Below are 53,703 nucleotides of genomic sequence, written 5' to 3'. Positions count from 1 at the left end.
GGATTAAGGGCGAGACGTCCGGGCATCTTCAGGAACTGGTCGATTTCCGCTTTGATTGCGACCGGGATTGCATCTTGGTCGTGATCCGTCAGACCGGCGCGGCGTGTCACACCAACCGCCGGACGTGCTTCTACACGTCCGTGCGCGACGGTGAAGAAGTCGAGTTGATGAAACCGATGGAGTGAGTGGCGCAGATGTCGCTACCTTCGGTTTGAGTATTTTTGAAACGACAAAGCGGGGTCAAAGGCCGACCATGGCGCGGATGTCCTGAGGGGTTGCGCCTTCGACCCTGTATTTTGCGATGGCGCGAGCGTCGTCTCGTTTGGCAAGGCGTTTGCCGTTCGGGTCGCGGATCAAGCGGTGATGCAAGTATTCGGGCGTGGGTAGGCCCAGCAGAGCCTGCAGGAGGATATGGATACGCGTTGCCTCAAACAGGTCCCGACCGCGAATGACGTGGGTGATCCCCTGCGCCGCATCGTCGAGGACGACAGACAGATGGTAAGAGGTGCCCATACCTCGGCGGGAAAGGACAACGTCACCAATCGTTGTTTCCAAATCGGCCTTGTCGAAGGAAATCCGTCCGGTTTCCCCATTTGGTCCAGTGCCTAGCTCGAGAAAACTGCTCTGATGTGACAGAACGGATTGTGCCGCCATAGCCATATCAAGTCTCAGCGGTGTGTCTTTAGGTCGTTCTTTTCTGTTTCGGCTGGCTTTGTGCCGACAGGTACCGGGGTAGATGATCCCATCGGGCCCGTGCAGAGGTGCCCCTTCCTGAGGGGCGCTGGCCGCCGCGGCGATATCCTTGCGATTGCAGGTGCAGGGGTACAAAAGACCTTTCGACCACAGCGTATCGAGGGCCTGTTCATAGATTTGGATGCGCTCGGATTGCCTCAGAACGGGAGTCGGCCAGCTAAGACCCAGCCATTTGAGATCTTCGTAGATCTGTTCTTCCCACTGCGGTCGTGCACGGGACTGGTCGATATCCTCGATCCGCAGCAGGAATGTGCCGCCTTCGGAGGCAGCCATGTCACTGGCCAGCATCGCCGAATAGGCGTGTCCAAGATGCAGGGGACCTGTTGGAGAAGGCGCGAAGCGAGTCGTAAAAGTCACGTCTTTTCGAGTATGTACACGTCAGATTTCATGTTCATTCCGGGCAGATGAGGCCCGTATTCCTTAAACAACAGGCGCGCGGCCCCCATGTCCAGCCAGTCGTTCAGGCGTGAGGTATAAGAGTAGTCCGCAAGTGCATGATCATTATAAGAGAATGCCAGCAGACCATCCTTGGGCAGCGCGTGCATGAGGAGGTCTAGAGTTTCAGGCGGTGCTGCTCCGGCACCGATCACTCCGATGGCTGAAATGGTTGAGTAAGCGCCGTGTTCAATGGGTTCGGGATCAGAGATGTCAAAGCCGATCAGCGCACGATAAACGTTTTTGGCTTTGGCCTCCTCAAGCATATTGGGCGTGGGGTCCATTCCGTCGATCACTTCAAACCCAACTGAGCGCAGTGCAACACCGGACAACCCCGTTCCACAGCCATAGTCGAGAATGGGCGTCTGCGCCTCAGGCCTCTTGGACCACAGCGCTTTGGCAACCCGACCTGGAGTGGCATATCCCTGTTCCGCGACAGAATCCTCATAGGTTGCTGCCCATTTCTGGTAGTGCGCTTGGGTGTCCTGCGGAGATTTCGATCCGTATGTGCCCTTGAAAAACTTGTCGCTCATAACCGCATGATAAGCCGCTGGATCTTCTATCGTCCAGTCAGCTTTGCGCGAGCCATTCCGTCCACTCAGCCTTGGCGCGGTCGGTATAGGCCTTGTAGCGGTCTTTGCGTCCCCGGCGGCCACCTTTCAGGCCATCTACAGGGCGGAACAGGCCGAAATTGACGTTCATGGGCTGAAACGTCTTGGCCTCCGCACCGCCGGTGATGTGATGGATCAACGCGCCCATGGCACTGTCTTGCGGCACCTCGGGCAGGGCGCGGCCGAGAATTTCAGCTGCCGCCAGTCGACCTGCCAAAAGCCCCATAGCCGCGCTTTCGACATAGCCTTCGACACCGGTGATCTGACCGGCGAAACGAATGTTCGGCCTTGATTTCAAACGCATCTGCGCGTCCAGCAAAGTCGGAGAGTTGATGAACGTATTGCGGTGTATCCCGCCAAGGCGTGCGAAATTTGCGTTCTCCAGGCCGGGGATCATGCGGAATACCTCGGTCTGGGCGCCGTATTTCATCTTGGTTTGGAAACCTACGATGTTGAACAGCGTGCCAAGCGCGTTGTCGCGGCGCAGTTGAACCACTGCATGGGGTTTAACATCCGGCTGGTGCGGATTGGTCAGGCCGACGGGTTTCATCGGCCCGTGGCGCAGGGTTTCACGACCCCGTTCAGACATCACCTCGATCGGCAGGCAGCCATCAAAATAACCGGCGGTTTCGCCCTCGTGGAACTCAGTTTTATCGGCGGCCAGAAGGGCGTCAATGAAAGCCTCATACTGATCGCGATCCATGGGGCAGTTCAGATAGGCGGTGCGCTCTTCCTCGGTCTCGCCCTTATCATAGCGGGACTGCATCCAGGCTTTGCTCATGTCGATGCTCTCGGCATAAACAATCGGCGCGATGGCATCAAAGAAGGCCAGCGCGTCCGATCCGGTTTCGGCTTGGATGGCTTCACCCAGCTTGGCCGAGGTCAGGGGGCCAGTGGCAAAGATCCACTGACCGTCTTCGGGCAGAGTGGTAACTTCTTCATCCGTCACCGTGATCCGGGGATGCGCGCGTAGTTTGGCCGTGACCGTTTCGGCAAACGGATCGCGGTCGACGGCCAGTGCTCCGCCTGCTGGCAGACGGTGGGCATCGGCGGTTGTCATGATGAGGCCTTTGGCCGCGCGCATTTCCCAATGCAACAGACCCACGGCGTTCTGTTCATCATCGTCCGAGCGGAACGAGTTGGAGCACACCATTTCGGCCAGATTGCCGGTCTGGTGCGCAAAGGTACCCACTGTGGGGCGCATTTCGTGGATCACAACATCCACGCCCATTTCTGCCGCCTGCCATGCGGCCTCGGACCCGGCCATGCCGCCGCCTACGATATGCAATGAGTGTGTCATGCGCTGCCACATAGGGCAGAGCCCAAGCAGGCGCAACTGAGCAACCGTCAAATGCTTCACATTTTAGGGGGGTCTTGGGGTCGCCGCTGCGGGAATGTCAACGCCAGTGAGAGAAACCAGCTTGGAGGGACCTTCCGCCCACGGCGACCCAAAAGTGCAAGTGAGGCCTTAGCCTTGACCCAGCATTGTCACAGTGTTGCCCTTTTGAAAAGTGCAAAAATGATGACAGTAGTGAAAAATGTTCGAAATAATTGTCTTATTGAGACCAATTCGGGGGTCGTTTTTCGATAAACGCAGAAATGCCTTCTTCGGTATCGCGATGCAACATATTCTGCACCATTACCTCTCCGGTATAGGCATAGGCCTGGTCCAGCGGCATCTGAAGTTGTTGATAAAAGGCCTCTTTTCCGATTTTGACGGCGACCCCCAGTTTGTCTGCGATTTGTTCGGCCAAGGCGAGGGCTTGGTCGTTGAGTTGCGTTTCAGGGACAACCCGATTGACCAACCCCAGTTCCTGCGCGCGCTCGGCTGAGAGGAAACCTCCGGTGGTCAGCATCTCAAATGCCTGCTTTCTGGGGATGTTGCGGCTGAGCGCGACCATGGGGGTTGAGCAGAACAGGCCGATATTCACACCGTTCACTCCAAAGCGCGTGCCCTCGGCTGCGACGGCCAAATCGCAGGTGGCGACCAATTGACAACCCGCAGCTGTCGCAATGCCGTGGACCTGCGCAATAACGGGTTGGGGCAGGGACTGAATCGACTTCATCATTTGCGCACAACGGTTAAAGAGGTCCTGGAAATAGGCCTTGCCGCCATCCTCGGACTGACGACCTGCCGTCATCTGTTTCAGATCATGCCCGGCGCAAAAGGCCTTGCCTTCGCCGGACAGGACAACGGCCCGGATCGAGCGGTCATCGCGCAGCGCATCGAACTCGGCCTGCAGCGCGGCCAGCATCTCGTCGCTCAGCGCGTTCAGCCTTTCAGGTGCGTTCATGTGCAGCCGCGCGATGGCACCTGTGTCGTTACGTTCCAAAATTGCCATCTTGCCCTCCCGCTGGCTGTTGGGCCAACTCTAGGGCGAGAAGTTAAGGAGGGGAAGCATGGGATTGGCGTTAAGCAAAGACGAGCTGTCGCAGTACCTTAAAGAGGTATTCCCGCAGGTTCATCGCGATTTCGTGGTTGAGGACCTGACCGAGGAGACGATCACCATGCGCCTTGTGGTCGAGGACCGTCATTTACGCCCCGGTGGTACAGTTTCAGGGCCGTCGATGTTCGGTCTGGCAGATGTTTGCGTCTATGCCATGGTGCTGGCGCGCAAGGGGCGTCAGTCCTTGGCGGTGACGACCAATAGCTCTCTGGACTTTTTGCGCAAACCTGAAGGGGGCAAAGATCTGGTCGCGGAATGTCGCCTTCTGAAACTGGGGCGCACTCTGGCCGTTGGCGATGTATTGATTTACTCGGTCGGATCAGATCAGCCCGTGGCGCGGGCCAGTATGACCTATTCCATCCCGCCCGCCGGGTCTTTGGCTGCAAAATTCGGATAAAAAGGGCCGGGGCGAACCCCGGCCAGGGAAGAGGTCCCAAATGAATTTGGGACTGGGGATGGGTTAAAGCTGCCAGAAATAGCGCTTGATTTCGCGGTCGGCTTGCAGACGGGTCAGGCCTACGTCCTTGAGCAACCTGTCATCCAGCTTTCCCAGATTGACGCGACTGCGACGACGGCGTTCCCATTGAGTGACCGCCGCCGCAAACTGCACGGCCAGCACAGCGATCAGCGGCAGCCGGGGGCTGGCGTTCAGCAGTGTAAGGGCGGGAGTGTGCATTGTGCGTGTCATCTCAGTATTCCTTTCAAATTGTATTGACACAAAGTAGCAATGTTCGGTACATGTGTTTGATACATTCGCAATTGTGTCAAATGCAAAGGAAGAATTGTAATGGATACAATTTGGCCGGAGACGCTGCCAAAATCCAAAGGGCCCAAGTACACCCTAGTGGCTGATACAATACGAAAAGCGATTGAAAGTAAGACGTTAGATATCGGGGTCAAACTGCCTCCTGTGCGCGAACTTGCGTATCGCCTGCAGATCACTCCGGGAACCGTTGCGCGGGCCTATACGATTCTGACCGAAGAGGGCTTGCTACAAGCTGAGGTCGGACGTGGTACATTTGTCGCCCCTCCGAAATCTCCGATTTTGGACGATGTCTGGTCTCGGCAGCTTCATCTGGCTGAAGCTCAGAATTCCAATCACGTCAGCCTGTTCAGCCCGAGGCTTGCGGATATGGGGCAGGTGTCTCTGATCCGCGAATGTCTACAGAAAGTCGCGCAGTCGGATCCGGCCTTGTTCATGAATTATCCGACACGCGATGCGTATAAACCTATGCGTCAGGCGGTTGTTGAATGGTTGTCGGACCTGCCGCTTGGCAAATTGAGCGACGACGACATTGTACTGACACACGGAGGTCAGAACGGCCTGTGCCTTGTATTCCAGACCATTCTGCAAGGTCCCAAACCGATCGTGATGGTCGAAGACCTTTCTTATGCTGGGTTCCGTCGCGCGGCAGAGTTGATGCGGGCCGATGTGGTTGGCATCCGAATGGACAAATGGGGCATCGACCCGGCAGCGATGGAGCATGTTCTGCGTCAGACACCAGCGCAGGCAGTCTGTGTTTCGCCCGAGGTTCAAAATCCGACCGGGCTGCACACCCCTTTGGAGCGTCGCAAGGAAATCGTGGAAATCGCGCGGAAATTCGATGTGCAGATTGTCGAGGATGACTGTTACCGGATGGGAGACGCAAAAGAACCCAGTTTCCGCGCGCTCGCACCTGAGCGGGGATGGCACGTGTCTTCGATTTCGAAAGTGCTGACACCGTCCCTGCGCGTCGGCTTCGCCATTGCGCCAAGGGACCGCAGCGTGGATCTGCGCCGTTCAGCCGAATACGGATATTTTGGCCTGGCACAGCCGCTGGCTGAACTGACGCGGCTACTGCTCTCTGACCCTCGCACGCGCCAAATCGCGCGGGATGTGCGCTCGCGGATGGGAGAGTATGTGCGGGTGACAGTGAATGCTCTGGGCGGGTTCGATCTAAACTGGGCGCCTGATGTGCCGTTTGTTTGGCTGCATTTGCCGTCGGGTTGGCGGGCTGCTGCGTTCAGCCGTGCCGCTGAGCGAGAAGGGATTCAACTGCGATCTGCGGATGAGTTCGCGCTGCGGGACGGGCGCGCCCCGAATGCGGTGCGCATTGCGATGAACGGGCATGTATCCCTGCAGAGGTTCGAGGATGCGATGCTCCGCCTGCGGGCTTTACTGGATAATCCGCCTGAACAAATCAGCGTTTAGAGTGGGGTAAAATAATACCTATTTTGTAAGTCATTAAAAAAGAACAATAAAAACTTGATTACGTGTGTTGACGTGCATTCTAAGCAGGTCTAAACCCCCTCCATCGAATTCGGACCGCTCTGTCTTGGGGCGGTCTTTCACATCAAACAGGACTATCCTGCCATGAAAACCTTTTCTGCAACACCTGCAGACATCGACAAGAAATGGATCCTGATCGACGCCGAGGGCGTTGTTCTGGGCCGTCTTGCTTCGATCGTCGCCATGCGTCTGCGTGGCAAGCACAAAGCGTCGTTCACCCCGAACATGGACATGGGCGACAACGTCATTGTGATCAACGCTGACAAAATCCAGATGACCGGCAAGAAGCGCGAAGAGAACTTCTACTGGCACACTGGCCACCCGGGCGGCATCAAGTCGCGCACCAAACAGCAGATCCTGGAAGGTGCCCATCCTGAGCGCGTTGTCGTTCAGGCCGTCAAGCGTATGCTGCCGGGCAACCGTCTGGCGCGTCAGCAAATGACCAACCTGCGCGTTTACGCCGGTGCCGAGCACCCGCATGAAGCCCAGGCCCCCGAAGTTCTGGACGTTAAGTCCATGAACAAGAAAAACACCCGGAGCTAATGACCGATGGCTGATCAGATCAATACTCTCGAAGAGCTGAGCGCCGTCGCAGGCGTTGAAACCGTGGCCGAAGAAGTCATCGTGCGTGAACCCGTACGTGACGAACTTGGTCGTTCGTATGCCACCGGTAAGCGTAAAGACGCTGTTGCCCGCGTTTGGATCAAGCCGGGTTCCGGCAAGGTCACCGTGAACGGCAAAGACCAGGACAAGTACTTCGCTCGTCCGGTTCTGCAGCTGATCCTGCGCCAGCCGTTCCAGGTTGCTGGTGTTGAAGGTGAGTTCGACGTTGTTGCAACCGTCAAAGGCGGTGGCCTGACCGGTCAGGCCGGTGCGGTCAAGCACGGCATCTCGAAAGCGCTGCAGCTGTACGATCCGTCGCTGCGTGGTGCTCTGAAAGCCGCTGGCTTCCTGACCCGCGACAGCCGCGTTGTGGAACGTAAGAAATACGGTAAGCGCAAAGCGCGTCGTTCGTTCCAGTTCTCGAAGCGTTAATTGCTGCGAACAACGAATTTCAAAAGGGCTCGCAATCGCGGGCCCTTTTTCTTTTTTAAAGGGTTAGGGTGCGATCATCACCTTCCCGTCGCTCGTTTTCATAGCGTCCGCTAGGTTGGTGATCAGATCGCTCAGTGTCAGACGCTCGGATACATCCGTTTTCCAACGACCGTCCGCGAAACGCGCCTGAACCTCGGTCACAACGCGCATCTGATCGGCCGGCGGGGTGGTCATCATCCAGTTTGTCAGCCAGAACCCCTCGATCTGTTTGCCCATGAAGATCAGCTGCCCGGTTTGGGTCAGAGTTGGGGCGTCGCTGCCGAGTTTGCCATAGCAAATCCAGCGCGCGCGATTGGGCATGGCGCAGAAAATCTGCTCGGAAAGAGGGTCCATGACGGCGTCGAGAAAGACACGGGGCTTCAGCTTGGCACTCAGCTCGGCAAATTGGTGTGAAACGTCAGGGTCCGTTGTGACCAGAACTTCCGCAGCCCCAAGCTCTTTCAGCATCGGAACAGTCTCGGCGCGCCGCACCATGGCGATGGGCTTCAAGCCCAGATCCCGCCCAAGGCTGCACATCAGCTTACCCAACTGGCTGGTGGCGGCTGAAACAACAAACGCATCGCCGTCTTCCTCGGCCATAGCAACCATAGCCATCGCGGTCAGCGGATTGACGATCTGCGCCGCCCCGTCATCGTCCGAGATGTCGGGGCGCAGAGGGATGCACATTTGCATCTGGGTCACGACATATTCGACCCAAGCCCCCGATCCGGCGGCAACAAAGGCGACGCGCAGTCCTTGTAGACCTTCCGCGCCTTTACCCGTTGCCACAACATCTCCGCACCCTTCAAAGCCCGCAGCGGCACCTTTGACACGGGGTTGGCCGTATTCGCCTTTGATGAAGTGAATGTCTGACGGATTGACCGAGGCGGTGCGCAGCCGGATCAGAACCTGTCCGGGGCCGGGGGTAGGGACGGGCAATTCGGCATCGACCAACCACTCAGACGCGTCTGTGATTTTGGGGCCTGTCATGGTGCCGGAATAGCCGTCATGTTTCAGGACAACGGCGCGCATGGTGGAGGGCAAGTCGGTCATTGGTCAGTCCTTGAATTGCGCGTTTCTCCGGATCAGGAGTTGGCCTGATGGCAAAGAAAAACGGCGCGGGGTTCTTGTTGGGTCAAGCCAAACAAAAGCTCCGCGCCGCGTCAATTCTGCCGCTGTCTAACGTCGCGGCATGTGGAGATGGCCGACAGTGGACGGCCTGACCCTTATTGGCTCATCGCATTCTGCAGGTCCTGAAGCTTGGTCAGAACGGCCTCGGGCGAGGCTTTGATCTCATCCAGGATCTTGATCACCTGATCTTTGACACCCTGTGCCATCTCGCTGTTCTGGACCGAGGCGACCATGGCGTCATAGTCGAAGTTCTGAGCTGTCAGCATGCCCTCTTCAACCCAGGAGTTGAACAGCTCCTGACCTTGATCTGCCAGCGAGGCAACCTGATCACCGGCTTGGTCTGCAGCCTCGGACGCCTGATCCGCGATTGAATTGGCGGCCTCTGTAGCCTGATCCGCAACAGATGACGCGGCCTCAGAGGCCTGTTCGGTCAGAGATGACGCCGCTTCGCTGGCTTGTTCCGTGGCCGATTCCAACGCTTCGCTTGCGGCGTCCTGCACGGCCGAGGCCGCTTCGCTGACGGCATCGCTCGCATCCTCGGCTGCGGCTTCAAGTCTTTCGGCCGGCGTCGGTTCAGGTTGGTTGAGATAGAAATACCCGCCCGCGCCAAGACCGACGAGGACGATGATTATAAGAAGAGTACGCGACATTATGAGTCTCCTTTGGAAATTTGTGCCGCTGGGATGATCCAAATCTAGGACGACTCAAAGGGGAATTCTTGTGATTTCTCAGCAGAATACGGGTTTGGGCCAAGCTACGCTGATTGTGCGGCTTGTTCCGGCGACAAAGCGCCCACCGCTTTGCGCTTTGCATTGAATTTCGAGGATATCGCATTACCGCGTTGAGCCTGGCGTTTGAGGTATGGGCGTTGCACGAGAACGTGGTGCCGAGCGAAACCTGCGACGATGCTCGCACTTTACTGCTCGGTCGAATTTTTGGTCTTATGTGAAGGACTTCACTGCCTTTGACCCCAAAATGACCGACACTGCAGTCAGGCGGGGCAAAAGTGACATTGTGGGGGTCGCGCTCGGGTTTGGTCCCCAAATTAACGAGTAACGTTTTTTGTTTGAATAGGCCTATTGGGCCAAAAGGGGCACTGATCTCTCACTTTGTGGTTGAATGTGAGGGGCGGTGTGAGGGGGGCTGGATGAGGGGGTCTTGGCCAGCCCCTCTCTTTGCGCAGAGCAATAAGCCAGTCGGTCTGTAAAAGCAAAGAACCCAATTGGAGATTATGGCGGAGAGACAGGGATTCGAACCCTGGGTGGGCTTGCACCCACAACGGTTTTCGAGACCGTTTTCTACATCAAGACAAAAGTCCTCATATCAATAAAACAAGGGTCTTGTGACAGCAAGATGAGCAGGTTCGGCACAGAAAGCGGGTAGGGGTGTCATAGGAAAGCGTCATAGCGATTGAAGGTGAGTGAATTTCGTCAGCGGTTACCGAACGCGCATTGAAGTTCTGAAGGGCGGGATCCGGCCATTCGCCGCCAGTGCGATGAGATGGTGCCAGGACAGTGAGAGCGGACGTTCAGAATGGCCTGAAACCGAGCATCTCGCCGCACGACGGCATGGCAACTCCGAGTCCAACTCGGACATAGCATATTTGTTTTGCGTGCGCTCGCGGCGCAGATTTCGCTGCAAGCCGATCTGGAAGAATGGCTGCACCACTACAACCAAGAGCACACTCATCAGGGCAAAATGTGTTGCAGAAGAATACCCTTCCAGACCATGATCGAGAGCAAAGAGATCAGGAAGGAAAAGATCCGGAACCAAACTTAATCTGGCATACACCACAGGAAAAACGGCCAACTGTCAGATCACATCGGAACCACTACATGTCAGTACATCAGCGACGCCGAGCAAACCCAGGGCTTTCCGATACGCCATTTCGCCACGCGTTCAACCCCTTGCAGCGTCGACAAATCCGCTCTCCGAACCCTTCGCTCCAGAATGGAGTTCTGCAACGAAGACACGGGCGTTCTTGCGGCACGTCATTGTGGGCGCGAGCCATGATCGTATCTGCTTCGTCGTCGGAGTCTTCCATCAGTTCTTAGCCTCGATTTCTGTTTTGGTTTATACAGCGACTGGAAAAGAAAGTTCCGAGCCCTAAGCCTTGAGATTGAAGGAGCTGCCTATTTCAGTCTGTCCAATGGGACGGCCTGTAATCCGAGGGGTTTTAATAGGACGAACCGGCATTCCTTCGTTCTCTGCAGCTTGGACAGCGAAAGTATACCGAGAACCGTTTCCGCATCCTCGCGGTAGGGCTCGTTGATCTGATTATATGTCGTCTGCCTCAGAGATGAGCGACTCCGAGTAGAGGTGCCGAAGTTGAGTCTCTGAAACGCCATCCGCTTCCATAATCAATTGCACCATGGGATCGGCCAAAAGTTGGTCGAGCAAGAACTGCGACAACTGCTTTGAAGACAATTTATCCTTTGCGCGGGCTCTCTCCAAATCAGTAAGAGAAACGGTCAAGGTACGCGCCAGACCGGGGTAAGATTTCCGTGGATGCAGACAGATTAACACCGAGGCCTTCCAGGCTTCTGGGTCCGAATAATCTGGTGGTGCGGAAAGCTCAGTTTCTATGTCGTACTCGCCTGCCGGGAGTAATTCGTCGAAGCCAGGGAAAGTAAACGGCCTGGAAAAGACTGCGATTGTCTTGCTGATTATCTGGTTCATTTGGGTAATTCTCCTTTGCTGATACCGCTCGCTCGGAGATGCAGACAAGAACAAGCCACCCACTCCCGGCAGGGTATTATCAGTTTTGAGGTTTAGGCTTTGGTTTTTCCGGGACGACGTCAGGCGCTTCAGACGTAACTTCTTTTTTCGGCGCGTCCGCATCGTTTTCCTTCAGTGCGGCAGCCGCTCTGGTCGTCAGGTCTTTGAAAGACATCATTTTGATCCTTTGATTGTCCGCAACACCTACGAGCCCAGATAGGGTGTGAAAAGTGAATGCGGCTACGTCCAATATAGGGATTGGGTGCCTCATTTACTACGTAAAGCCGTAGAATAAGACGAATGGCTGAAGCAGAACCGAGGCGGCGGCACCTTGGCGCGCTATTTTCGATTCGAGTATGGGCGATCAGTGTTCGCTGCGTTGCAGTCAACCAAAGCGCTATCACCATGGAAGACTTTTGCTACATCGGGTGCAGCCATGCCGCGCGAGAGCGCGCTATACTTCATTCTCAGCTTCACCTCGCCACCAGGGCGAAGCAGCCAATTGGTGTTTTCTACAACGATATGATCACTGGTGGCTCCGACGAACGTGACGCCAGCAGGGAATATTAGACCCGCCGCATCAGTGTCCTGGAGTCCGATCGCAAGGATCGACCGAGTATTCGAAGGACTGTCTAAAGTCACACACTGCATTGAAGGTATAGGATAATTCATTTGCAAGGGATTTGGATTTGATTTGGTCTTCGTTTCGATCACTTCCGCCCAAAGCGTAAAAACATCTGTGTAAAGCCCGTCGATCGCGTATCCCGAAACGGGATCGGTACCCAGCAGGATGGCCTCACCCAGACGCAGGTTGTTGATCTTTCCGGTCGCCCCCTTGCCAAGCGCCCATGGCAAACTGGCAGAGCCGCCGCCTGACACTGTTTCCAGAGCGGGTCCACTTGCAAGTTCGGTGTCGGCGGCAAGCGACGAAAGCAATTCCATTGCTCCTGCAGAGGGTGCCACATGACCCAGACAGGCAAAATTTGCGCCAATCCCCTTCAGAGAAATCCCTTTCATTCTAAGAATTTGAGACACAGTGCTTTCAAGGTGTTCAGGCAAGATGCCATCCCGCATATCCCCCATTTCCACCATCAGGATAATATTGTGAGTAATGTTCTTCCCCAGCGCCTCGATGGCCAGGCTGGCGATAATGTCCATCTCAGTGTTGAAGCTGACATCGCAGTTATCAAGGACTTGCGCGACCTGGCTCAGCATGGGCGTTCGGATCAAGGATATGGAGCACGAGATTCCAGCATCGCGCATACGCATGATATTGCTGATCCGCGCGTCCGCCAGCCCTGTCACGCCACCTTCAAGCATAGCATTCGCAATCTCAGGATGACCGCAAACGGCTTTTGTCACACCTGTCACCGATATTCCGCGGGGTCTAAGGTGGTCGACCAGGAACCGTGTGTTGTACCGAATTTTGTCCAGATCAACGTCGATACGCAGCTTGCTCATTCAATCGTCGTAACACGTAAGGGTTGCAAGCGCGGAAAGGCAGATAGAACCATATTCACCAAGTTTTTTGGAGGTCGGTTCAATGCGTCAGTGACCGGGAGATACAATTTGCAGTTGTAGTCTGTGATGGCCTTTGAAATCTCAACATCATTCATTCCTTCATGGTTGATCGTCATGCCAATTACCTCTGTGTTCGCAAATGCCTCGATCAGGGTGATTTCATCGCAAGGGGCGGGCATAGTCATGTTGGGGAAATCACATCGACGTTTTCGTTTAGGCGCGTGTTGAAGAATAACTGCATGTGGCTGACTGCCTCGCAGAATGAAGGCTGATGTGCAAAAAGCCGGATGGCTTAGCGCGCCCTGGCCCTCGATCACTATTACATCCGGGTGCTCACCCTCGGATGCCGCAACGACAGCGCGCTCAAGTTCGCCACAACAAAATTGCGGCGGCACCGAATCCATCGCGACACCATACTTGGCGCCCTGCATCAAGCCAGTTTGGCCGGTGCCGACCAAAACTGTTTTGATCCCATGCGCGTTAAGTGCGCCTGTCAGGATTGTCGCGGTTGTACGCTTTCCAATTGCACAATCGGTGCCGAACACCGCGATGCGGATCGCCTGGACGTCTCCAATACTGCCATCTAACAGGCGCAGGTCGGGATTTGGCCGCGGCTTGCGAATGTCGCGTATCGTGACATCGTGAATTTTGGCCAATCCGGCGAGCTCCTTGTCATCGCTAAGAAATTCATGCAGCCCACTGACGATGTTCATTCCGAGCGTTATCGCATCCACAACAACTTCGCGATCCTCAAGGGACATTCTGCCGCTGGCCGGCGCCATTCCGTAAATAAAAGTGTCGGGGATCGTAGCTTCATTAGCGACGGCGGCATCAAGATCATCGAAGATGGGAACCTGATTTGCGATATTATCAAGCACTTTGCCACTGTCACAACCGCCATACGTGCTGTCGATCACCGAAAGAACGCGATAGGCCTGTGAATGTCGAACGAGACCATTAGCCGTCTTGCCATCGATCTTTGCGAAGTTTCCTTCGCAATACACAATTGCAGACGGTGTATCTGTCACGAGTGTCTTGCGGTGAAGCTCTGGAAAAACTGCTTGTTCAGGCGCCAGCTTTTGCGCATCGCTGGCAACGAACTGCTTGGCATCCGACGCAAGGGGTACGGGTTTCATATTTGTTCCTTTTTAGAGTGTGAAACGCGCGTCCTTGGTAAGGACGGGCAAAAATTGTGAAGTTTGGGAAAGTGGGCTTTCTGTCTGAATTCTCACTGGTTCAGAACACACAGCCCTTCTGATCGATGATAGTTTTTGTGGCATTGCCACCCATTGCCGGATCGGTCGATATGGGCATTTGCCGGTAGCTCGATTGCATTGCAGCGATCACCGGACGCCTCGTAGCCACGTTCGCATTTCCATCCAACTCCATGGATCGCGTCATCGTAGAAAGCATTTTCAGGCACAAAGACGGCATCGCACCGTCCGTCGCGCTCAAAGTACCCACGCTCGCATGTCCAGGGACGCCCGCTGGTTGATGCGTTCAGAAAAGCGTTTTCCGGCACCGCTACTGCCACGCATGCTTCTCCGTCTATTTCGTAGCCACGGTTGCAACGCCATGCAGATCCATAAGTGCTGTTCGTCAGGTAAGCATTATCCGGCACCACGATTTTCTGGCAGCTATCGTCTACTCTTGTGTATCCACGCAGGCACCGCCACCTCTCACCTGATGGATCGAGATATCCACCCTCAGGCACAATCACTTCAGTGCATGTGGTGCCGCCAACTGCAACAAAGCCGTGCATACATGCCCACCCTGAGCCGTAGGTTCTGTTTGTGGGGTAGGCATTTCCCGGCACGACAATGGCCACGCATTCTTCGCCTTCCAACCGATAGGACAAATCGCATTCCCAACCGTCGCCATACTTTTTGGGATGCGCGTTATCCGGGATCGAATTTGTTTCGGCCGATGCGGGACTTGATGAGATAAAGGAGCCCACCAAGCAGCTGAAAACGGCAACAAACAACGCAGTCATGAAGTGAGAGCAAAACCAGTGCTGATTTTTTCTATTTGTCCTGGTGCAAACGGCGTCGTCCGAAAGTTGAGTTGTTGAGTTACGATTCATCCAGGTTCAGCCCCTCAATACAGGCCTGCGCCAGATCTTTGTTTGGAGTTTGGGATCCTGGTACCGTTGCCCAGCCAGCGGCCATGACGGCATCCTTCTGCTTGAAAGACGAAGCTTCTTTGATTGTCGTCAGTTTTTCGGCGCGTTGGGCGTCAGTTCTCGCCATGTCGACGCAGACCGGAACCAACGCAGCGATTACATTGTCGCGGGACATGGCGTTGGCCATCTTGTCCGCGCTACCGCCGGTCATCCATCCACCCCAAGAAAATCCAACGACGCCTACGAAAACCCCTCCGATCAGGGCACCGTAGATTCCGGGTTTAAGCCATTCGGGCGTGTTCATAATCTATTCCTCCTGCGGGGAAAGCGCCGCATCGCTGTCATTGTTAGATGTAGCCAAGGTCTGGTCGTGCTTGAGCGCCAGTTCAAAATCTTCTGGGTCAATTGGGCGCATTTCTGTGCGGCCTGGCTTGCTGCCCTTGCCCTGAACGGTCAGGTAGGTTCCGGTTCTTCGATATGCTTCGAAACTCAGGCCCTGGAGTAGTTCTTCTTCAACAACTACTTCATACTCGCCTGCAGGAAGTTCATCCGGGTAGCCGGACAAAGAGAACGGATTTGAAAACGTCACCAAAGAACTGGACGATCTCGTGCTCACCTTGGTCCTCCATATAGTTTGTTGGATCTTCCCCGCGCAGTCTGCCGCGGTACACGCTCGTAAGCGCCGCGGTAGTACTGGCGTTGTAATTTAGAATAATGTGCAAATGGCAGACGCGCGCTGATCGATGTTAGTCTGCGGCCAATGACCTGAGATTTTATTGGAATCTCAAATGCATTTAGTGCCCGAGGATCAGGTACTGCCAAAAATTGACTAACCTGCGTCAGTGCAACGATGTTTGGATTCCTGCAACGTGATGTGTGTTGGCGGGATATTTGCTGGCGTGTTCTTAACGAGTATTTGAGAAGCGCAGGAAATCCAGTACCGCAATCGGACTGTATTTATCTTGCGCTTCTTTTTCAGTGAAATCCCAAATCTGCCGAAGCGAATGGCGTCTCTAACCAGGCAACTATCATCAAAATCCCGGCATCGCTGAAGGGGTGAACTTATTGCTTCAACAGTGGCCCGGCCTGATCCAGATAAGTGGGGTCAAAACCGGCCAACGTCACCAGTCCGTCATAATCATCAAATACCACTTGCCCGGATTGAAAAGTAACCAGCCCCTTTTCCCGCAGTTGCCGTAGGACACGATTAACATGTACGGCACTCAGTCCCAGCGTATCGGCAAGGTGGTATTGTGTCAGTGGGCAGGCGTATCCCGTCTTGCTTGCCATCCCGACCTGAGTCAGCCTCACACCAAGTTCCAATAGAAAATGCGCCATGCGCTCACCCGCATCTCGCCGTCCTATGTTGACCAGGTGCTCAACCACCATCGCTTCATCTCGAGAGACCGCCCAAAGAATTGCTGTCGCCAGCCGGGGCGTTTGCGCAAATGCTTCCAGGAGATCATCCACCACTACTTCAATGGCTTGGATTTCCATGATTGGTTCTATGCTGTGATCCGAGGTGTGCAGCAGAACGCTTCGCAAGCCCAGAAAGTCACCCGGTATTTGGAAATCGACGATCTGACGCGACCCGTCAGTCTGGGTTTTGTAGGAACAAACCCAGCCCGAGGCCAGAATGTAGGCAGCCTGCTCTGATTGCCCTTGATGCACAAGGTCACGTCCGGCTTCAAAGGTTCTGCGACGCTTGTGCAGGCGTGCCAATGCCGCAAGTTCAACCTCAGTCAGAGCGACGAAGTTTGAAAGCTTTCGGGTGAGTGGACTGTTTTTGATAGTGCGCAAGTGTTCTTCCTTCATCGATGAGCAGCTCGCGAAACTATCCGACGACAAGACTGCTTTCGATCAGTTAAGTATACAGCAATCTATGCCAGTATGATGCAATTCATTGTGGCGCTTCCTTGCTTGGACGCCTGTTAAAAAAGGACGTCTACCATGGCTGACCGGCAAGACCACTCTGGAATGGCCGCACTCTCAATTTGTGAAGCGCTTTTGCTTGCAATCAAAGATCGTGAGCTCCTGCCCGAACATGAAATTGTGGGAGTTCTGCGTGACGCAGCTGCTGCCCACGAAACAGCGGTCGGCAATAACGATGAAAAGGATATGCACCAGGCCGTCGCCTTTCTCATTAACCGGATCATTGCTTCCGGCTATCGGGTTCGGCAGTAGCGTAAAGTCCCGTATCGGAAAAACAAGATTATGCTCGTCAAAAAAGCTTAACAGCAAGAAGACACAAAATTGGCGTCTCGTTTCTAATCAGTTCAAACACGAAGCAAAAACCAATGTTTCAATACTTGCCATATCCCGCGTCTTGCTCGTCCGACCGAGCCGCGGCGAAGGTACGGTTCCCGTTAACGCAAATACAACGGCTGCGAATGACCTGATTGGTGACACTTGCCGCGACGCAACAATAAGTACGCCGCGACCGCGAGCAAGTGCTGCTTTAGCGAAGGCTCCAGATCGAAAGACGGCAAAGTCAGCTTACCGTGAGTTCACCAAAGCCCATATTTCGCTTGCGCAGCGAACGGCAGGAACGCGGTCAGCAGCCGCAGCATCCGAGGGGTGCACTGGATGTCTCCTTTGGGCCGTCCGTGATGTATCCTCTCGCCATGCGACAGCTGATACTGCGTTGCCTCTGATGTCGGCAGGGAGCCCTTTTTGACCAATGCCGCGCAGTGTTCTAACCGGAGCAATCGGTGCATTTCGGCCATTGAACTTTGTTTGCTCGGAATGGATGTTGGAGTTCGTGTGAATTCCGCAGATGCAAGCCGGCCTAACAAATTCTCTGCACCGTTCTACGCATCTCCGTATAGTGTAGTTGTTGTGAAGTCGCAGGGGTTCGTATCGGCGGATAGCCACCCCGAAAGCGCAGTCAAGGAGAGGCGTTGCCATGAGATCGCGTAGTGACATTACCGCTCTGAAAACCCTGGTTATATCAGGCGGACACACGTTGTCGCTGGTCAGTGGCGATGTCGAAGACCGAGTTACATTTCAGCTCGAACGCTTAGTTTCGGAAGGACTGGCTACGCGAGATTCACCAAAATCCAGACAAGGTACAACATACCGCATCACCGCGTTGGGTAAAAAAGTATTGCAGGAATTTGAAGATGATCAAAAAGGGTGACGGTATGAAGCGGATTTTTTGCAGGATATTTGGGCACAAGTGGCGCGTTCGCTGGGCATCGACCTACCCCTTTCATCATTGTCTTCGCTGCGGGGTGGGTGGAGATATCCACTGCAATGAAGTTCACTAAAGGGGGGTAGGAAACACAGATCCAATCGCGCCATTGCTTCGAAAAGCAGCGAAAGACAGTGTTTGCGATTTCAGGATCTACCACTCAGCGGCCAATATGGCCGCTGAGTGGAGTTGCTTAAAAGCAATTTACTGCAATTGCAGGTTTTCGGCGGACGTCTTGCCGCGCATCCGGTCTTCTTTCAGATCGAAGCCGACCTTTGCGCCTTCTTTCAGGCTGTCGAGGCCGGAGCGCTGAACCGCGCTGATGTGCACGAATGCGTCGCCGCTACCGTTATCCAATTCGATGAAGCCGTAGCCTTTAGTTTCGTTGAACCATTTTACTGTTCCGGTCGTCATGAGATTATCCTTTCAATGACATGTGCGCCCGCCGGGATTGGCCGGGGCTGTTTGCTGCGTTAGGCAGCAGGTTGGGTGAACTCACCAATATTGGAGAGCATTCGCATAAGACCGTCCTGCGCTTGGGCGGGGTCGATCTTGTGTTTTTGGTGCCCGTTCCGCTGACGCGTTGCGTGACCAACCGTTCGCGGTTTTGGCGACGGTGCAATTTTGGCAGCACAGGGCTTTTGCGGTTGTGCAACCCGACTGCGTTTCGCAGGCTCGGCTTGCGTTTCATCGCCATTTGGCAGCCTGTTGCCGATCAGCTTTTCGATATCCCGCAGGAGGGGCATCTCTTCGCGATCACACAGTGAAATTGCGGTGCCGGTTCTGCCTGCGCGAGCGGTCCTGCCGATGCGATGCACGTAGGATTCCGGCACATTCGGAAGCTCATAATTCACCACATGAGACACATCGTCGAAGTCGATGCCCCGTGCCGCAATATCGGTTGCCACAAGGACGGTGGTCGCCCCTGTCCGGAACCCCGCCATGGCGCGTTCGCGCTGAGGCTGGCTTTTGTTCCCGTGAATGGATGCGGAGTTGATCCCGGCGGCAAACAAATACTTGCAGACGTTGTCAGCCCCGCGTTTGGTGCGCGTGAAAACAACGGCGCGATGCACGTCCTTGTCCGACAGAATGTCTGCCAATACACGGCGTTTGTCCTGCTTGGCCACATGCCGGACGCTCTGCGCGATCCGTTCAATCGGCTTTGAAACAGCCGCCACCTGAACCTCTGCCGGATCGTTCAGGAAGTCATCAGCGAGTTTTCTGATCTGCCCCGGCATTGTTGCCGAAAGCAGTGCCGTCAGGCGAGCCTCGGGCAGTTTTGCCATGATCTTGCGAATGCTGGGCAGAAAGCCCAGATCCAGCATCTGATCAGCCTCATCCACCACAATGGCTTTGGTTGCGGACAGGTTGATAACGCCTGTGCCAAGGTGGTCGAGCAGGCGTCCGGGTGTTGCCACCACAATGTCCACACCGCCGCTGAGAGCCTTGATCTGCCTGCCGGGGCGTACGCCACCGACGACAAGTGTCGCCGTGATCTGGCTGAACTTGCTGTAAGCGCGGATGTTGTCCACGATCTGCGCCGCAAGCTCGCGCGTCGGCGTCAGGATCAATGTCGTGCACTGTTTCGGAGCGGGTTTTGATCTCTCACGCTCAATCCGATGCAACAGTGGCAATACAAATGAGGCGGTTTTTCCTGTGCCGGTCTGGGCAATGCCGATCACGTCGCGCTCAGATTGCAGCAGCGGAATGACCTTGGCCTGAATGGGCGTAGGGGTCGAATATCCTTGAGCCTTGATGGCCTTCAGGATGGGCTCGGCAAGGCCGAGGGTGTCAAATGTCGTCAAAAGCGTTTGGTCTCGTGCCATAAACGCGGTTCACCGCTATCGGCACTTGGTCTCTCTAATCTACTGGGAAGCTCGTATGAAATAGCCGCCGTCGTTTCGTTGCTCTCAAGGAGCTATTCAAGACAACGATCTGGGAATCATGGGCGAGAATACTTTGCCGCTGATCTGGTCATCCACACGCGGCGTTGCGACTCACCTACAGGGCAAAGGTTAAGAAAGCAACAACTCATTTAAGAGCAGACATTTGCCAAGGTTACGTTGTCCGCAAAGCCGGAATAGCAAAGTCTTGGATTGAATGTCCGGTTTGCTGATTGCCGCCATGTCCTCGGCGAACGGAGTGGCGGATTTGTCCGCGATCTGTGAATTCAGGCTCGCCCAAATTTTGCTGTCGCAGCGAATGTCGGCAAAGCGGGTTGCAACCGCAGCATCGAGACGGGTGGCAGATGTCGGCTATGGGCCGAAATAGCTATCGTGAATGAGGATGCTGGTCTCAGTAGATTTTTTTGGGGAAAGAAAATGAAAAACTATTTTGATCTACCTGAAAGCAGACCCATCTGTTGTTCAAGACAAGTGCACTCGGTCGTGAGTAGGGCTACGAGAATGTATTCAGGTACAGTACTGGTCGCGAAATAATGGCGGAGAGACAGGGATTCGAACCCTGGGTGGGCTTGCACCCACAACGGTTTTCGAGACCGCCCCGTTCGACCACTCCGGCACCTCTCCGCGGGGGTCTGTGAGGGGGGGATTTAGTGAGGAACGCTCAGGGGTGCAAGCAGAAAATTCCCAGAAATCACATTCCTTGGATTTTCCATTGCCTGCCGCAACAAAACACCTAGGCTGATAGTCATGAAAAATCGAGTTGAGTGTTCTGTTGTCCCATTGCTCGCGCTGCTTGTCGCACTTGTTTTGATCCCTGTTTCTTCGGCTGCGGCCAATCGCGACCGGATCGAAGCCTTCCTCAATACCACCGGGTTTGATGTGGCGCTGGAGAGTATCGCGCTAGCGTCTGGCTCCGCCCCTGAAATGCTGGGCATTGATCCCGATGGCTTCGGATCCGACTGGACCCGTCTGACCGAAGAGGTGTTCGATACCGAGCTCATGCATGAAACGGCGGTCTCGATTCTCGAAGAGACGCTGAGCGATGAGGCGCTGGCCCATGCGGTCGAGTTTTATGCCTCGGATCTGGGGCAAAGGCTGGTTGAGGTCGAAAACGCGGCGCATCTGAATGAGGATGAAGAGGCCAAACAGCAGGAGGGACAGGAAATTGTTGCTGGCCTTGTGCAGGATGGCTCGCCCCGTGTGGAGCAGCTCAAGCGGATGAACAATGCGATTGATGCCAGCGGGACTTCGTTGCGTGCCCTGCAGGAGATCCAATTGCGGTTTCTTCTGGCGGCCAGCGCGTCTGGCGTGATCGACCTGCAGTTGGACGCGGATGAGTTGCGGTTGATGCTGCGGCAGAATGAGGCCGGGATGCGTCAAGCTCTGCAGCTTTCAGCGCTAGCAGGGGCTGCCTATACCTATCAGGATTTCTCGGACGAAGAGGTCGAGGCCTATGCCGAGGCGCTTGAACAGCCATTGATGCAAGAGGTCTATGAGCTTCTGAACGCGATCCAATATGAGATCATGGCGATGCGGTTCGAGGTTCTGGCAGCCCGGATGGCAGACCTTCATCCGGCTCAGGATATCTGATGCGTCTGGCACTTGCTTTTGTGGTGGCGTTTCTCTGCGCGCTGCCAGCTGTCGCGAATGAGCGGGCCAATCGGCTGGCGCATGCCATGAAGCTGGATCAGGTTGTAGGAATTCTGATCGACGAAGGCATGGTCCATCAGCAGGAACTCGAAGAGAGCCTGCTGGACGGTGACGGAGGCCCTCTGTTTCACGATCAGGTTCAAGAGATCTATAACCATTCTTGGATGAAGTCTCGTCTGACCGAAGCCTTCGCCGAGGGCATGACGAAGGAGCAGATGGACCAGGCAATCGTTTTCTTCGAAAGCGATCTGGGGCAGACGATCGTGACGCTGGAGAACTCGGCCCGCAAAGCCTTTGCAGATGAGGCAATCGAAGAGATGGCGAACGAGGCCTATGAGGGCACGGAACCCGCCTCGCCCCGGTTCGAACTGGTCGAGGAATATATCCGCGCGAACGACCTGATTGACCAGAATGTCCAAGGCTCGCTGAGTGCGGATTACAACTTTTTCCTAGGGCTCTACGGCGACAGTTTGGCCGAATACGAAGAGGTTCTGGATGGGTTGCTGGCGCAGAAAGAAACTGTGACGGCGGAGACGACCACATGGTTGTATTCCTTTCTGCTTCTGGCCTATCAACCGCTGGATGAGGTCGAGATGCGCGAGAATATCGCGTTTTCTCGAACCGAGACCGGGCAGGCCCTGAACGCGGCCCTGTTCAAAGGGTTTGACGAGATGTTTGATGGGATCTCGTACAGTCTGGGTGCGGCGGTGGCGCAGGTTTGGCAATCCTCTGATCTCTGACCAGTTTTGAGTGTTGACTTTGCCTTTCATTATGTGGATAAGCGCGCATCCCGGCCGGTTCTCCGCGCCGGGTGTCGTTATTATATGACCCTTTGAAACTTCACGGGGTCTTCCACACAGCCCAAACAGGGCGCGCTGTTCGAGGTGGCTTTCAAGCCCAAAACGCCCGGTAGGGGACCACAGAACGCGGGTTAGAAAAGGAAAGACGCATGTTTGCGGTCCTCAAGACTGGCGGCAAGCAGTACAAGGTTCAGGCGGGCGACGTGCTCCGCGTTGAAAAACTGGCTGCCGACGCAGGTGAAAAAGTTCAATTCAACGATGTTCTGATGCTGGGCGGCGACGCTCCGGTTGTTGGCGCACCTTTCGTTGAAGGCGCAGGCGTACAGGCCGAAGTGATCGAACAGATCAAAGGTGACAAGGTCATCAAATTCGTCAAGCGCCGTCGTAAGCACAGCTCGAAGCGTACCGTTGGCCACCGTCAGAAGCTGACTCTGGTCAAAATCACCGACATCCTTTCGTCGGGCGCTGACAAGTCGGGCATCAAAGCTGCAACCGGGTCTGCTCCGGCTGGCGAAGCGGCACCTGCTGCAAAGCCTGCCAAAAAAGCGGAAGCCAAAGCAGAGGCACCCGCCGCTGCTGCCGCTGACGATCTGACCAAGCTGAACGGTGTTGGCCCTGCCGCTGCCAAAAAGCTGGTTGAAGCCGGTATCGAGAGCTTTGCCGCTCTGGCCGCCTTGTCGGACGAGCAGATTGCTGCTATCGACACCATCAAAGTGAAGCCCGAATGGGTTGAGCAAGCCAAAGAGCTGGCTCAAGGCTAAGGAGAGAGAGAATGGCACATAAAAAAGCTGGCGGTTCCTCCCGTAACGGTCGCGACTCAGCTGGTCGCCGCCTTGGCGTGAAACTGTATGGTGGCCAGGCGGCCATCGCAGGCAACATCATCGTACGTCAGCGCGGCACCAAGTTCTGGCCGGGCGAAGGCGTAGGCATGGGCAAAGATCACACCATCTTTGCAACCGTTGATGGCGCTGTGAAGTTCCACAAGGGACTCAAAAACCGCACCTTCATTTCGGTCCTGCCAGTGGCGGAGGCCGCAGAGTAAGCCGAAACCCAGAAGGTTTAATAAAAAATTCATGGGGGACCGGCAGAAAATGCCGGTCCCTTTTTCGTTTTAACGCAGTCGTGATCCAGAACAGCAATGCCCGTCGCAACTACTAGCTTTCTCATATTTGCCGCCTCACAGGTCGGTACGCCGGGACCGGCCAACATGGTCCTGATGGGAACAGGTGCGCGCTATGGCTTTCGCGCCGCGTTGCCCTTTGTGGCCGGGGTCGTTTTGGGCAAGCAGCTGATCATCTGGCCTGTGGGCTTTGGTCTGATGCAGGTTGCCGATCAGGCTCCGCTGGCGTTTGAGGTGCTGAAATACGCTTCTGCTGCCTATATTTGCTGGCTGGCCTGGAAGATCGCCAATCTAAGGCTGTCTCGTGCAACTGCAGATGGGAAAGCACCGGGCTTTTTGTCTGGGCTCATAGTTCATCCGCTGAACCCCAAGGCCTGGGCAATGATCATTGCAGGGTTCACGGGGTTTGTTGCGGCGGGGACGTCCAGTTTTGAGGCGACGCTCACGATCGCTCTTTGTTTGTTGTTCTGCCAGGTCGTTTTGCACCCGATCTGGACATTTGCAGGGGACCGGATCGCCCATGTGGTAGAAGGTCGGCCTGCGGAAAAATATCTGATGTGGACGCTCGCCAGTCTGACTGTTGCGTCCGTACTTTTTGTGTTGTTCGGAGGAGGAACGCACTCATGAAACTTGAAGCAATCATAAATCAGCCGGTCATCGAAACCGAGCGGTTCGATCTGCGCCCTCTGCGTCGGTCGGACATGGGGCTTATCGAACATTACGCAGGCGATGAGCGTGTGGCGCGGATGACCACGTCGATCCCGCACCCGTTGCCGCCGGGCTCGATTGAAGCCTTCGTGACCCGCTCGATGGCGGAAGACCGGGATGAGGACGTCTGGGCGATGGATGCCACCAAGGACGGCGGGCCCGAGCTGATCGGCCTGATCTCTCTGCAGCGGCTTGATCGCAACCAGTCCGAGGTTGGCTATTGGGTTGCGCCTGTCTATTGGAATACGGGCATTGCCTCGATGGCCGTTGAGGCCCTGGTCGGTGCCAACCCGCTTGAGAACGCCAATATGTTCGCCAGCGTGTTTCAGGACAATCCGGCCTCAGCGCGGGTACTGACCCACTGCGGGTTCCAGTATCTGGGCGATGCGGAAAGCTATTCGGTGGCGCGCGACGCGAATGTGCCCACCTGGACCTATACAAAGAAACTCTGACTTGTGGCCGGTGGGGCCTTTGCAGTAGGGGACAGACCATGAAATTTCTCGATCTAGCAAAGGTCTACATCCGGTCCGGGGCCGGAGGTGGCGGCTGCGTCAGCTTCCGACGCGAAAAGTACATTGAATACGGCGGACCTGATGGCGGGGACGGCGGCAAAGGCGGGTCTGTCTGGGCCGAGGTCGTGGACGGGCTGAACACCCTGATCGACTTCCGCTATCAGCAGCACTTCTTTGCCAAGAACGGACAACCGGGCCGGGGTCAGCAACGCACCGGTAAGGATGGTGACGACATCATCCTGCGCGTTCCCGTCGGGACCGAGATCCTCGATGAGGACGAAGAGACCGTGATTTGCGACCTGACCGAGGTCGGGCAGCGGGTTCTGCTGGCCAAAGGTGGCAATGGCGGTTTTGGCAACCTCCACTTCAAGTCGGCCACCAACCAGGCACCGCGTCGAGCCAACCCGGGGCAGGCGGGCATTGATCGCACCATCTGGCTGCGGCTGAAACTGATCGCGGACGTTGGCCTGTTGGGCATGCCCAATGCCGGCAAATCGACCTTTCTGGCCGCAACTTCGAACGCGCGGCCTAAAATCGCCGACTATCCGTTTACCACTCTGCACCCCAATCTGGGCGTGGTCGGCGTGGACAATGTGGAATTTGTGGTGGCCGACATTCCCGGCCTGATCGAAGGGGCGCATGAAGGGCGCGGGATCGGAGATCGGTTCCTCGGTCACGTTGAACGTTGCGCCGTGTTGCTGCATCTGGTCGATGGCACCTCGGAAACCGTGGCCGAAGACTACCGCACCATTATCCATGAGCTTGAGGCTTATGGCGGAGAATTGGCCGACAAACCTCGGATCACGGTTTTGAACAAAGTTGACGCGCTGGATGATGAAGAACGTGACTTGGCCAAGGCCGAGCTGGAAGAGGCCGTTGGCGGCCCCGTCATGACGATGTCAGGTGTCGCGCATCTGGGCGTGACCGAAGTGCTGCGCGCCCTCCGTGCTCAGATCGACGAAAACCGCCTGCGCCAGAAACCTGCCGAGGAGGCCGCGCCGTGGCAACCCTGACCGCAGCCCGTCGGCTGGTGGTCAAGATCGGGTCCGCTTTGCTGGTGGATCGGAACACGGGGCAGCTACGCTCGGATTGGCTGAAATCACTGGCTCAGGACGTGGCCTGGCTGAAAGGGCAGGGCACGGATGTGATTCTGGTGTCTTCTGGCTCAATCGCTTTGGGTCGGGGTGTTTTGTGCCTGCCTGCAGCGGCGTTGGCTCTGGAGCAATCTCAAGCCGCAGCTGCTGTTGGTCAGATCCGTCTGGCGCGTGCTTACGAAGAGGCGCTGACCCCGCACCAGATCACCACGGCTCAAGTGCTGGTGACGCTCGAGGATAGCGAGGATCGTCGCCGCTATCTGAACTCACGCGCGACACTTGAGACGCTTTTGGGCCTCGGCGTAGTGCCCATCGTCAACGAAAACGACACTGTTGCCACGGACGAGATCCGCTACGGCGACAATGACCGGCTGGCCGCCCAGATCGCGGTAACCGTTGGTGCGGACCAGTTGATCCTTCTGTCGGATGTGGACGGGTTCTATACTGGCAATCCGAACGAAGATGCCTCGGCCACGCGCTACGACACGATCGACCAGATCACGCCCGAGATTGAGGCGATGGCCGGAGACGCCGGTTCAGGCCTCTCCAAGGGCGGCATGAAGACCAAGCTGATGGCGGCCAAGATGGCGACGGCTGCAGGTTGCGATATGGCGATCACTGAAGGTTCGACGCTCAACCCATTGCAATCTCTTGAGAATGGCGCGAACAGAACGTGGTTCACGGCGACGCTTGATCCGCATGCAGCGCGCAAGCGCTGGATCTCGGCTATGAAACCGCGCGGAGAGATCACGATTGACGATGGCGCCGCAAAGGCGCTTTCAAATGGCAAAAGCCTGTTGCCTGCGGGTATCGTCGAAGTGACCGGTGATTTTGGACGCGGCGATCCGGTCGCCATTCTTGACCTGCAAGAGCGTCGACTGGCGCAGGGCATCAGCCGCTATACCGCGCAAGAGGCTGACGCGATAAAAGGGCGAAAATCCTCAGAGATTGAGGCAACGCTGGGCTATCCTGGTCGCGCAGCGTTGATCCACAGGGATGATTTGGCGCTATAAAGGCGCAGAAAGGCTAAGGTTATGAAGGATCTCGACAATATTCCCGCTCTGATGGCCGATCTGGGTAAACGCGCGAAAGCTGCAGCGCGCGAGCTGGCCTTTGCCTCGGCGGAGCGTAAGCACGCAGCGCTGATCGCGGCGGCTGAGGCCGTCTGGGCCAATCGCGCTCAGATCATCGAAGCCAACAAGAAGGATCTGGAGTTCGGACGTGAAAAGGGCCTGAGCCCCGCCATGATGGACCGTCTGATGCTGGATGAGGACCGCATTCAGGGCATGGTCGATGGGTTGCGAACGGTGGCTGATCAGACCGATCCGGTGGGCGAGGTGATGACCGAGTGGGACATGCCCTCGGGCCTGAATATTCAGCGTGTGCGCACGCCGTTGGGTGTCATTGGGGTGATATACGAAAGCCGCCCTAATGTAACCGCCGATGCTGGCGCGTTATGCCTGAAGTCCGGCAATGCCGTGATCCTGCGCGGTGGATCCGAGAGTTTTCACTCCTCCACCGCCATCCACGCCTGTCTGGTCGAAGGTCTGAAGGCCGCGAACTTGCCTGAGGACTCAATTCAACTCGTGCCGACCCGTGACCGCGCGGCGGTGCAGGAATTGCTGACCATGACTGACTATGTCGACGTCATCGTTCCGCGGGGCGGCAAAGGGCTGGTTGGGCTGGTTCAGCGTGAGGCGCGTGTACCGGTCTTCGCCCATCTAGAAGGCATCGTGCATATCTACATCGACAAGGCCGCCGACCCGCAAAAGACCTTGGACGTGGTGCTGAACGCCAAGACCCGGCGTACCGGTATTTGTGGCGCGGCAGAGTGTCTGTTGATCCATCAGGGTGTGACCGAAACCCTCGGGCGCGACGTGATTGCCGCGCTTTTGGCCGCAGGGGTCGAGGTTCATGCCGAAGGTGTTCTGGCCGTCGACGGAACCACCCAAGCCACCTCTGAGGATTGGGGCAAAGAGTTTCTGGACAGCATCATTGCCGCCAAACCTGTCGCCGACATTGACGCCGCCATTGCGCATATCCAGCACTTTGGCTCGAACCACACCGATTGCATCATGACCGAGGATGACGCGGCTGCGGCCCGCTTCTTCCAGCGGTTGGACAGCGCCATCCTGATGCACAATGCGTCAACGCAGTTTGCGGATGGCGGTGAGTTCGGAATGGGCGCTGAAATCGGAATTGCCACGGGCAAAATGCATGCACGAGGTCCTGTCGGTGCAGCACAACTGACCAGTTTTCAATATCTGGTGCGCGGAAACGGTACAACCCGAGCCTAGAACCTCAGGGTGACGCGGGTTGTGCCGGTCTCGACCGCAACCCGCCGCCCCATGGCCGCCGCCGTTTCCGGCAGCAAGGCAAACTGAACCTGCGCAGGGGTGAGTTTGTTGGCGAAGTTGCCCGTGGCAGCATTCTTCCACAAGTCATTGTCAATGTTCAGTTTATCGGCCGTCCCAGTCACCTGCCAACTGGTGTCAGAGGTCGAGATATCGACCTGCCCACCAAACGGCATCGCGCTCTCGCAGCACATAAGGGCCAGAAAGGCCAGTTTGACCTGATTGCGTGGCACAGCCTCGGTCAGGTTCCAGTTGACCCGCACACGACCTGCTCGTTCCACGTCTTTTAGCAACTCGGCGACCTCGCTGCGCCCCAATGGCTGGTCGCTGGCCGAGCCAAAGGCCACGCGAAAAAACCGAATGCGCGCGCCAGCACTGCCGACACTGCCCGAGATCAGCTCCATCTCGGGGCCTTGCACCGCGCCAACCATATCCAACAGCTCTAGCCCGTTGGTGATGGCCCCGATCGGGCTGATCAGATCGTGACAAATGCGCGAGCCAATCAGCTCGGCCAGGTTGACGTCTGTGGCGCCCATGCGTACCTCCTGCTGTATCTGCCACCGGACCGGAGCCCCCATGACAGACCTCAATGCCATTCTTGCACCGGGCATGTTCGTCCGCCACCCCGATTTCCCCGATTGGGGCGTTGGACAGGTGCAGTCCAATATCGGGGGCAAGATTACCGTGAACTTCCGCGAGCAGGGGAAAGTGGTAATCGACGGATCGCGTATCGCCTTGATGCCGGTCTTTGATCCGTGAAACTGGTTTAGGAAAGGTTAACGCCAGACGCCAGATGGGACCTGTATTGCCTTTGGGGGAACAGCTGCGCTATCAGCCGGAGGCAACTTCAAGGAACGACATGCCGGATTCAGGCCCTTCTTTCACCATCCGACTCGCTGAAACCGAACAGGACCTGCGCGCCGCGCAGCGCCTGCGCTACGACGTGTTTGTACGCGAACTAGGTGGTGGCGGAGAGATGGTCGATCACGATGCTGGACTGGAGCAGGACAAGTTCGATCCGTATTTCGATCACATGCTGGCGATCGACGATCAAACCGGGGAGACTGTGGGCGTTTACAGGCTGTTACCGGGCGAACGTGCAGCAGAGTTGGGCCAGTTTTACTCCGAAGACGAATACGATCTGACCGTTCTGAAGCAGAGCGGTCGCAAGCTGCTGGAGCTTGGCCGATCCTGCCTGCATCCGGACTATCGCGGCGGCACGGCCATGTATCACCTGTGGAATGGTTTGGCGGCCTATGTCACCGAGCGTGAGATCGAGGTTCTGTTCGGTGTTGCCAGCTTTCACGGCACCGATGTCACCGCGCTCGCCCAACCCTTGTCGATGCTGTATCACAACCATCTAGCGCCCGAAGATCTGCGGGTGCGTGCGCAGCCGGATGTGTATCAATCCATGAACCTCGTGGCACCTGAAGACCTCGACCGCCGGGCAGCCATGGTGCAGGTTCCCGCGCTGATCAAAGCCTATCTGCGTTTGGGCGGGTTTGTGGGCGAGGGGGCCTTTATCGACCACAGCTTTAACACCACCGATGTCTGCTTGATCCTAGATACCGCGCGGATGAACGAGCGGCAAAAGCGCATCTATGGCGGAGCCTAAAGCCGTGAGTGATCCGCTTTGGAACAGTGACGACGCGCCGGATGCTATTCACCTTGGCGTTTTGGGGTGGGTATTGGTTTTCTTGCGTGGTGTACCTTTAGCACTGTTGGTCTTTGGTGGCTTGATCATCTTGTTGGCGATACGCCTGATCGAACTCCCCTTATTCGGTATTCGTCGACCGATCACGCCGTTCATCACCCAATTTGTTTGCCGCAACGCCTTTCGCATTCTGGGCATAGGTTTCCGAACGTCCGGAGATCTGATGGTGGAGCGTGGAGCAGTGGTGGCCAACCACACCTCTTGGTTGGATATCTTTGCGCTGAACGCCCGCAAACGGGTGTATTTCGTATCCAAGGCCGAGGTGGCGAAATGGCCAGGTATTGGTTGGTTGGCACGTGCAACCGGAACTGTCTTTATCGAGCGCGACCGGAAGAAGGCAAAAGAACAAACGCTTGTGTTCGAAACTCGCCTGAAAGCGGGGCATAAGTTGCTGTTTTTCCCGGAGGGAACCTCGACCGATGGCCTCAGGGTTTTGCCATTTAAAACAACGCTCTTTGCCGCGTTCTTCGCGGACGAGTTGCGAGATTTCATGTATGTTCAGCCGGTCTCGGTGGTGTTTCACGCACCTGTGGGTGAACCGGACCGGTTTTATGGTTGGTGGGGCGACATGGATTTCGGCCCGCATTTGTTGAAGACGCTCGGTGCGCGCAGGCAGGGGGCGGTCGAGCTGATTTATCATGCGCCAGCCAAGGTCAGCGACTTTGAAAACCGCAAAGCGCTGGCTGCGCATTGCGAAGAGGCCGTCCGTCATGCGCACAGCTTGGCGCGGCTTGAAAAATAAGGGCGATTGGCCCTTGCGCTGCATCCCAACCTGCCGTATACGCGCGCCATTCAAACCCGCAGGCGGGGTTTGGGCTTTTTGAGGGAGACATCCTCATCAAGACCGCCGGTTGGAGCATCCGCTTCTTTCACCCCCGCCAAGGCGTAAACCGGAAAAGGAAAATAGCATGGCTCTTCCCGAGTTCTCCATGCGTCAGCTGCTAGAAGCTGGCGTTCACTTTGGTCACCAGACACAGCGTTGGAATCCCCGCATGGGCCCGTTCATCTACGGCTCGCGCAATGGCATCCACATCATGGACCTGACCCAGACCGTTCCGATGCTGGACCAGGCTCTGCAAGCTGTTCGTGACACCGTCGCAAAAGGTGGCCGCGTTCTGTTTGTTGGTACAAAGCGTCAGGCCGCTGGTCCGATCGCTGAAGCGGCTGAAAAGTCGGCTCAGTACTACATGAACCACCGCTGGCTGGGCGGCACGCTGACCAACTGGAAAACCGTTTCCCAGTCGATCAACCGTCTGAACCAGATAGACGAAGCCATGGAAGCGGGCGCAGAAGGCCTGACCAAGAAAGAGCGTCTGGGCATGGAGCGTGACCAGCAGAAGCTGCAGGCTTCGCTGGGCGGTATCCGTGAAATGGGCGGCGTTCCTGACCTGCTGTTCGTCATCGACGTCAAAAAAGAAGCATTGGCCATCGCAGAAGCCAACAAGCTGGGTATCCCGGTTGTGGCTGTTGTCGACACCAACTGCTCGCCCGACGGCGTTGACTACATCATCCCTGGCAACGACGACGCAGCCCGCGCGATCTCGCTGTATTGTGACCTGGCCGCTCGTGCCGCTCTGGACGGTATGACCGCTCAGATGGGTGCTGCAGGCGTTGACCTGGGTGCCTTCGAAGAAGCACCGGTTGAAGAAGTCGTTGCAGAAGAAGCAGCTGAAGCTCCGGCCGAAGCGTAAGCTGCCCGTCACGTAATTGACACATGGGGCAGGGTATGACCTGCCCCAATTCCGTTTGAATTGAGGAGAGCCAAAAGATGGCAATCACAGCAGCAATGGTTAAAGAACTGCGCGACGCAACCGGCGCAGGCATGATGGACGCGAAAAAAGCCCTGACCGAAACCGGCGGCAACATGGACGAGGCCGTTGACTGGCTGCGCACCAAAGGTCTGGCCAAAGCGGCCAAGAAATCGGGCCGTACCGCAGCAGAAGGTCTGGTTGCTGTTCACGTCAACGGTGGCAATGGTGTTGCTGTCGAAGTGAACTCTGAAACCGACTTCGTTGCGAAGAACGCTGAGTTCCAGGAAATGGTCGGCAAAATCACCTACGCTGCTGAAGGCGTCGACAATGTCGAAGCTCTGCTGGCTGCTGATCTGGGCGGAAAGTCCGTTGCAGACACCATCACCGACAAGATCGCCACCATCGGCGAGAACATGTCGGTGCGCCGCATGTCGAAACTGTCGGGCGACACCGTTGTGTCTTACGTTCACAATGCGGCCACCAATGGCATGGGTAAAATCGGCGTTCTGGTTGCTCTGACCGGTGGTGACGAAGCGATCGGCAAGCAGGTTGCGATGCACATCGCAGCTGTGAACCCGGCAGCTCTGTCCGAGGCCGACATGGATCCGGCTGTTGTCGAGAAAGAAAAGCAGGTTCAGATGGACATCGCCCGCGAGTCCGGCAAGCCGGAGCAGGTGATCGAGAAGATGATCGAAGGCCGCATGAAGAAATTCGTGGCTGAATCCACTCTGTTGAACCAGTCCTTCGTTGTTAACCCTGACCTGACCGTTGAAGCAGCGGCCAAAGAAGCAGGCGCAACCATCACCGGCTTCATCCGTCTGGAAGTTGGCGAAGGCATCGTGGTCGAAAAAGAAGACTTCGCTGCAGAAGTCGCCAAAGCGGCACAAGGCTAAGCCTTTGCTCTAGGCCCCGGTTGCGGGGCCTGACTACATTCAGAACCGGTCACGTCGAACGTGGCCGGTTTTTTTGTGCCAGAGATGGATTTGTCTGTTCAAGCAGAAGGTGAATGGAGGGCCCCGCATGATGGGGATGGTCGGGACCCTCCAAAATTCCGACGTCGGTACGCGGACGAATAGGCGCTCCAAAAGTCAGAGTGATTGGAGAGCTCTGGTATTGCAAAGATCCAATCGAATGTTCCTTGGCTAAAGCCACCACTCACGGAACGGTATCACTCTGCAATTTTCCCGTGAAGATGGGAAGTCATGATTTCCTTACCTAAGGTAAATTGACGCGGTTTGGCGTCAATCTCTTGTGGTCAGGCTTCCATAACATACATCTGGTTGTGTAGGGCGGCTTTCAGAACGGCCTGGGCCGTCGTCTCGACCGAAAGCGATTCGCGTGCCAGCCTCAGGTGTTTTTCTACTGTCGCCGCCGTCAGCCCCATCAGCAGGGCTATATCCTGAGTCGTTTTGCCATCACCGACCCATTGCAGCGCCTCTCGCTGACGTTTGGTGAGCGACCGATTCGGCGGTGTGTAGGGCAGGGTCAGGATCTTGAGATGAGCGATGTTGTTCATCAGAAGGATATCCTCGCCATGCTCTTCCCACATGTCGTCAATCTCGTCCTGGTTGCGGTTTTCTTCGGCCGATAGCGAGATCGCTCCCTTGGACCGCACCGAGACCGAGTTGAAGCTGACAGTATATCCAGCAAGCACGTTGTGCGACTTGTTGAAATCCACAACCTTTTGCTGCTCGGGAGTGAGTTCCCCGTTCGAGGCCAAATCCTGAATCAAACCCCAGCTTGCCGCGCCATCGTTGTTCAAAGCCCATTGCAGCATCGGAGCGTTGGAATACCTGCTGTCGCCGAGAAAACCGTCAACATATTCACGTCGATGATTGCTGAGGATGACAAAATCCTCAGGGTCACCTAAGGACGTGGCTGTACGATATTGAGTGTAGCCATAAATGAGCCGGTCAAAACCGTATATAGCCATCTGCCGGCAATGGGCATCCCAAAGCTCTTCCAAGGTTCTGGAATAGCTGACAAAGCGAAGATATTCCTTCAGCTTCATGCAACGTCCCCTGATTTCAGATGCGCCGCCAAGGCATCCAGCGCCAAAACGTAGCTCAGCGCACCAAATCCGCAAATCTGCCCAACGGCAACCGGCGCGATGTAGGACTTGTGGCGGAAGCTTTCCCGCGCGTGGATGTTGGACAAGTGAACCTCGACCAAAGGCAGTTCCACCGAGGCAATCGCATCCATCAGGGCAATCGACGTATGGGTATAAGCGCCTGCGTTCAGAACCAAACCGTTCTGCGTGCCACGGGCCTGATGGATGGCGTCAATAAGCGCACCTTCGTGATTAGATTGAAATGTCGAAACCTCAAGCCCGATAGACGTGCCATGAGCAACGCATTGCTCCTCCACCATTTTCAAGGTGGTGCTGCCGTAAACCTCAGGCTGTCGGGTGCCCAAAAGATTGAGGTTCGGGCCATTCAACACAAGAATTTTATTCATAAATCTCCGTCCCCATATTCGTTTCTTAAACGGCATTTGGTGGGGATGTCTACCGGACAATGCTCCAATGAGGCGAGTGGACTGACAAAGATGCCTTTGATGCAACCCGTTCCAGTTAGGTATCGTCCATTGTGACCACAACCTTTCCGAGAACGGAGCGCTGAGAAAGCAGCTCGATTGCCGCCGCGCCCTCGGAAAGGGGGAAGCGCGCCGTGATGCGGGGCTTGACTTTACCTGCGGCGTATAAGTCAAACAATTCGCTTAGGTTTTCGGCGTGAGCGTCAGGCTCCCGAAAGACGGAGGCCCCCCAGAAGACGCCAACGATCTGGCATCCTTTCAGCAGCGCGAGATTGAGCGGTACGCTGGGGATGCCAGCCGGAAACCCGACGACGAGATATCGCCCCTTCCACGCAATGCTTCGCAACGCGGGTTCCGCATACGCTCCGCCCACTGCATCATAGATGACATCGACACCCTCGGCGCCCGCCAGTGCCTTGATATCTTTTGAGAAAGCTTTCTGAGCGTCCTTGTCCGGGTTTCTGGGATACAGGATCGTCTCATCCGCTCCGATTGAGCGGCAGAATTCAGCTTTGTCTGGCATGGAAACCGCAGCGATGACTCGCGCGCCAATGGCTTTGCCCAACTCGATCGCCGCCGATCCGACACCACCTGCAGCTCCCAGAACCAGCAGCGTCTCACCCGGTTGAAGGGCCGCCCGATCCTTGAGTGCATGGTAGGAGGTGCCATAGGTGAAGATGAAACACGCCGCCTCATCAAAGGGCATGGTATCGGGAAACTTGATTGCGTCCTTGGCTTTCATCGCAAGATGCGTGGCAAAGCCGCCATGACCGGTCAGCGCCAGTACGCGATCTCCGACTTCGAACCCCTCAACGCCTTCGCCAAGCGCAAGCACCTCACCTGCGATTTCGCCGCCGGGGGCAAAGGGCCGCGGTGGCTTCATCTGATAGAGGTCGCGGATCATCAGCGTATCGGGAAAGTTCACCCCGGCGGCTTTTATTCCAACCAGAATCTCTCCGCGGCCCGGGGTCGGATCGGGCAGGGTGGTCAATTCCAGAGTCTCCGGTCCACCCGCTGCGACGCTGAGTAATGCTTGCATGTTGCCCTCATTGTTCCTGTTATCCTTGCAGATGGAATTTTGGGGCGGGATCGCGCGCTGTCAACGGCGCACCCTCTTTCCCCAACGACAAGCGAGGAGTGCGGCATGACCCTGGAAACCCTGTTTTCTTTGGATGGAAAGGTGGCTCTGGTCACGGGCGGTGCCACCGGAATTGGCCGCATGGCCGCCGAAGCGCTTGTTCGGGCCGGAGCGCATGTGCTGATCGCCTCCCGCAAAGGTGACGCCTGCGAGGCCGTCGCGGCGGAGCTGAACGCGCTGGGTGCCCCCGGCAGTGCGGAGGGGTTTGCTGGGGATCTGGGCAGCAAAGACGGAATCGACGAAGTCGTTGCTGAGATCAATAAACGGACGGAACGCCTGGATATTTTGATGAATAATTCCGGTGTGTCCTGGGGGGCGCCTTTAGGTGAATTCCCTCATGATGCGTGGGACAAAGTGATGTCCGTCAACGTCGCGGGTGTGTTTGAGTTGACGCAGAAATTACTGCCCTTGCTCATGAAATCCGGCACTGCCGAGGACCCGGCGCGGGTGGTCAATGTCGGCTCGGTCATGGGTGAGGTTCCCATGGGCGACGGGGCATACAGCTATTCGGCCTCCAAGGCGGCCGTCCTGCATCTAACCAAAATCCTGGCCAAGGAACTGTCGCCTTACCACGTCACCGTCAACGCTCTGGCACCCGGCCCGTTCGTCTCGCGCATGACAGCCTTTGCAACTGCGGATGAGGCAACGCGCGAGAAGGTCGGCAAATCGGTTCCTCTGGGCCGTGTGGGGCGTGATGATGACATCGCTGGCTGCATGCTGTTTCTGTGTGGGCGAGGGGGCAGCTATGTGACCGGAGCCGTCATCCCCGTGTCCGGAGGCATCAACGTGGTCACAGCAGGCAACATCTTTGCCGAAGCGTTTTGACGATGAATACGAAAAGCCCATTGGATCTGGACGCCGTTGATACCTACCTTGCCGCAAACTTCTCCGGGTATCGCGGCCCTCTGAAGGCCCACAAGTTCGATATAGGGCAATCCAACCCGACTTTCGCACTTGAGACACCGGATCGGACTTACGTTCTGCGCCGTAAGCCTATGGGAAAGCTACTGAAATCCGCGCATGCAGTGGAGCGTGAGTTTCGTGTGCAACAGGCGCTTGCAGACAGTGACGTCCCGGTGCCCGATATGTTTCTTCTATGCGAAGATACCTCGGTCATAGGGTCCGCTTTCTATGTGATGGAACATCTTGAGGGTCGTGTCTTCCTGGAACCAACCCTGACCGGTGAAAGCAACGAGACACGTACCGCCGTCATGGATGAAATGAACCGGGTGCTGGCCGCGCTGCATTCTGTTGATATCGACGCAGTGGGCCTCGCCGACTATGGCCCAAGTGGGAACTACTTCGAACGTCAGATCGCGCGCTGGACGAAGCAGTACCGCGCGTCCGAGACAAACAAGATCGCTCAGATGGATGCGCTGATCACAGGGTTGGAGGCGGCTTTGCCCGAAGACGATGGTCAGCGCAGTCTTGTGCATGGCGACTACCGGATCGACAACCTGATGTTTGAACGCGGCGGCACCCGGTGTATCGGCGTGCTGGATTGGGAGTTGTCGACGATCGGCCACCCTTACGCCGACCTTGCTGCGGTGATCATGCAGTGGCAGTTGCCTCCGGGTCCAGAAGGGCGGGGGCTGGCAGGAATTGACCGCAAATCCCTCGGATTGCCCAGTGATAGAGACTATATCGAGCAATATTGCGCGCGGCGCGGGCTACCGGAAATCAAGGATTTTGGCTTCTATCTTGCCTTTAACTTCTTTCGAATGGCCGCCATTCTGCAGGGCGTCTATAAACGGGCACTGGACGGCAACGCATCGGACCCGGGCCGAGCGAAACTGTTCGGTGACTACGTGCCGCTCTTCGCGCAGCATGGTTTGTCGGCTTTGGACGCCTAGGGCAGAGGGAACTTTGGAATGCCGGTAACGTGGGATCAAGACAGGTTGGATCGCATTCGCCCGTGGATGCAACGCTATGTAGATCAACGAAAATATCCCGGCAGTTCGGTTCTTCTGAAACACAAAGGGCAGGAGGTCTTTTTCCACGCCTGCGGCCAGCGCAACATCGAAGCAGGATTGCCGTTCGAGCGTGACACGCTGGTCCGTATCTACTCGATGACCAAACCGATCACCTCAGTTGCGGTGATGATGCTGGTCGAGCGCGGATTGATACACCTTGGCGCGCCTTTGTCCGCGTATCTGCCCGAATTTGTCGCGCCTCAGGCATTGGTTCCCAATGCCGAACGGTTGGATCAGACCGAAGCCGCGCCGCCGCCGACTCTTTATCAGCTTCTGACCCACACGAGCGGGTTCAGCTACCCATTCAATCCCGGTCTTCTGCCATCGGCGATGGACGAGCGGGATATGATCTTCAAACCAAATCAAGGGCTTCTAAAGGATAGAGTAAGCGATCTCGCCGAGCTGCCTCTGGCGTTTCAACCGGGAAGTCGGTGGGAGTATTCGGTCAGCACCGACGTCCTAGGTCGCGTTGTCGAGGTCGTCTCGGGAAAGGCGTTGGACCGGTTCTTCCAGCAGGAGATATTTGAGCCGCTCGGTATGCGAGGGACCGGCTTTGTGGCCCCGAAAGATGCTGGCGATAGATTTGCGTCGCTCTATACGCCTCTGGCCGGTGACGCGATGGACCTCAACTCGGCCGAACAGTCCGAGGATACGCTCAGGCTTGTGGACCAAGCGGGATCTTCTCCGTTCCAGGTCACAACCACGTTCTCGGGCGGTGGTGGCTTGGTCGGAACGATAGACGACTATAGCCGGTTTGCTGAAATGCTACGGAACCGAGGGCAGGCCGGTGGCGAACGGCTATTGGGCCCGAAGACGGTAGATTTCATGATGATCAATCACTTACCCGACGACATTGCCTCAATGGGCCCTAGTAGTTTTGCGGAACAACCGATGGAAGGTATGGGGTTCGGATTGGGCGGCTCTGTCGTGCTGAACCCGGGTCGTACCGGCGTGCCCGGGTCTGTCGGGGATTTCAGCTGGGGTGGTATGGCCTCGACCTATTTCTGGATTGACCGGTCCTTGGATTTGACGACTGTGTTCTTCACTCAATTGTCGCCGTCCAGCTCTTATCCATCGCGCGCCGAACTCAAGGCTCTGGTCTTGGGTGCGGTGATTGATTGATGGCGCGGGTGTTGGTACCTCATCCCCCAAATGAACAAGATCGAGCAACCCATGACCGAAGCTGAGCGTATTCTTCTGGACCTTCTGAACATCGAACGGCTTGAGGTTGACCTGTTCCGGGGCACTGGATCGGGCGGTGAGACACCGACACGTATCTTCGGCGGTCAGGTCATCGCGCAGGCACTGGCAGCGGCTTACAGAACGGTCGATGACAGGCTCTGCCATTCCTTGCATGCCTATTTCATCCGTCCGGGTGACCCCAGTATTCCCGTTGTTTATCAAGTGGATCGGGCCAGAGACGGCGGGTCTTTTACCACGCGGCGCGTTGTTGCGATCCAGCATGGCAAGCAGATCCTCAATATGTCTGCATCCTTTCATGTTGAGGATGAAGGATGGTCTCATCAGCATCCGATGCCGTCTTCTGAGAGCCCAGAAACCCATCCATCGCGCAGCGAACTACGCCACAAGTATGTGGATCAAGTCCCTGAAAAGATGAAAAAAGAATTGTTGCGCGAGCGGCCAATAGAAGTGCGCGAAGTAGACCATCTCGACCCATTTCGACCTGAAATTTCCGACGATCAGAACAAGATCTGGTTTCGAATGCCCGGAGCGGCGTCAACGGATCCCCGAACACAGCATCTGATCTTGGCCTATGCCTCAGACATGAGTCTGATGAGTTCCGGCATGCGGCCACATGGGCTGAGCTGGTTCACGGGTCAGGTAAACGCGGCAAGCCTGGATCACGCGCTGTGGTTTCACGCGCCGGTGCGTTTTGAAAACTGGCATCTCTATGTGATGGAATCACCGTGGACGGGGCAGGGGCGGTCTTTCAATCGCGGCTCCATCTATTCCGAGGATGGCGTTCTGGTGGCGTCAGTTGCGCAAGAGGGATTGATGCGACGACCAAGTGGCCGCTCTTAAGGGTCGCCTATAAACTGTTGATTTAATTTATTCATGCCGAGCAGCCATCGGTCATAGTCGGCCGTTTTTTGTCGCATGTATTGAAGGACTTCGGGATGCGGCAGGATCAGGAATTGCTCGGCTCGAATACCGTCCACACAGGCCTGTGCGACATCCTCCGGCTCGAGCATGCCGTCAATAGCCGCGACCGAGGTTTCGTGACCGCGTGTCATCTCGGATCTAACAGCTTGTGGGCATAGTGCCGAAACCTTCAAACCTTTGTGGCTGTAGGTCAACGCCAACCATTCGGCAAAGCCAATGGCCGCGTGTTTGGTGACGCCATACGGCGCCGCGCCGGGTTGGTTCAATAGTCCAGCAGCCGACGCGGTGATCATGATGTAGCCATGGCCGCGCGCGACGAACCGTGGAACAAGGTGACGCGCCAACCAGACATGAGACATCACGTTGATGTCCCAAATGCGGTTCCAGTCTTCATCTGGCACGTCCAAACCGCCGAGCGTCAGAATTCCAGCATTGGCGCAAAACAGGTCGATCGGAGCGATCTCGTCCTCGACATGCTCGATCAGGGCTTTGATCTGCGCTTCGCTGGAGACGTCGCACGGAAATGCGTGCCCGCCGATTTCCTCCGCCAAGGCTTGCGCATTTGCTCTGTCGATGTCGGAACAGACAACGGTGGCGCCATCTGCAGAGAACCTCTCAGCAAGACCTTTGCCAATACCGCCAGCGGCGCCGGTTATGACAACTGTCTTTCCGCTGAGTTCCAAATCGTTATCCTCGGTGGTTGGGTTTGACTGGCGGCCATATTGTTTACCATAATACCAATTACACGTACTACAGATTAGTATCGTCCTAGATCGAACCCTACACCTAACCGCCTTTAAGACCTAGAAAAAAGCCTGCAGCCCGGTTTGCGCACGTCCAAGGATAAGAGCGTGAACGTCATGAGTGCCCTCATAGGTGTTCACAGTCTCCAGATTGACCATGTGGCGGATAACCTGGAACTCCAGCGAGATACCGTTGCCGCCGTGCATGTCACGTGCCATGCGCGCGATGTCCAGCGCTTTGCCGCAGTTGTTGCGTTTGACGATTGAGATCATCTCGGGCGCCGCTTCGGCCTGATCCATCAGGCGACCGACGCGCAGGCTTGCTTGTAGAGCCAAAGCGATCTCGGTCTGCATGTCGGCCAGTTTGCGTTGGTATAGCTGCGTTTGCGCCAGCGGTTTGTTGAACTGTTTACGGTCCAGGCCATATTGCAGCGCTGCGTGCCAGCAATGTTCGGCTGCACCCATCACGCCCCAGCTGATCCCATACCGCGCGCGGTTCAGACAGCCGAACGGGCCTTTCAGACCTTGCACATGAGGCAGCAAAGCGCCCTCGCCCACCTCGACGCCATCCAGCACGATTTCTCCGGTGATCGACGCCCGTAGGCTGAGTTTGTTTTCGATCTTTGGCGCAGACAGACCAGCCTGACCCTTGTCCAGAACAAACCCGCGGATCTTACCGTCATGCGCGTCTGACTTGGCCCAGACCACGAAGACATCCGCGATTGGCGCGTTCGAGATCCACATCTTGGTGCCGGTCAGGCGGTACCCGCCGTCGATCTTTTCGGCCCGTGTTTTCATGCCGGCGGGGTCCGACCCGGCATCCGCCTCGGTCAGGCCGAAACAGCCGATCCATTCGCCCGAAGCCAGTTTCGGCAGGTATTTGCGGCGTTGTTCCTCGGACCCGTAGGCATAGATCGGGTACATCACCAGCGAGCTTTGGACCGACATCATCGAGCGATAGCCGGAGTCCACGCGCTCAACCTCACGCGCGACCAGGCCGTAGGAAACGTAGCCGCTGCCGAGACCGCCATATTCCTCGGGGATCGTGGTGCCCAGAAGGCCCATCTCGCCCATTTCGCGGAAAATCTCGGGGTCGGTTTCTTCGTTCTGAAACGCGGCGGTGACGCGCGGCTGAAGCCTTTCCTGTGCGTACGCGCGTGCGCTGTCAGCGATCATGCGTTCATCTTCTGACAGCTGGTCGGACAGACGGAACGGATCGTCCCAGGCAAACTTACCCAGATCCGGCGCATCTTTTGCGCGCAAAGTCGGTTTGGTGGCAGGGGCGTTCATCGGGTGTCTCCGGTCTGTCTGAAGTTGCTGCACAGTAACGTGGCACTTCGAGGAAAAACAGCAAGAGTTTGACACCCGATTATGAGTAAATGTCATAGGTAGGGGGATACGCACCCCCTTCCCTTTCTATCCCAAGGCGTACCCTGCCCCGCGCACGGTCCGCACCGGATCATTCCCGCCATGCTGGGTCAGCGCCTTGCGCAAACGGCCGATATGCACATCGACCGTACGGGTGTCGACATAGATGTCGCGGCCCCAGACCCGGTCCAGCAATTGCTCACGGCTCCAGACCCGGCCGGGTTTTTCCATGAAGGTGCTGAGAAGGCGGAATTCGGTCGGACCCAGTTTCAGCGAATGACTGCCACGGCTGACCTTGTGAGTTTCGGAATCCAGTATGATATCGTCGAATTCCAGACGAATACCCACCGTGGCTGGGCGTACGCGGCGCAATTGGGTGCGCACGCGAGCCATGAGTTCCACGACTGAGTACGGCTTGACCACATAGTCATCTGCACCGGTCTCAAGGCCACGCACCTTGTCGACCTCTTCCGACCGCGCCGAGAGCATAATGATCGGAATAGAGCGGGTGTCTGGCCGTGTTTTCAGGCGTCGGCAGACCTCGATCCCGCTGAGATTGGGCATCATCCAGTCCAGAACGATGATGTCTGGGCTGTCCTCGTCTACCAACAACAGCGCCTCGTCACCGCTGGCGGCTTTCGAGACGCGAAAGCCTTCGGCCTCGAGGTTGTAGGCCAGCACTTCACGCTGGGCGAGCTCATCTTCGACCACCAGAACCGTTGGTTGATCTGCAGACATGGGAGGCGTCTCCTAGACGGTTTGCGACGTTGTGTCGGCCTTGGGGCGCGACTCGGTCGGGCGCTCGCCGGTGACCAGATACACAACCTGTTCGGCAATCGCGGTCACGTGGTCGCCCATGCGCTCGATGTTCTTTGCGATGAAATGCAGGTGCATGCAGGACGAAATGCTGCGCGGATCCTCGGCCATGAAGGTCAGGAATTCGCGGAACAGGCCGTTATACATCTGGTCCACCTCTTCATCGCGGTCGATGACATCGGCGGCCAGTTCGGCATCCCGTTGAATATAGGCATCCAGCGCGTCGCGCAGCATGACCTCAACTTCGCGCGCCATCCGGCGCAGCGCCGAGGCACTGCCGTTGATCTCGCCCGAGTTCACCAGCACAGTGGTCCGCTTGGCGATATTCTTGGAATAGTCGCCGATCCTTTCAAGGTTGGCTGAGACCTTCAGCACCGAAAGCACCAAACGCAGGTCGCTGGCCGTCGGTGCGCGCAGGGCGATCAGGCGGGCGGTTTCCTCGTTGATGATATCCTCGAGCGCGTCGATGGCCTTGTCGCCCTGACGCACCTGCTGGGCCAGTTCCTCGTCCCGTGTTTCCAGCGAGCGGGCGGCGCCCATGATCGCGGCTTCGACCAGACCGCCCATCTTCATGATATGTGCCTGGATCGCTTCGAGATCGCGGTCGAAGACAGAGGCAATATGTTGTTCTGAATCGTTCATTTCGGAATACCTGTGCTCAGCCGATCCGGCCGGTGATGTAGCTTTCGGTGCGCGGGTCCACCGGGTTGGTGAAAATCTGTCCTGTTTCGCCGAACTCGACCAGGTTACCTAAGTGGAAAAAGGCTGTTTTCTGGCTGACACGCGCGGCCTGCTGCATCGAGTGGGTCACGATGACCACCGAATACTGAGCGCGAAGTTCGTCAATCAACTCTTCGACCTGAGCAGTCGCAATCGGGTCCAGTGCCGAGCAAGGCTCGTCCATCAGAAGAACTTCGGGTTCTGTCGCCACCGCGCGCGCAATGCACAAGCGCTGCTGCTGACCGCCAGACAGGCCGGTGCCCGGAGCGTCCAGACGATCCTTGACCTCTTCCCAGATCGCACCGCGACGCAGGGATTTCTCGACGATCTCATCCAGTTCCGCTTTGTTCTTGGCAAGACCGTGAATGCGCGGGCCATAGGCCACATTGTCATAGATCGACTTCGGGAACGGGTTGGGTTTCTGGAACACCATCCCGACCTTGGCGCGCAGTTGAACCGGATCAACGCGTTTGTCGTAGATGTCTTCGCCGTCCAGTTTAAAGCTGCCTTCAACCCGCGCAACATCAATTGTGTCGTTCATCCGGTTCAAACAGCGCAGGAACGTGGATTTACCGCAGCCCGACGGACCGATGAAGGCTGTGACAGTCTTGTCTTCGATATCGACATTCACATCTTTGATGGCGTGAGTGTCACCGTAAAAGACTTGGCAGTCCCGGCACTCCAGCTTGATTTCATTGGTATCCACTTGTCTCTCCACTCGTGACATGTCGTTCATGGGTCTGCCCTTCTTACCAGCGGCGTTCAAAGCGGCGGCGCAGAATGATTGCGATGATGTTCATTGTCAGCAGGAAAATCAAAAGGATGATGATCCCGCCCCAAGCTTTTTCGTAGAACCCAACGTCTGCGCGCGCAGCCCAAGTGTAAATCTGAGCAGGCATGGCTGAGTTTGGTTCAGTGAACCCGGCAAGGAATCCGTCTGGGTAGCCGCGGGCAACAAAGCCCACCATCCCGATCAGCAACAGCGGAGCGGTTTCTCCCAGCGCCTGCGCCAGACCAATGATTGTGCCGGTCAGGATACCGGGCGCGGCCAGCGGCAGAACGTGATGGAACACCGCCTGCATTTTGGAAGCCCCTACCCCAAGTGCGGCATCACGGATCGACGGCGGAACTGCTTTCAGCGACGCCCGGGTCGAGATGATGATCGTCGGCAAGGTCATCAAGGTCAGCACCAGGCCACCGACCAGCGGGGCCGATTGCGGTAGGTGCATGAATTGAATGAAGACAGCCAGACCAAGGATACCAAACACGATCGAAGGAACCGCAGCCAGGTTCGAGATATTGACCTCAATCAGATCGGTGAACCTGTTTTGCGGCGCGAATTCTTCCAGATAGATCGACGCGGCTACGCCAATTGGCAGCGAAAGCGCAAGAACCACCAGCATCATGAAGAACGAACCCACAACCGAAGCACCGATGCCGGCGCCGCCAGGGTTGTCCACGCCCGAGTCTGCCCCGGTGATGAACGGCCAGTTGAAAACCTGTTTGATGATACCCGCTTCCTTAAGTGCGTCGACCAGATCCAGATCGCTTTTCTGGAGGAAGCGGCTATCTTGCATGGTGTCGCGCGACACCCGGCCCTTAAAGTATCCATCAACGCGGCTTGAGGCCGCTAGATCAAACTCGATAGGCTCGCTCAGTTTGTCCGGGTTTTCTGCGTAGAATGTTCGAATGGTTCCGCCAACTTTACCCAGCAGACGCTCGATTGCCGCTTCGTCGAAATCGACTTGGAGACCACTTTCGTCGAGCTCTTTGTTAAGGGCTGCAATGAACAGGTCCGAATAGGCTTTGGTCTTGAACAGCGTGCTTTCAGCCTCTTCCTGCTCTTGCTGGGTCAAGGTGAAGTCAACGCTGACAACAGTCCGGGTGAAGGCTGGAATACCCTCGGACAGGATCGATGCGAACAGGACGATCAGGAAGAACAGACCGGTCGCAATCGCGACGATACCATAGGCACGGAAGCGTTTTTCTGCCTTGGCGCGCTTGCGGGTCCGCGCATCATACGCAGTCAGGGAGACAGCTTGGCGACCCGTTTCTGGGTTTTGCATGCTTGCGTCGGTCATTCGTACTGCTCCCGGTACTTGCGCACGATGTAAAGGGCAAAGACGTTCAGGCCCAGCGTGACGACGAACAGTGTCATGCCAAGCGCAAAGGCAACCAGCGCTTCCGGCGAGGCAAAGTCTGCGTCGCCGGTCAGCTGGCTTACGATTTTTGCGGTGACGGTTGTCATCGCCTCAAACGGGTTCAGGCTAAGCCGAGCGGCTGCCCCTGCCCCGAGAACCACGATCATGGTCTCACCAATAGCGCGCGAGGCTGCCAGCAGGATCGCACCCACGATGCCCGGTAGCGCGGCAGGCAGAACCACCTGACGAATGGTCTCGGACTGCGTAGCGCCCAGGCCGTAGGACCCGTCACGCATCGCTTGTGGCACGGCGTTGATGATATCGTCGGACAGCGACGACACAAAGGGGATCAGCATGATGCCCATCACCAGACCGGCTGTCATCACGGCCGTACCCGCCTTCATCCAGCCCAATCCGTTGTCACCAAAGACGTCCAACAAAAGAGGACCGACGGTCAGCAGGGCGAACAAGCCGTATACGATGGTTGGAATGCCCGCCAGAACCTCCAGCAACGGCTTGGCAACAGAGCGCACAGCGGGCGATGCATATTCGCTGAGGTAAATCGCGGCAAACAGCCCAATCGGCACAGCCACCAGCAGAGCAACGATAGAGATATAGAGCGTGCCCCAAAGCAGCGGGATGATCCCAAGTTCCGACAACCCGCCCCGGCCCGAAAAGCTGGGCGACCAGGTCAGGCCAAAAAAGAACTCTGGCGCTGGGTAAAGCTTGAAAAACTCCCACGTATTGAAAACCAGAGACAGAACAATGCCAACAGTGGTCAGAATAGCAATCGAGGCCGCCGCTAGGAGCAGAAAGCGCACACCCTGCTCAACAACGTTGCGGGCGCGATAGTCCGCCTTGGTTTGCATCCAGCCTGCCCCGGCACCAATCAGCGCCACCACCAGAACCACGACGGTCATGATTCCATATCCGGTTGCATTCAACGCGCGATGGCTTTGTGCCGCGTTTAACACCGGTTGGGTGATATCGGATGTAACCACCTGACCCGCATCTTTCAAATTCTGAGTCACTTCGGTCAGATCGGCTTGGGGGTCACTAGCGGCTGCTTCGGTCATATTCCCCTGCGATACAGCTGCTTGCAGGCCGCTTGCCGTGCGACGCACCTCGGCCATGACCAAGCTAAGGGAAGAACCCTCTTTGACGCTTGTATCGGGGATCATGCCCGAGACCTTCGAGTTCACATACAACGGCTGAACCAGCAGCCAGATAATGAGAAGGCCAAAAGCCGGGACAATCGTCTTCAAAAGAACATTTGCGCCGTAATAGGCTGGCAGCGAATGCAAGTCTCGCGGTTCGCCTCCTGCGCTTTGAATTGCGCGGGCCCGTCCCAGAACATAGCCGAGCACAGCGATCGCCAAAACGATCAGAACAAGCCAAAATATCGGCATCATATCCCCACTATTCTTGACTGGGCTATAGTCGCAGAAAGGGACGGCGAGATCCGCCGCCCCAAACATTCATCCATAGATCGGCTTAGCTGCCCGAACCCATGGTCACTTCGTTGTTGATCGCTTCCTGAGTTTTTGCCAGCTCAGGGTCGGCAACCAGACCATAGTTGGCCAGCGGGCTCGACGGGCCAGCGATTTCGTCAGCGACGAAGAACTGAGCGTATTCTTTCAGACCAGGGATCACGCCGATGTGGGCTTTCTTCACGTAGAAGAACAGCGGACGCGATACAGGGTATTCACCGGTCGAGATGGTCTCGGTCGATGGTGCGATACCCGACATGGTCGCAACTTTCAGCTTGTCGGTGTTGTTCTCGTAGAACGCCAGACCGAAGACGCCGATGCCGTTCGGGTTGGTGTCGATACGGGCCAGGGTCTCGGTATAGTCACCGTCGATGTCGACCGATTTGCCATCGGTGCGAACAGCCAAGCATGCATCTTCCGCGTCATCCTCGCTCATGCCGCCAGCGATCATCGCTTCCATGGCGCCAGTTGCTTCACAGCCGATCAGCAGAACTTTTTCTTCGAACACTTCACGGGTGCCGTGCTTGGTGCCGGGGATGAAGCCTGCGATTTCAACGTCAGGCAGGTCGCCGTTGAACTCGGCCCAAGTGTTGTATGGGTTGTCGACGATCTCGCCGTCTTTCAGAACCTTTGCGCCCAGAGCGTTGAAGATGTCCGAAGGCTCAAACGCGTTGAAGGCAGGGCCAGACTGCTGGCTTGCAAAGACGATGCCATCGTAACCAATACGGACTTCCATGATGTCGGTCACGCCGTTTTCGGCACAGGCTTTGATTTCTTTCTCACGGATAGCGCGCGACGCGTTTGCAACGTCGATGGTGTTCTCGCCAACGCCTTCGCAGAAACGTTTCAGGCCGGCCGACGAACCACCCGATTCAACAACCGGTGTCGGGAATTCGGTGTTCTCACCAAACAGCTCTGCGACGATCGATGCGTAAGGCAGAACGGTTGACGAACCAGCAACCTGAACGTTGTCACGAGCTACAGCAGTGGTTGCCGAAACGGCAGCAATTGCCAGCGCAGATGCCGACAGTTTTACAAAGGACATCTCAGTCTCCTTGAGAATTGGGTTTTTGATCACCCCCATGATGATCTTGCGCGAACCACTAGGCCCCGTGCGTAAGGCTTTTGTGACAGGTACGTAACAGTTTTATGACAAGCCGGGTTTTTCTTGCGTCCTGATGTCATAAAACTTTTGGCACGGCCATGATGGATTTACGGAAACTCGCCCATCAGCGCGGCAAAATCACTGTAAAAACAGTGCCTTTTCCTAAATCGCTTTCCACCCGAAGGCGCCCTCGGTGACGGTTAACGATATGCTTCACAATCGCGAGTCCAAGCCCGGTTCCGCCCAATTGGCGCGATCTATGACTGTCGGCGCGATAGAACCGCTCCGTGAGTCGCGGAAGATGAACGGAATCAATGCCAGGCCCCCGATCGATGATCTGCACCCGAACCGCCGGACCTCGCATGGCCGTATCCCTCTCTGAGGTGGTCACGCGCAACTCGACACTGCCGCCGCTGCCGCCATATTTGATGCCGTTCTCGACCAGGTTGGTAAACACCTGACGCAACTGATCGCTGTCACCGGTCATGGTCACCGGATCCTCAGGCGCATCAAGCGTCAGCACCACCTCGGCATCATCGGCCAGAGGGCGCATAGAGTTCAGTGTGGATTGCAGCAGACCTGTCAGTTCCACTTCCTCTTTCGGGCGCACGCGTTCCTCGCTTTCCACCCGGTTGAGCGACAGCAGATCGCCGACAAGGCGGTTCATGCGGTTTGCCTCATCCGTCATGATCTGCAGAAATCGCTCACGCGCGGCGTCGTCATCTCGGGCCGGACCCCGCAGGGTTTCGATGAAGCCCATTAAGGCGGTTAGAGGCGTGCGGAGTTCATGACTGACATTGGCGACGAAATCGCGACGCATCTGGCTGGCTTGTTCCAGATGCGTGATGTCCTGAAAGATCGTGAGCACCGCTCCGCCCGACACCGCGCCGATCCCGTTCATATAGCGGCAAATCACCTCGAAGGTCGTATCCTGCGCGCCATCATTTGAAAGGTGCCGCGTTTTGGCCGGACCCTTGCTGCGGAGGCTTTGTTCAATCGCCTCAATGACCTGAGGCTGCCTGAGGATCGTCGCAAAGTGGCGGCCCGTGATGTTCTGGCTTAGCAGGGTTTTGGCGTCGGTATTGGCGGCGATGATCCGTTCGGTTTGGTCGACCAGAAGCGCGGGCATCGGAATGGCCGACACGTATTCTTCCAGAAGGTTTTCAGCCATGTCTGATTGATTTCCTGCCACTTAAGCCAACGGTTTCAGGGTGTCCCTGAATTTGCGCATGTTCTGCTGATAGTGCAGCGCGCTGAGCGTGATCCGCTGGGCCGCGGCCTCATCCAGCTGGCGAACCACCTTACCCGGAAACCCCATGACAAGCGAGTTGTCGGGGATCTCTTTGTTTTCCGTGATCAGCGCCCCTGCTCCGATCAGGCAGTTCTTGCCGATCTTAGCCCCGTTCAGAATGATCGCCCCCATTCCAATCAGAGAGTTCTCCCCGATCGTGCAGCCATGCAGCATAACCTTATGTCCGATTGTGCAATTCGCCCCGATGGTCAGCGGAAAACCCGCGTCGATATGCATGACGCAGTTCTCTTGCACATTGCTGCCCGCGCCGACGCGGATTTCTTCGTGATCCGCCCGGATCGTGCAGCCAAACCAGACCGAGGCGCCCTCTTCCAGCACCACCTTGCCGATCAGATTGGCGTCCGGTGCGACCCAAGTGTCTTCGTGGATCCGGGGCGTGTGATCTCCCAGCGCGTAGATCGTCATGACTGCTCCTCGAATTCCATCTGCAGGGTGCGGACGTGGTTTTGCAGTTTCGGTTGCTGAATACGACGCATACGTTCGGCGCTGACGATGGTCTTCAGCTTTTCCTCTGTCGAATCCAGATCGTCATTCACCAGCACATAGTCATAATATCCCCAGTGGCTGATCTCATCCCAGCTTTTCAGCATGCGCTTGCCGATCACATCAGCGCTGTCCTGAGCCCGGCTTTCCAATCTGCGACGCAATTCGGGGATCGAAGGCGGCAGGATGAAGATCGACAGCGCGTGTTTGCCGAGGTCCGAGTTGCGGATCTGCACCTCGCCCTGCCAGTCCACGTCGAACAAGACATCCTTGCCGGATTCGATGGACTCGCGCACCGGGCCGGCGGGTGAGCCATAGAAGTTGCCGAAGACATGAGCGTGTTCCAGCATTTGCCCATCGGCCACCTGCTGTTTGAACTCGTCTTCCGACAAGAAGTAGTATTCGCGGCCATGTTCCTCACCCGGACGTGGTTCGCGGGTTGTGGCCGAGATCGAGAATTCGAGGTCGGTGTCCCAGGCCATCAATCTGCGGGCCAAGGTGGATTTACCCGCGCCCGAAGGGGAGGACAGGATGATAAGGAGGCCGCGGCGATCTGCCATGTCAGTTCTTCCTACTGTTATTCAACGTTTTGTACCTGCTCGCGCATCTGGTCGATCACCGCTTTCAACTCCAACCCGACCGAGGTCAGATCAGCGCTTTGCGCCTTGGAGCAAAGGGTGTTGGCCTCGCGGTTGAACTCCTGCATCAGGAAATCCAACTTGCGGCCAACGGCGCCATCCTGCGCCAGAAGGTCCCGCGCGGCGGTGACATGGGCGCTGAGACGGTCGATTTCTTCGGTTATATCTGCCTTGACGGCGATCAGGGCGAGTTCTTGCGCCACTCTCTCAGGTTCGACCCCTTGGGCGTTGTCCAGCACGCGGGCGAGGTTTTCGCGCAGCGCCTCGGCCATCTTGTCCTTGCGCTGTTTGGCCAGTTCGGCGGCCTTCGCGGTTAACTCCGCGACCTGATCCAGTTGAGACGCCAGGATCGCGGCCAGAGCTTCGCCCTCGGTCTGACGCATGTCGAGAAACGCCGCCAAGAGTGGAGTGAATTCGGTAGTCATCTGCGCGACCAGCGGCGCCGGATCGTCGGCCTCGGCACCTGCATCCAGCATGCCTTTGAGGGTCAGTAGGTCACTCGCCTTGGAGGGGGCCAGTGCAATCCCCCTTGCCTCGGCCATGGCCTGTGTCTGTTGCAAGGCATCCAAGGCCGCCGACATGGCAATCGAATTTAACGCCAGATCCGGCTGGGATTCGTCCCGGCTGATCCGCAACGACAGGGTTACATTGCCCCGGCTCAGCGATTTGGACAGAACGGCCCGCAACGCGGCCTCAAGCCCTGTCAGCCAGTCGGGCACGCGAATGCGTATGTCCAGCCCCTTGCCGTTCACGCTGCGCAGCTCCCATGTCCAGCTATGGGGGCCGAACTCTCCCTTGCCCGAGGCGAACCCGGTCATGGATTTGATCATCACTGCCCTTTCCATCGCTGTCAGTCTTCGTGTCTGCCGCACCTAATGCCATTGCCCGGTGCAGGGCAAGAGTTTGCTGAGACCGCCTCTGTCCGACAGAAGTTAACCATTCGTTAAAGAATTACTCCAAAATTGACTCAACCCGTGTCAATCATGTCTCTAGCTCGGTCGTTCGGCCGAAAATGCCTCCGATATGTTGCATTTTATGAAAATGACGGTGATTAGGCGCTAGGGTGATGAAAATGAAAACCTTTTTTGGGACTGGCTCGAAGTCCAAACTTGGAAAGATTGTCGCAATGGATCGCTTTGACAGCGGGCGCAGCCTCTCACCGATCCGTCAGGCCGAAGCCTACTGGACCGCGTTGCTTGACGGCAATGGGGTGCCCATGCGGTCGCAGATTGATCCGCGCGGGCTTGAGAATATCCTGGAATATACCTTCATCCTTGAGCGGATTGCTCCCGGTCTGGCCCGGTTTCGCCTCGCGGGCAGCCACCTGAACAAGCTGGCCGGGATGGAAGTGCGCGGCATGCCTCTGACCGCGTTTTTCGACCCCGAGGCGCGTAAGACCGCCACGAATGTTCTGGAGCAGGTCTTCGCCAACCCAGCCATTGCCGAATTGGATATGGTGTCGAGCGGCGCGTTCGGGAGCGCCCGGATGCAGGCGCGTATGCTGCTTTTGCCGCTGAAAAGCGATCTGGGAGATGTCAGCCGCGTCATGGGCGTCATGGTCAGTGACGGCGCGATCGGAGCGACCCCGCGCCGCTTCTCGATCCAAGACACTCGGATCAAGCCGGTTAGCGAGGTTCAGGCCCCGGCCAAGCCAAAGCTGGAAGTCACAGACGGTTTTGCTGAGGGCTTTGCCGAGGACGAGGCAGAGTTCAAGCGCCCCAAAGGGCACCTCAGGCTGGTTGCATCGCGCGACGACTGACCCAAAGAAAAACGGCGGGCCAAGGACCCGCCGTTTTCTTTGATTGTTCGAACCTTAGCTTGCTTCGCGCTTGGTGCGGTCGCGGCGCAGGTTGGTCAGTTCTTCGGCGACGAGGAAGGCCAGCTCCAGCGATTGCGACGCGTTCAGACGCGGGTCGCACGCAGTGTGGTACCGGTCCGAGAGGTCTTCTTCGGTCACGGCACGTACGCCACCTGTGCATTCAGTGACGTCCAGACCGGTCATCTCGAAATGCACACCGCCGGGGATGGTACCTTCTGCCTGATGAACGCCAAAGAAGTCGCGCACTTCGCGCAGGACCGAATCGAACGGGCGGGTTTTGTACCCGGTGGCCGATTTGATCGTGTTGCCGTGCATCGGGTCGCAGACCCAAGTGACCTTGGCACCCTCTTCCTTGACTGCTTTCACCAGACGCGGCAGATGCTCACCCGCCTTGCCTGCACCGAAGCGAGCGATCAGTGTTAGGCGACCCTCTTCGTTTTCGGGGTTCAGCTTGGCCATCAGAACCTTGAGGTCTTCGGCGGTGGTCGTCGGACCACATTTCAGACCAATCGGGTTCTGAACGCCACGGCAGAATTCCACATGTGCGCCGTCGGGTTGACGGGTGCGGTCGCCGATCCAGATCATGTGACCCGAGCCTGCCAACCAGTTGCCCGATGTCGAATCCAGACGCGTCAGCGCCTCTTCATATTCCAGCAGCAGCCCTTCGTGGCTGGTATAGAACTCAACGGTCGAGAACTCATGCGTTGTTTCGGCGGTGATGCCTGCCGCGCCCATGAAGTCGATCGTGTCCTGAATGCGGTCGGCGATCTCGGAGTATTTCTGAACGTCCTGTTCATCCGTGAAGCCCAGAGTCCAGGAATGCACGCGGCTCATGTCGGCGAAACCACCGGTCGAGAACGCACGTAGCAGGTTCAGCGTGGCGGCTGCCTGCGTGTAGGCCTGCAGCATCTTGGACGGATTCGGAATCCGCGCCTCGGGTGTGAAGTCCAACTCGTTGATAATGTCACCGCGGTAGCTGGGCAGCTCAACGCCATCCACAACTTCGGTCGGTGCGCTGCGCGGTTTGGCAAACTGGCCGGCCATGCGGCCCACTTTGACCACCGGCACTTTGGCGCCATAGGTCAGAACCATCGCCATTTGCAGCATCACTTTGAACGTGTCACGGATCGCATCCGCGCTGAATTGTTCAAAGCTTTCAGCACAATCCCCGCCCTGCAACAGGAAAGCCTCGCCGCGACCGGCGGCACCCAAATGTTGCTTGAGACGCCGCGCCTCACCGGCAAAGACCAGCGGGGGATACTGCGAAAGCTGCGCCTCGACTTTGGCCAGCGCGGCCGCGTCGGTATAGTCTGGCATCTGAACCCGGGGCTTGTTGCGCCAGTTCGATTTTTGCCATTCGGTCATAGCCTTGATCTCCGCTGATAGTATTCAGGTGGTCTCTATACAAAAAGCCGGG

61 protein-coding genes, 1 tRNA gene and 1 pseudogene (1 of these 63 only partly in view) are annotated in these 53,703 nt (G+C 56.7%); 28 read left to right on the top strand and 35 right to left on the bottom strand.

Annotation, left to right across the window (positions count from 1 at the left end):
* A protein-coding gene (hisI, locus tag ACR0J4_RS01150) for a phosphoribosyl-AMP cyclohydrolase (protein WP_170641647.1) crosses the window boundary here: on the top strand, window positions 1-185 show its final stretch. It extends 205 nt beyond the left edge of the window; the window shows 185 of its 390 coding nt (coding positions 206-390); the start codon falls outside the window, past its left edge; it ends in the stop codon at window positions 183-185.
* 55 nt (window positions 186-240) lie between these two features.
* Here the strand turns inward: hisI and gluQRS are convergent, their stop codons facing one another.
* The 4 genes from gluQRS to ACR0J4_RS01130 all read right to left on the bottom strand — a co-directional run bounded on the left by gluQRS (window position 241) and on the right by ACR0J4_RS01130 (window position 4,141).
* Entirely contained in the window at window positions 241-1,110 is an 870-nt protein-coding gene (gluQRS, locus tag ACR0J4_RS01145; RefSeq protein WP_170641645.1) for a tRNA glutamyl-Q(34) synthetase GluQRS, read from the bottom strand.
* Window positions 1,107-1,721 carry a methyltransferase domain-containing protein gene (locus ACR0J4_RS01140; RefSeq protein ID WP_170548640.1) on the bottom strand — a complete coding sequence of 205 codons (615 nt, stop codon included), beginning with the start codon at window positions 1,719-1,721 and terminating at the stop codon, window positions 1,107-1,109. Before ACR0J4_RS01140 ends, gluQRS begins: the two co-directional genes overlap by 4 nt.
* A gap of 37 nt (window positions 1,722-1,758) precedes the next feature.
* Window positions 1,759-3,099 carry a methylenetetrahydrofolate--tRNA-(uracil(54)-C(5))-methyltransferase (FADH(2)-oxidizing) TrmFO gene (gene trmFO / locus ACR0J4_RS01135; protein WP_170548643.1) on the bottom strand — a complete coding sequence of 447 codons (1,341 nt, stop codon included), beginning with the start codon at window positions 3,097-3,099 and terminating at the stop codon, window positions 1,759-1,761.
* A gap of 256 nt (window positions 3,100-3,355) precedes the next feature.
* Entirely contained in the window at window positions 3,356-4,141 is a 786-nt protein-coding gene (locus ACR0J4_RS01130; protein WP_170641643.1) for an enoyl-CoA hydratase, read from the bottom strand.
* 58 nt (window positions 4,142-4,199) lie between these two features.
* On the opposite strand from ACR0J4_RS01130, the gene ACR0J4_RS01125 reads away from it, so the two are divergent.
* Window positions 4,200-4,643 carry a PaaI family thioesterase gene (locus ACR0J4_RS01125; RefSeq protein ID WP_170641641.1) on the top strand — a complete coding sequence of 148 codons (444 nt, stop codon included), beginning with the start codon at window positions 4,200-4,202 and terminating at the stop codon, window positions 4,641-4,643.
* Window positions 4,644-4,706: 63 nt separating this feature from the next.
* Here ACR0J4_RS01125 and ACR0J4_RS01120 read toward each other — a convergent pair whose 3' ends face one another.
* The gene (locus ACR0J4_RS01120) at window positions 4,707-4,934 is read right to left on the bottom strand and encodes a DUF1127 domain-containing protein (protein WP_170373748.1); all 228 of its coding nucleotides are present in this window, start codon (window positions 4,932-4,934) and stop codon (window positions 4,707-4,709) included.
* 99 nt (window positions 4,935-5,033) lie between these two features.
* Here ACR0J4_RS01120 and ACR0J4_RS01115 point away from each other — a divergent pair, with 99 nt between their 5' ends.
* The 3 genes from ACR0J4_RS01115 to rpsI all read left to right on the top strand — a co-directional run bounded on the left by ACR0J4_RS01115 (window position 5,034) and on the right by rpsI (window position 7,550).
* Window positions 5,034-6,437 (top strand): aminotransferase-like domain-containing protein, encoded by a 1,404-nt coding sequence (locus ACR0J4_RS01115; RefSeq protein ID WP_170641639.1) that lies wholly within the window; start codon window positions 5,034-5,036, stop codon window positions 6,435-6,437.
* 162 nt (window positions 6,438-6,599) lie between these two features.
* Window positions 6,600-7,058 carry a 50S ribosomal protein L13 gene (rplM, locus tag ACR0J4_RS01110; protein WP_170373746.1) on the top strand — a complete coding sequence of 153 codons (459 nt, stop codon included), beginning with the start codon at window positions 6,600-6,602 and terminating at the stop codon, window positions 7,056-7,058.
* A gap of 6 nt (window positions 7,059-7,064) precedes the next feature.
* Entirely contained in the window at window positions 7,065-7,550 is a 486-nt protein-coding gene (rpsI, locus tag ACR0J4_RS01105) for a 30S ribosomal protein S9 (RefSeq protein ID WP_039535473.1), read from the top strand.
* Window positions 7,551-7,613: 63 nt separating this feature from the next.
* On the opposite strand, the gene ACR0J4_RS01100 is transcribed toward rpsI, so the two are convergent.
* Window positions 7,614-8,642 (bottom strand): alcohol dehydrogenase catalytic domain-containing protein, encoded by a 1,029-nt coding sequence (locus ACR0J4_RS01100; RefSeq protein ID WP_170641638.1) that lies wholly within the window; start codon window positions 8,640-8,642, stop codon window positions 7,614-7,616.
* A gap of 173 nt (window positions 8,643-8,815) precedes the next feature.
* A complete protein-coding gene (locus ACR0J4_RS01095) occupies window positions 8,816-9,370 on the bottom strand; it encodes a hypothetical protein (RefSeq protein WP_170548657.1) in 555 nt (184 codons plus the stop codon).
* A gap of 982 nt (window positions 9,371-10,352) precedes the next feature.
* Between ACR0J4_RS01095 and ACR0J4_RS01090 the strand changes: the two are divergent.
* Window positions 10,353-10,499, top strand: a pseudogene (locus ACR0J4_RS01090) (IS481 family transposase); the annotation flags it as partial.
* A 498-nt stretch (window positions 10,500-10,997) separates the two neighbouring features.
* Here the strand turns inward: ACR0J4_RS01090 and ACR0J4_RS01085 are convergent.
* From ACR0J4_RS01085 to ACR0J4_RS01050, 8 genes are all read right to left on the bottom strand, one after another.
* A complete protein-coding gene (locus ACR0J4_RS01085; RefSeq protein ID WP_170466897.1) occupies window positions 10,998-11,399 on the bottom strand; it encodes a hypothetical protein in 402 nt (133 codons plus the stop codon).
* Window positions 11,400-11,478: 79 nt separating this feature from the next.
* Complete coding sequence (locus ACR0J4_RS01080; protein ID WP_256367863.1) at window positions 11,479-11,613, bottom strand: hypothetical protein; 135 nt, start codon at window positions 11,611-11,613, stop codon at window positions 11,479-11,481.
* Window positions 11,614-11,777: 164 nt separating this feature from the next.
* Window positions 11,778-12,899, bottom strand: a complete 1,122-nt coding sequence (locus tag ACR0J4_RS01075) for an alanine/ornithine racemase family PLP-dependent enzyme (RefSeq protein WP_170641636.1) — start codon at window positions 12,897-12,899, stop codon at window positions 11,778-11,780.
* Window positions 12,896-14,095 (bottom strand): DUF1611 domain-containing protein, encoded by a 1,200-nt coding sequence (locus tag ACR0J4_RS01070; RefSeq protein WP_170641635.1) that lies wholly within the window; start codon window positions 14,093-14,095, stop codon window positions 12,896-12,898. The genes ACR0J4_RS01075 and ACR0J4_RS01070 overlap by 4 nt, the downstream gene beginning before the upstream one ends.
* Before the next feature lie 92 nt (window positions 14,096-14,187).
* Window positions 14,188-15,042 (bottom strand): hypothetical protein, encoded by an 855-nt coding sequence (locus ACR0J4_RS01065; protein ID WP_170545366.1) that lies wholly within the window; start codon window positions 15,040-15,042, stop codon window positions 14,188-14,190.
* Window positions 15,032-15,385 carry a hypothetical protein gene (locus ACR0J4_RS01060; protein WP_170336655.1) on the bottom strand — a complete coding sequence of 118 codons (354 nt, stop codon included), beginning with the start codon at window positions 15,383-15,385 and terminating at the stop codon, window positions 15,032-15,034. The genes ACR0J4_RS01065 and ACR0J4_RS01060 overlap by 11 nt, the downstream gene beginning before the upstream one ends.
* A gap of 3 nt (window positions 15,386-15,388) precedes the next feature.
* The gene (locus ACR0J4_RS01055; protein ID WP_170336653.1) at window positions 15,389-15,697 is read right to left on the bottom strand and encodes a hypothetical protein; all 309 of its coding nucleotides are present in this window, start codon (window positions 15,695-15,697) and stop codon (window positions 15,389-15,391) included.
* Between the two features lie 446 nt (window positions 15,698-16,143).
* Window positions 16,144-16,896 (bottom strand): Crp/Fnr family transcriptional regulator, encoded by a 753-nt coding sequence (locus tag ACR0J4_RS01050; RefSeq protein WP_170336651.1) that lies wholly within the window; start codon window positions 16,894-16,896, stop codon window positions 16,144-16,146.
* 135 nt (window positions 16,897-17,031) lie between these two features.
* Here ACR0J4_RS01050 and ACR0J4_RS01045 point away from each other — a divergent pair, with 135 nt between their 5' ends.
* From ACR0J4_RS01045 to ACR0J4_RS01035, 3 genes are all read left to right on the top strand, one after another.
* On the top strand, window positions 17,032-17,265 hold the full coding sequence (locus tag ACR0J4_RS01045) for a hypothetical protein (RefSeq protein WP_170336649.1): 234 nt from the start codon (window positions 17,032-17,034) through the stop codon (window positions 17,263-17,265).
* Window positions 17,266-17,986: 721 nt separating this feature from the next.
* Window positions 17,987-18,220 carry a helix-turn-helix domain-containing protein gene (locus tag ACR0J4_RS01040; RefSeq protein WP_170641634.1) on the top strand — a complete coding sequence of 78 codons (234 nt, stop codon included), beginning with the start codon at window positions 17,987-17,989 and terminating at the stop codon, window positions 18,218-18,220.
* Window positions 18,204-18,350 (top strand): DUF1660 family phage protein, encoded by a 147-nt coding sequence (locus tag ACR0J4_RS01035; protein ID WP_170329066.1) that lies wholly within the window; start codon window positions 18,204-18,206, stop codon window positions 18,348-18,350. The genes ACR0J4_RS01040 and ACR0J4_RS01035 overlap by 17 nt, the downstream gene beginning before the upstream one ends.
* A gap of 128 nt (window positions 18,351-18,478) precedes the next feature.
* Here the strand turns inward: ACR0J4_RS01035 and ACR0J4_RS01030 are convergent, their stop codons facing one another.
* The 3 genes from ACR0J4_RS01030 to ACR0J4_RS01020 form a co-directional block, all read right to left on the bottom strand.
* Window positions 18,479-18,688: a cold-shock protein gene (locus ACR0J4_RS01030; protein WP_170329064.1), complete on the bottom strand. Its 210-nt coding sequence runs from the start codon at window positions 18,686-18,688 to the stop codon at window positions 18,479-18,481.
* A 59-nt stretch (window positions 18,689-18,747) separates the two neighbouring features.
* A complete protein-coding gene (locus tag ACR0J4_RS01025) occupies window positions 18,748-20,100 on the bottom strand; it encodes a DEAD/DEAH box helicase (protein WP_217357015.1) in 1,353 nt (450 codons plus the stop codon).
* Between the two features lie 612 nt (window positions 20,101-20,712).
* Window positions 20,713-20,802 (bottom strand) — tRNA-Ser (locus ACR0J4_RS01020).
* A gap of 123 nt (window positions 20,803-20,925) precedes the next feature.
* Between ACR0J4_RS01020 and ACR0J4_RS01015 the strand changes: the two genes are divergently transcribed.
* The 9 genes from ACR0J4_RS01015 to ACR0J4_RS00975 all read left to right on the top strand — a co-directional run bounded on the left by ACR0J4_RS01015 (window position 20,926) and on the right by ACR0J4_RS00975 (window position 28,359).
* Window positions 20,926-21,768 carry a DUF2059 domain-containing protein gene (locus ACR0J4_RS01015; RefSeq protein WP_170641633.1) on the top strand — a complete coding sequence of 281 codons (843 nt, stop codon included), beginning with the start codon at window positions 20,926-20,928 and terminating at the stop codon, window positions 21,766-21,768.
* Complete coding sequence (locus ACR0J4_RS01010; RefSeq protein WP_170641632.1) at window positions 21,768-22,568, top strand: DUF2059 domain-containing protein; 801 nt, start codon at window positions 21,768-21,770, stop codon at window positions 22,566-22,568. Before ACR0J4_RS01015 ends, ACR0J4_RS01010 begins: the two co-directional genes overlap by 1 nt.
* A gap of 209 nt (window positions 22,569-22,777) precedes the next feature.
* A complete protein-coding gene (locus tag ACR0J4_RS01005) occupies window positions 22,778-23,389 on the top strand; it encodes a 50S ribosomal protein L21 (protein ID WP_170373741.1) in 612 nt (203 codons plus the stop codon).
* 11 nt (window positions 23,390-23,400) lie between these two features.
* Entirely contained in the window at window positions 23,401-23,670 is a 270-nt protein-coding gene (gene rpmA, locus ACR0J4_RS01000; RefSeq protein ID WP_010440093.1) for a 50S ribosomal protein L27, read from the top strand.
* A gap of 96 nt (window positions 23,671-23,766) precedes the next feature.
* Complete coding sequence (locus ACR0J4_RS00995; protein ID WP_170641631.1) at window positions 23,767-24,375, top strand: LysE family translocator; 609 nt, start codon at window positions 23,767-23,769, stop codon at window positions 24,373-24,375.
* Window positions 24,372-24,908, top strand: coding sequence for a GNAT family N-acetyltransferase (locus ACR0J4_RS00990; protein WP_170458229.1), 537 nt, complete (start codon window positions 24,372-24,374; stop codon window positions 24,906-24,908). Before ACR0J4_RS00995 ends, ACR0J4_RS00990 begins: the two co-directional genes overlap by 4 nt.
* A gap of 38 nt (window positions 24,909-24,946) precedes the next feature.
* Window positions 24,947-25,981 (top strand): GTPase ObgE, encoded by a 1,035-nt coding sequence (gene obgE / locus ACR0J4_RS00985; RefSeq protein WP_170641630.1) that lies wholly within the window; start codon window positions 24,947-24,949, stop codon window positions 25,979-25,981.
* A complete protein-coding gene (proB, locus tag ACR0J4_RS00980) occupies window positions 25,969-27,075 on the top strand; it encodes a glutamate 5-kinase (protein ID WP_170641628.1) in 1,107 nt (368 codons plus the stop codon). The genes obgE and proB overlap by 13 nt, the downstream gene beginning before the upstream one ends.
* A 21-nt stretch (window positions 27,076-27,096) precedes the next feature.
* Window positions 27,097-28,359, top strand: coding sequence for a glutamate-5-semialdehyde dehydrogenase (locus ACR0J4_RS00975; protein WP_170641626.1), 1,263 nt, complete (start codon window positions 27,097-27,099; stop codon window positions 28,357-28,359).
* Here the strand turns inward: ACR0J4_RS00975 and ACR0J4_RS00970 are convergent.
* A complete protein-coding gene (locus ACR0J4_RS00970; RefSeq protein ID WP_170641624.1) occupies window positions 28,356-28,952 on the bottom strand; it encodes a histidine phosphotransferase family protein in 597 nt (198 codons plus the stop codon). The genes ACR0J4_RS00975 and ACR0J4_RS00970 overlap by 4 nt on opposite strands.
* A gap of 40 nt (window positions 28,953-28,992) precedes the next feature.
* Here ACR0J4_RS00970 and ACR0J4_RS00965 point away from each other — a divergent pair, with 40 nt between their 5' ends.
* The 5 genes from ACR0J4_RS00965 to tsf all read left to right on the top strand — a co-directional run bounded on the left by ACR0J4_RS00965 (window position 28,993) and on the right by tsf (window position 32,774).
* Window positions 28,993-29,175 carry a DUF3553 domain-containing protein gene (locus ACR0J4_RS00965; RefSeq protein ID WP_170373734.1) on the top strand — a complete coding sequence of 61 codons (183 nt, stop codon included), beginning with the start codon at window positions 28,993-28,995 and terminating at the stop codon, window positions 29,173-29,175.
* Between the two features lie 100 nt (window positions 29,176-29,275).
* On the top strand, window positions 29,276-30,031 hold the full coding sequence (gene olsB, locus ACR0J4_RS00960) for an L-ornithine N(alpha)-acyltransferase (RefSeq protein WP_170548683.1): 756 nt from the start codon (window positions 29,276-29,278) through the stop codon (window positions 30,029-30,031).
* The gene (gene olsA / locus ACR0J4_RS00955) at window positions 30,018-30,872 is read left to right on the top strand and encodes a lyso-ornithine lipid O-acyltransferase (protein WP_170641622.1); all 855 of its coding nucleotides are present in this window, start codon (window positions 30,018-30,020) and stop codon (window positions 30,870-30,872) included. Before olsB ends, olsA begins: the two co-directional genes overlap by 14 nt.
* 166 nt (window positions 30,873-31,038) lie before the next feature.
* The gene (gene rpsB, locus ACR0J4_RS00950) at window positions 31,039-31,821 is read left to right on the top strand and encodes a 30S ribosomal protein S2 (RefSeq protein WP_170466928.1); all 783 of its coding nucleotides are present in this window, start codon (window positions 31,039-31,041) and stop codon (window positions 31,819-31,821) included.
* 77 nt (window positions 31,822-31,898) lie between these two features.
* Window positions 31,899-32,774 (top strand): translation elongation factor Ts, encoded by an 876-nt coding sequence (gene tsf / locus ACR0J4_RS00945; RefSeq protein WP_170373730.1) that lies wholly within the window; start codon window positions 31,899-31,901, stop codon window positions 32,772-32,774.
* A gap of 362 nt (window positions 32,775-33,136) precedes the next feature.
* Here the strand turns inward: tsf and ACR0J4_RS00940 are convergent, their stop codons facing one another.
* The 3 genes from ACR0J4_RS00940 to ACR0J4_RS00930 form a co-directional block, all read right to left on the bottom strand.
* Entirely contained in the window at window positions 33,137-33,892 is a 756-nt protein-coding gene (locus ACR0J4_RS00940) for a LuxR family transcriptional regulator (RefSeq protein WP_170641620.1), read from the bottom strand.
* Window positions 33,889-34,338, bottom strand: a complete 450-nt coding sequence (aroQ, locus tag ACR0J4_RS00935) for a type II 3-dehydroquinate dehydratase (RefSeq protein WP_170641618.1) — start codon at window positions 34,336-34,338, stop codon at window positions 33,889-33,891. Before aroQ ends, ACR0J4_RS00940 begins: the two co-directional genes overlap by 4 nt.
* 115 nt (window positions 34,339-34,453) lie before the next feature.
* Complete coding sequence (locus ACR0J4_RS00930; protein WP_170641616.1) at window positions 34,454-35,455, bottom strand: NADPH:quinone oxidoreductase family protein; 1,002 nt, start codon at window positions 35,453-35,455, stop codon at window positions 34,454-34,456.
* Between the two features lie 105 nt (window positions 35,456-35,560).
* On the opposite strand from ACR0J4_RS00930, the gene ACR0J4_RS00925 reads away from it, so the two are divergent.
* From ACR0J4_RS00925 to ACR0J4_RS00910, 4 genes are read left to right on the top strand one after another with little or no spacing between them, the layout of a single operon-like run.
* Window positions 35,561-36,379, top strand: a complete 819-nt coding sequence (locus ACR0J4_RS00925) for an SDR family NAD(P)-dependent oxidoreductase (RefSeq protein ID WP_170548697.1) — start codon at window positions 35,561-35,563, stop codon at window positions 36,377-36,379.
* 2 nt (window positions 36,380-36,381) lie between these two features.
* A complete protein-coding gene (locus tag ACR0J4_RS00920) occupies window positions 36,382-37,407 on the top strand; it encodes a phosphotransferase (RefSeq protein ID WP_170641613.1) in 1,026 nt (341 codons plus the stop codon).
* Between the two features lie 18 nt (window positions 37,408-37,425).
* Window positions 37,426-38,649: a serine hydrolase domain-containing protein gene (locus ACR0J4_RS00915; protein WP_170641611.1), complete on the top strand. Its 1,224-nt coding sequence runs from the start codon at window positions 37,426-37,428 to the stop codon at window positions 38,647-38,649.
* A gap of 51 nt (window positions 38,650-38,700) precedes the next feature.
* The gene (locus ACR0J4_RS00910) at window positions 38,701-39,570 is read left to right on the top strand and encodes an acyl-CoA thioesterase (protein ID WP_170548706.1); all 870 of its coding nucleotides are present in this window, start codon (window positions 38,701-38,703) and stop codon (window positions 39,568-39,570) included.
* Here ACR0J4_RS00910 and ACR0J4_RS00905 read toward each other — a convergent pair.
* The 12 genes from ACR0J4_RS00905 to ACR0J4_RS00850 all read right to left on the bottom strand — a co-directional run bounded on the left by ACR0J4_RS00905 (window position 39,567) and on the right by ACR0J4_RS00850 (window position 51,297).
* Window positions 39,567-40,334 (bottom strand): SDR family NAD(P)-dependent oxidoreductase, encoded by a 768-nt coding sequence (locus ACR0J4_RS00905; RefSeq protein WP_170641609.1) that lies wholly within the window; start codon window positions 40,332-40,334, stop codon window positions 39,567-39,569. The two genes, ACR0J4_RS00910 and ACR0J4_RS00905, sit on opposite strands and share 4 nt — an antisense overlap.
* Before the next feature lie 120 nt (window positions 40,335-40,454).
* Window positions 40,455-41,684 (bottom strand): acyl-CoA dehydrogenase, encoded by a 1,230-nt coding sequence (locus ACR0J4_RS00900; RefSeq protein ID WP_170641607.1) that lies wholly within the window; start codon window positions 41,682-41,684, stop codon window positions 40,455-40,457.
* A gap of 126 nt (window positions 41,685-41,810) precedes the next feature.
* Entirely contained in the window at window positions 41,811-42,500 is a 690-nt protein-coding gene (gene phoB, locus ACR0J4_RS00895) for a phosphate regulon transcriptional regulator PhoB (protein WP_170373721.1), read from the bottom strand.
* Between the two features lie 12 nt (window positions 42,501-42,512).
* Window positions 42,513-43,220 (bottom strand): phosphate signaling complex protein PhoU, encoded by a 708-nt coding sequence (gene phoU, locus ACR0J4_RS00890; RefSeq protein WP_170373720.1) that lies wholly within the window; start codon window positions 43,218-43,220, stop codon window positions 42,513-42,515.
* A gap of 16 nt (window positions 43,221-43,236) precedes the next feature.
* Window positions 43,237-44,034, bottom strand: a complete 798-nt coding sequence (pstB, locus tag ACR0J4_RS00885) for a phosphate ABC transporter ATP-binding protein PstB (protein WP_170373719.1) — start codon at window positions 44,032-44,034, stop codon at window positions 43,237-43,239.
* Window positions 44,035-44,047: 13 nt separating this feature from the next.
* Complete coding sequence (gene pstA / locus ACR0J4_RS00880; RefSeq protein ID WP_170641605.1) at window positions 44,048-45,379, bottom strand: phosphate ABC transporter permease PstA; 1,332 nt, start codon at window positions 45,377-45,379, stop codon at window positions 44,048-44,050.
* Complete coding sequence (gene pstC / locus ACR0J4_RS00875) at window positions 45,376-46,848, bottom strand: phosphate ABC transporter permease subunit PstC (protein WP_170638703.1); 1,473 nt, start codon at window positions 46,846-46,848, stop codon at window positions 45,376-45,378. The genes pstA and pstC overlap by 4 nt, the downstream gene beginning before the upstream one ends.
* Before the next feature lie 85 nt (window positions 46,849-46,933).
* Window positions 46,934-47,974: a substrate-binding domain-containing protein gene (locus tag ACR0J4_RS00870; protein WP_170641603.1), complete on the bottom strand. Its 1,041-nt coding sequence runs from the start codon at window positions 47,972-47,974 to the stop codon at window positions 46,934-46,936.
* 184 nt (window positions 47,975-48,158) lie between these two features.
* Window positions 48,159-49,205, bottom strand: a complete 1,047-nt coding sequence (locus tag ACR0J4_RS00865) for an ATP-binding protein (RefSeq protein ID WP_170641601.1) — start codon at window positions 49,203-49,205, stop codon at window positions 48,159-48,161.
* 21 nt (window positions 49,206-49,226) lie between these two features.
* Entirely contained in the window at window positions 49,227-49,751 is a 525-nt protein-coding gene (locus tag ACR0J4_RS00860) for a gamma carbonic anhydrase family protein (protein WP_170641599.1), read from the bottom strand.
* Window positions 49,748-50,389 (bottom strand): guanylate kinase, encoded by a 642-nt coding sequence (gmk, locus tag ACR0J4_RS00855; RefSeq protein ID WP_170487126.1) that lies wholly within the window; start codon window positions 50,387-50,389, stop codon window positions 49,748-49,750. The genes ACR0J4_RS00860 and gmk overlap by 4 nt, the downstream gene beginning before the upstream one ends.
* A 17-nt stretch (window positions 50,390-50,406) precedes the next feature.
* Window positions 50,407-51,297 (bottom strand): YicC/YloC family endoribonuclease, encoded by an 891-nt coding sequence (locus ACR0J4_RS00850; protein WP_170641597.1) that lies wholly within the window; start codon window positions 51,295-51,297, stop codon window positions 50,407-50,409.
* Window positions 51,298-51,539: 242 nt separating this feature from the next.
* On the opposite strand from ACR0J4_RS00850, the gene ACR0J4_RS00845 reads away from it, so the two are divergent.
* Window positions 51,540-52,226 (top strand): PAS domain-containing protein, encoded by a 687-nt coding sequence (locus ACR0J4_RS00845; protein ID WP_170548729.1) that lies wholly within the window; start codon window positions 51,540-51,542, stop codon window positions 52,224-52,226.
* Window positions 52,227-52,280: 54 nt separating this feature from the next.
* Here the strand turns inward: ACR0J4_RS00845 and ACR0J4_RS00840 are convergent, their stop codons facing one another.
* Window positions 52,281-53,651: a class II 3-deoxy-7-phosphoheptulonate synthase gene (locus ACR0J4_RS00840; protein WP_170548732.1), complete on the bottom strand. Its 1,371-nt coding sequence runs from the start codon at window positions 53,649-53,651 to the stop codon at window positions 52,281-52,283.
* Window positions 53,652-53,703 lie beyond the last annotated feature (52 nt).

It is taken from the genome of Ruegeria sp. B10, assembly GCF_056539825.1.
The sequence above is the reverse complement of the archived record's forward strand: the minus strand, read 5'-3'. Positions and strand labels throughout refer to the sequence as shown.

Bases quoted from the DNA above. Each gene is read 5' to 3' on its own strand.
- ACR0J4_RS01140 (WP_170548640.1), bottom strand. From the start codon at position 1,721: ATGAGCGACAAGTTTTTCAAGGGCACATACGGATCGAAATCTCCGCAG.
- trmFO (WP_170548643.1), bottom strand. From the start codon at position 3,099: ATGACACACTCATTGCATATCGTAGGCGGCGGCATGGCCGGGTCCGAG.
- ACR0J4_RS01130 (WP_170641643.1), bottom strand. From the start codon at position 4,141: ATGGCAATTTTGGAACGTAACGACACAGGTGCCATCGCGCGGCTGCAC.
- ACR0J4_RS01125 (WP_170641641.1), top strand. From the start codon at position 4,200: ATGGGATTGGCGTTAAGCAAAGACGAGCTGTCGCAGTACCTTAAAGAG.
- ACR0J4_RS01120 (WP_170373748.1), bottom strand. From the start codon at position 4,934: ATGACACGCACAATGCACACTCCCGCCCTTACACTGCTGAACGCCAGC.
- ACR0J4_RS01115 (WP_170641639.1), top strand. From the start codon at position 5,034: ATGGATACAATTTGGCCGGAGACGCTGCCAAAATCCAAAGGGCCCAAG.
- rplM (WP_170373746.1), top strand. From the start codon at position 6,600: ATGAAAACCTTTTCTGCAACACCTGCAGACATCGACAAGAAATGGATC.
- rpsI (WP_039535473.1), top strand. From the start codon at position 7,065: ATGGCTGATCAGATCAATACTCTCGAAGAGCTGAGCGCCGTCGCAGGC.
- ACR0J4_RS01100 (WP_170641638.1), bottom strand. From the start codon at position 8,642: ATGACCGACTTGCCCTCCACCATGCGCGCCGTTGTCCTGAAACATGAC.
- ACR0J4_RS01095 (WP_170548657.1), bottom strand. From the start codon at position 9,370: ATGTCGCGTACTCTTCTTATAATCATCGTCCTCGTCGGTCTTGGCGCG.
- ACR0J4_RS01085 (WP_170466897.1), bottom strand. From the start codon at position 11,399: ATGAACCAGATAATCAGCAAGACAATCGCAGTCTTTTCCAGGCCGTTT.
- ACR0J4_RS01080 (WP_256367863.1), bottom strand. From the start codon at position 11,613: ATGTCTTTCAAAGACCTGACGACCAGAGCGGCTGCCGCACTGAAGGAA.
- ACR0J4_RS01075 (WP_170641636.1), bottom strand. From the start codon at position 12,899: ATGAGCAAGCTGCGTATCGACGTTGATCTGGACAAAATTCGGTACAAC.
- ACR0J4_RS01070 (WP_170641635.1), bottom strand. From the start codon at position 14,095: ATGAAACCCGTACCCCTTGCGTCGGATGCCAAGCAGTTCGTTGCCAGC.
- ACR0J4_RS01065 (WP_170545366.1), bottom strand. From the start codon at position 15,042: ATGAATCGTAACTCAACAACTCAACTTTCGGACGACGCCGTTTGCACC.
- ACR0J4_RS01060 (WP_170336655.1), bottom strand. From the start codon at position 15,385: ATGAACACGCCCGAATGGCTTAAACCCGGAATCTACGGTGCCCTGATC.
- ACR0J4_RS01050 (WP_170336651.1), bottom strand. From the start codon at position 16,896: ATGAAGGAAGAACACTTGCGCACTATCAAAAACAGTCCACTCACCCGA.
- ACR0J4_RS01045 (WP_170336649.1), top strand. From the start codon at position 17,032: ATGGCTGACCGGCAAGACCACTCTGGAATGGCCGCACTCTCAATTTGT.
- ACR0J4_RS01040 (WP_170641634.1), top strand. From the start codon at position 17,987: ATGAGATCGCGTAGTGACATTACCGCTCTGAAAACCCTGGTTATATCA.
- ACR0J4_RS01035 (WP_170329066.1), top strand. From the start codon at position 18,204: ATGATCAAAAAGGGTGACGGTATGAAGCGGATTTTTTGCAGGATATTT.
- ACR0J4_RS01030 (WP_170329064.1), bottom strand. From the start codon at position 18,688: ATGACGACCGGAACAGTAAAATGGTTCAACGAAACTAAAGGCTACGGC.
- ACR0J4_RS01025 (WP_217357015.1), bottom strand. From the start codon at position 20,100: ATGGCACGAGACCAAACGCTTTTGACGACATTTGACACCCTCGGCCTT.
- ACR0J4_RS01015 (WP_170641633.1), top strand. From the start codon at position 20,926: ATGAAAAATCGAGTTGAGTGTTCTGTTGTCCCATTGCTCGCGCTGCTT.
- ACR0J4_RS01010 (WP_170641632.1), top strand. From the start codon at position 21,768: ATGCGTCTGGCACTTGCTTTTGTGGTGGCGTTTCTCTGCGCGCTGCCA.
- ACR0J4_RS01005 (WP_170373741.1), top strand. From the start codon at position 22,778: ATGTTTGCGGTCCTCAAGACTGGCGGCAAGCAGTACAAGGTTCAGGCG.
- rpmA (WP_010440093.1), top strand. From the start codon at position 23,401: ATGGCACATAAAAAAGCTGGCGGTTCCTCCCGTAACGGTCGCGACTCA.
- ACR0J4_RS00995 (WP_170641631.1), top strand. From the start codon at position 23,767: ATGCCCGTCGCAACTACTAGCTTTCTCATATTTGCCGCCTCACAGGTC.
- ACR0J4_RS00990 (WP_170458229.1), top strand. From the start codon at position 24,372: ATGAAACTTGAAGCAATCATAAATCAGCCGGTCATCGAAACCGAGCGG.
- obgE (WP_170641630.1), top strand. From the start codon at position 24,947: ATGAAATTTCTCGATCTAGCAAAGGTCTACATCCGGTCCGGGGCCGGA.
- ACR0J4_RS00975 (WP_170641626.1), top strand. From the start codon at position 27,097: ATGAAGGATCTCGACAATATTCCCGCTCTGATGGCCGATCTGGGTAAA.
- ACR0J4_RS00970 (WP_170641624.1), bottom strand. From the start codon at position 28,952: ATGGGCGCCACAGACGTCAACCTGGCCGAGCTGATTGGCTCGCGCATT.
- ACR0J4_RS00965 (WP_170373734.1), top strand. From the start codon at position 28,993: ATGACAGACCTCAATGCCATTCTTGCACCGGGCATGTTCGTCCGCCAC.
- olsB (WP_170548683.1), top strand. From the start codon at position 29,276: ATGCCGGATTCAGGCCCTTCTTTCACCATCCGACTCGCTGAAACCGAA.
- olsA (WP_170641622.1), top strand. From the start codon at position 30,018: ATGGCGGAGCCTAAAGCCGTGAGTGATCCGCTTTGGAACAGTGACGAC.
- rpsB (WP_170466928.1), top strand. From the start codon at position 31,039: ATGGCTCTTCCCGAGTTCTCCATGCGTCAGCTGCTAGAAGCTGGCGTT.
- tsf (WP_170373730.1), top strand. From the start codon at position 31,899: ATGGCAATCACAGCAGCAATGGTTAAAGAACTGCGCGACGCAACCGGC.
- ACR0J4_RS00940 (WP_170641620.1), bottom strand. From the start codon at position 33,892: ATGAAGCTGAAGGAATATCTTCGCTTTGTCAGCTATTCCAGAACCTTG.
- aroQ (WP_170641618.1), bottom strand. From the start codon at position 34,338: ATGAATAAAATTCTTGTGTTGAATGGCCCGAACCTCAATCTTTTGGGC.
- ACR0J4_RS00930 (WP_170641616.1), bottom strand. From the start codon at position 35,455: ATGCAAGCATTACTCAGCGTCGCAGCGGGTGGACCGGAGACTCTGGAA.
- ACR0J4_RS00925 (WP_170548697.1), top strand. From the start codon at position 35,561: ATGACCCTGGAAACCCTGTTTTCTTTGGATGGAAAGGTGGCTCTGGTC.
- ACR0J4_RS00920 (WP_170641613.1), top strand. From the start codon at position 36,382: ATGAATACGAAAAGCCCATTGGATCTGGACGCCGTTGATACCTACCTT.
- ACR0J4_RS00915 (WP_170641611.1), top strand. From the start codon at position 37,426: ATGCCGGTAACGTGGGATCAAGACAGGTTGGATCGCATTCGCCCGTGG.
- ACR0J4_RS00910 (WP_170548706.1), top strand. From the start codon at position 38,701: ATGACCGAAGCTGAGCGTATTCTTCTGGACCTTCTGAACATCGAACGG.
- ACR0J4_RS00900 (WP_170641607.1), bottom strand. From the start codon at position 41,684: ATGAACGCCCCTGCCACCAAACCGACTTTGCGCGCAAAAGATGCGCCG.
- phoB (WP_170373721.1), bottom strand. From the start codon at position 42,500: ATGTCTGCAGATCAACCAACGGTTCTGGTGGTCGAAGATGAGCTCGCC.
- phoU (WP_170373720.1), bottom strand. From the start codon at position 43,220: ATGAACGATTCAGAACAACATATTGCCTCTGTCTTCGACCGCGATCTC.
- pstB (WP_170373719.1), bottom strand. From the start codon at position 44,034: ATGAACGACATGTCACGAGTGGAGAGACAAGTGGATACCAATGAAATC.
- pstA (WP_170641605.1), bottom strand. From the start codon at position 45,379: ATGACCGACGCAAGCATGCAAAACCCAGAAACGGGTCGCCAAGCTGTC.
- pstC (WP_170638703.1), bottom strand. From the start codon at position 46,848: ATGCCGATATTTTGGCTTGTTCTGATCGTTTTGGCGATCGCTGTGCTC.
- ACR0J4_RS00870 (WP_170641603.1), bottom strand. From the start codon at position 47,974: ATGTCCTTTGTAAAACTGTCGGCATCTGCGCTGGCAATTGCTGCCGTT.
- ACR0J4_RS00865 (WP_170641601.1), bottom strand. From the start codon at position 49,205: ATGGCTGAAAACCTTCTGGAAGAATACGTGTCGGCCATTCCGATGCCC.
- ACR0J4_RS00860 (WP_170641599.1), bottom strand. From the start codon at position 49,751: ATGACGATCTACGCGCTGGGAGATCACACGCCCCGGATCCACGAAGAC.
- gmk (WP_170487126.1), bottom strand. From the start codon at position 50,389: ATGGCAGATCGCCGCGGCCTCCTTATCATCCTGTCCTCCCCTTCGGGC.
- ACR0J4_RS00850 (WP_170641597.1), bottom strand. From the start codon at position 51,297: ATGATCAAATCCATGACCGGGTTCGCCTCGGGCAAGGGAGAGTTCGGC.
- ACR0J4_RS00845 (WP_170548729.1), top strand. From the start codon at position 51,540: ATGAAAACCTTTTTTGGGACTGGCTCGAAGTCCAAACTTGGAAAGATT.
- ACR0J4_RS00840 (WP_170548732.1), bottom strand. From the start codon at position 53,651: ATGACCGAATGGCAAAAATCGAACTGGCGCAACAAGCCCCGGGTTCAG.